Source organism: Streptomyces melanogenes, assembly GCF_014649795.1.
Classification (GTDB): Bacteria; Actinomycetota; Actinomycetes; order Streptomycetales; family Streptomycetaceae; genus Streptomyces; species Streptomyces noboritoensis.
The window spans coordinates 1-46,814 of the sequence record NZ_BMTS01000039.1 but is presented as its reverse complement, the minus strand read 5'-3'; the positions used below and the strand labels follow the sequence as shown (position 1 = coordinate 46,814).

General features: G+C 69.9%; 51 protein-coding genes and 5 pseudogenes. 16 read left to right on the top strand and 40 right to left on the bottom strand.

Annotated features, from left to right (window positions below):
* A pseudogene (locus IE252_RS43710) lies at window positions 1-153 on the top strand (TetR/AcrR family transcriptional regulator); the annotation flags it as partial.
* Window positions 154-409: 256 nt separating this feature from the next.
* Here the strand turns inward: IE252_RS43710 and IE252_RS39775 are convergent.
* Complete coding sequence (locus IE252_RS39775; RefSeq protein WP_229849112.1) at window positions 410-1,783, bottom strand: SMI1/KNR4 family protein; 1,374 nt, start codon at window positions 1,781-1,783, stop codon at window positions 410-412.
* Window positions 1,784-2,213: 430 nt separating this feature from the next.
* Here IE252_RS39775 and IE252_RS39770 point away from each other — a divergent pair, with 430 nt between their 5' ends.
* Window positions 2,214-3,389 (top strand): hypothetical protein, encoded by a 1,176-nt coding sequence (locus IE252_RS39770; RefSeq protein ID WP_190094381.1) that lies wholly within the window; start codon window positions 2,214-2,216, stop codon window positions 3,387-3,389.
* A 534-nt stretch (window positions 3,390-3,923) separates the two neighbouring features.
* Window positions 3,924-4,106 (top strand): annotated as a pseudogene (locus tag IE252_RS39765) (transposase); the annotation flags it as partial.
* 197 nt (window positions 4,107-4,303) lie between these two features.
* Here IE252_RS39765 and IE252_RS44445 read toward each other — a convergent pair.
* From IE252_RS44445 to IE252_RS39660, 22 genes and pseudogenes are all read right to left on the bottom strand, one after another.
* Window positions 4,304-4,549 (bottom strand): annotated as a pseudogene (locus IE252_RS44445) (RapZ C-terminal domain-containing protein); the annotation flags it as partial.
* A 216-nt stretch (window positions 4,550-4,765) separates the two neighbouring features.
* On the bottom strand, window positions 4,766-4,894 hold the full coding sequence (locus IE252_RS44065; protein ID WP_268248465.1) for a DUF8839 family protein: 129 nt from the start codon (window positions 4,892-4,894) through the stop codon (window positions 4,766-4,768).
* A 5-nt stretch (window positions 4,895-4,899) separates the two neighbouring features.
* On the bottom strand, window positions 4,900-5,997 hold the full coding sequence (locus tag IE252_RS39755) for a hypothetical protein (RefSeq protein ID WP_229849111.1): 1,098 nt from the start codon (window positions 5,995-5,997) through the stop codon (window positions 4,900-4,902).
* The gene (locus IE252_RS39750) at window positions 5,912-6,853 is read right to left on the bottom strand and encodes a phosphotransferase (RefSeq protein ID WP_190094380.1); all 942 of its coding nucleotides are present in this window, start codon (window positions 6,851-6,853) and stop codon (window positions 5,912-5,914) included. Before IE252_RS39750 ends, IE252_RS39755 begins: the two co-directional genes overlap by 86 nt.
* The gene (locus IE252_RS39745; RefSeq protein ID WP_190094379.1) at window positions 6,853-8,004 is read right to left on the bottom strand and encodes a hypothetical protein; all 1,152 of its coding nucleotides are present in this window, start codon (window positions 8,002-8,004) and stop codon (window positions 6,853-6,855) included. Before IE252_RS39745 ends, IE252_RS39750 begins: the two co-directional genes overlap by 1 nt.
* Window positions 8,005-8,017: 13 nt before the next feature.
* A complete protein-coding gene (locus IE252_RS39740; protein WP_190094378.1) occupies window positions 8,018-8,677 on the bottom strand; it encodes a histidine phosphatase family protein in 660 nt (219 codons plus the stop codon).
* A gap of 149 nt (window positions 8,678-8,826) precedes the next feature.
* Window positions 8,827-9,072 (bottom strand): hypothetical protein, encoded by a 246-nt coding sequence (locus tag IE252_RS39735; RefSeq protein ID WP_190094377.1) that lies wholly within the window; start codon window positions 9,070-9,072, stop codon window positions 8,827-8,829.
* 198 nt (window positions 9,073-9,270) lie between these two features.
* Window positions 9,271-9,933: an LAGLIDADG family homing endonuclease gene (locus IE252_RS39730; RefSeq protein WP_190094376.1), complete on the bottom strand. Its 663-nt coding sequence runs from the start codon at window positions 9,931-9,933 to the stop codon at window positions 9,271-9,273.
* A gap of 463 nt (window positions 9,934-10,396) precedes the next feature.
* Window positions 10,397-10,891 (bottom strand): hypothetical protein, encoded by a 495-nt coding sequence (locus tag IE252_RS39725; RefSeq protein ID WP_190094375.1) that lies wholly within the window; start codon window positions 10,889-10,891, stop codon window positions 10,397-10,399.
* Between the two features lie 2 nt (window positions 10,892-10,893).
* On the bottom strand, window positions 10,894-11,742 hold the full coding sequence (locus tag IE252_RS39720; protein WP_229849110.1) for an Lsr2 family DNA-binding protein: 849 nt from the start codon (window positions 11,740-11,742) through the stop codon (window positions 10,894-10,896).
* Between the two features lie 2 nt (window positions 11,743-11,744).
* On the bottom strand, window positions 11,745-12,302 hold the full coding sequence (locus IE252_RS39715; protein WP_190094374.1) for a WhiB family transcriptional regulator: 558 nt from the start codon (window positions 12,300-12,302) through the stop codon (window positions 11,745-11,747).
* Window positions 12,299-12,760 (bottom strand): ASCH domain-containing protein, encoded by a 462-nt coding sequence (locus IE252_RS39710; RefSeq protein ID WP_190094373.1) that lies wholly within the window; start codon window positions 12,758-12,760, stop codon window positions 12,299-12,301. Before IE252_RS39710 ends, IE252_RS39715 begins: the two co-directional genes overlap by 4 nt.
* Window positions 12,757-13,437: a GGDEF domain-containing protein gene (locus IE252_RS39705; protein WP_190094372.1), complete on the bottom strand. Its 681-nt coding sequence runs from the start codon at window positions 13,435-13,437 to the stop codon at window positions 12,757-12,759. The genes IE252_RS39710 and IE252_RS39705 overlap by 4 nt, the downstream gene beginning before the upstream one ends.
* An 88-nt stretch (window positions 13,438-13,525) precedes the next feature.
* A complete protein-coding gene (locus tag IE252_RS39700) occupies window positions 13,526-13,828 on the bottom strand; it encodes a hypothetical protein (protein ID WP_190094371.1) in 303 nt (100 codons plus the stop codon).
* 104 nt (window positions 13,829-13,932) lie between these two features.
* Entirely contained in the window at window positions 13,933-14,349 is a 417-nt protein-coding gene (locus IE252_RS39695) for an NUDIX domain-containing protein (protein ID WP_190094370.1), read from the bottom strand.
* A 195-nt stretch (window positions 14,350-14,544) separates the two neighbouring features.
* On the bottom strand, window positions 14,545-14,868 hold the full coding sequence (locus tag IE252_RS39690; RefSeq protein WP_229849109.1) for a hypothetical protein: 324 nt from the start codon (window positions 14,866-14,868) through the stop codon (window positions 14,545-14,547).
* A gap of 113 nt (window positions 14,869-14,981) precedes the next feature.
* Entirely contained in the window at window positions 14,982-15,488 is a 507-nt protein-coding gene (locus tag IE252_RS39685) for a hypothetical protein (RefSeq protein WP_190094369.1), read from the bottom strand.
* 120 nt (window positions 15,489-15,608) lie between these two features.
* Window positions 15,609-15,857, bottom strand: coding sequence for a hypothetical protein (locus tag IE252_RS39680; RefSeq protein WP_229849108.1), 249 nt, complete (start codon window positions 15,855-15,857; stop codon window positions 15,609-15,611).
* A 40-nt stretch (window positions 15,858-15,897) separates the two neighbouring features.
* Window positions 15,898-16,422 carry a hypothetical protein gene (locus tag IE252_RS39675; RefSeq protein WP_190094367.1) on the bottom strand — a complete coding sequence of 175 codons (525 nt, stop codon included), beginning with the start codon at window positions 16,420-16,422 and terminating at the stop codon, window positions 15,898-15,900.
* A 29-nt stretch (window positions 16,423-16,451) separates the two neighbouring features.
* Window positions 16,452-16,865, bottom strand: a complete 414-nt coding sequence (locus IE252_RS39670) for an RRQRL motif-containing zinc-binding protein (protein ID WP_373298687.1) — start codon at window positions 16,863-16,865, stop codon at window positions 16,452-16,454.
* Between the two features lie 250 nt (window positions 16,866-17,115).
* Window positions 17,116-17,334, bottom strand: coding sequence for a hypothetical protein (locus IE252_RS39665; protein WP_190094365.1), 219 nt, complete (start codon window positions 17,332-17,334; stop codon window positions 17,116-17,118).
* A gap of 110 nt (window positions 17,335-17,444) precedes the next feature.
* Window positions 17,445-18,260 carry a hypothetical protein gene (locus IE252_RS39660; protein ID WP_190094364.1) on the bottom strand — a complete coding sequence of 272 codons (816 nt, stop codon included), beginning with the start codon at window positions 18,258-18,260 and terminating at the stop codon, window positions 17,445-17,447.
* Window positions 18,261-18,379: 119 nt separating this feature from the next.
* On the opposite strand from IE252_RS39660, the gene IE252_RS39655 reads away from it, so the two are divergent.
* Window positions 18,380-18,574 (top strand): hypothetical protein, encoded by a 195-nt coding sequence (locus IE252_RS39655; protein WP_190094363.1) that lies wholly within the window; start codon window positions 18,380-18,382, stop codon window positions 18,572-18,574.
* Window positions 18,575-18,657: 83 nt separating this feature from the next.
* Here IE252_RS39655 and IE252_RS39650 read toward each other — a convergent pair whose 3' ends face one another.
* From IE252_RS39650 to IE252_RS39585, 14 genes and pseudogenes are all read right to left on the bottom strand, one after another.
* Window positions 18,658-19,158, bottom strand: coding sequence for a hypothetical protein (locus tag IE252_RS39650; RefSeq protein WP_190094362.1), 501 nt, complete (start codon window positions 19,156-19,158; stop codon window positions 18,658-18,660).
* Window positions 19,159-19,258: 100 nt separating this feature from the next.
* A complete protein-coding gene (locus IE252_RS39645; RefSeq protein WP_190094361.1) occupies window positions 19,259-19,450 on the bottom strand; it encodes a hypothetical protein in 192 nt (63 codons plus the stop codon).
* Window positions 19,451-19,527: 77 nt separating this feature from the next.
* Window positions 19,528-20,967: a transfer protein gene (locus IE252_RS39640; RefSeq protein WP_190094360.1), complete on the bottom strand. Its 1,440-nt coding sequence runs from the start codon at window positions 20,965-20,967 to the stop codon at window positions 19,528-19,530.
* Entirely contained in the window at window positions 20,964-21,806 is an 843-nt protein-coding gene (locus IE252_RS39635; RefSeq protein ID WP_190094359.1) for a hypothetical protein, read from the bottom strand. Before IE252_RS39635 ends, IE252_RS39640 begins: the two co-directional genes overlap by 4 nt.
* Before the next feature lie 91 nt (window positions 21,807-21,897).
* Complete coding sequence (locus tag IE252_RS39630; RefSeq protein ID WP_190094358.1) at window positions 21,898-22,332, bottom strand: hypothetical protein; 435 nt, start codon at window positions 22,330-22,332, stop codon at window positions 21,898-21,900.
* A gap of 17 nt (window positions 22,333-22,349) precedes the next feature.
* Complete coding sequence (locus IE252_RS39625; protein ID WP_190094357.1) at window positions 22,350-23,573, bottom strand: hypothetical protein; 1,224 nt, start codon at window positions 23,571-23,573, stop codon at window positions 22,350-22,352.
* Between the two features lie 867 nt (window positions 23,574-24,440).
* Complete coding sequence (locus IE252_RS39620; protein WP_190094356.1) at window positions 24,441-24,641, bottom strand: hypothetical protein; 201 nt, start codon at window positions 24,639-24,641, stop codon at window positions 24,441-24,443.
* A 3-nt stretch (window positions 24,642-24,644) separates the two neighbouring features.
* Window positions 24,645-25,157, bottom strand: coding sequence for a hypothetical protein (locus IE252_RS39615; RefSeq protein ID WP_190094355.1), 513 nt, complete (start codon window positions 25,155-25,157; stop codon window positions 24,645-24,647).
* Window positions 25,158-25,425: 268 nt separating this feature from the next.
* Complete coding sequence (locus IE252_RS39610) at window positions 25,426-27,576, bottom strand: DUF2637 domain-containing protein (RefSeq protein WP_190094354.1); 2,151 nt, start codon at window positions 27,574-27,576, stop codon at window positions 25,426-25,428.
* Window positions 27,577-27,887: 311 nt separating this feature from the next.
* Window positions 27,888-28,061 (bottom strand): annotated as a pseudogene (locus IE252_RS43705) (DUF5999 family protein); the annotation flags it as partial.
* A gap of 198 nt (window positions 28,062-28,259) precedes the next feature.
* Window positions 28,260-28,568, bottom strand: coding sequence for a WhiB family transcriptional regulator (locus IE252_RS39600; protein ID WP_190094352.1), 309 nt, complete (start codon window positions 28,566-28,568; stop codon window positions 28,260-28,262).
* 165 nt (window positions 28,569-28,733) lie between these two features.
* Window positions 28,734-28,925, bottom strand: coding sequence for a hypothetical protein (locus IE252_RS39595; RefSeq protein WP_190094387.1), 192 nt, complete (start codon window positions 28,923-28,925; stop codon window positions 28,734-28,736).
* Between the two features lie 303 nt (window positions 28,926-29,228).
* Window positions 29,229-29,852, bottom strand: coding sequence for a hypothetical protein (locus tag IE252_RS39590; RefSeq protein ID WP_190094351.1), 624 nt, complete (start codon window positions 29,850-29,852; stop codon window positions 29,229-29,231).
* A 470-nt stretch (window positions 29,853-30,322) separates the two neighbouring features.
* Window positions 30,323-30,526: a helix-turn-helix domain-containing protein gene (locus IE252_RS39585; RefSeq protein WP_190094350.1), complete on the bottom strand. Its 204-nt coding sequence runs from the start codon at window positions 30,524-30,526 to the stop codon at window positions 30,323-30,325.
* 159 nt (window positions 30,527-30,685) lie between these two features.
* Between IE252_RS39585 and IE252_RS39580 the strand changes: the two genes are divergently transcribed.
* The 7 genes from IE252_RS39580 (at window position 30,686) to IE252_RS39550 (ending at window position 36,689) form a co-directional block, all read left to right on the top strand.
* Entirely contained in the window at window positions 30,686-31,225 is a 540-nt protein-coding gene (locus IE252_RS39580) for a UTRA domain-containing protein (protein ID WP_190094349.1), read from the top strand.
* Complete coding sequence (locus IE252_RS39575; RefSeq protein WP_190094348.1) at window positions 31,226-31,993, top strand: GntR family transcriptional regulator; 768 nt, start codon at window positions 31,226-31,228, stop codon at window positions 31,991-31,993.
* Window positions 31,994-32,369: 376 nt separating this feature from the next.
* A complete protein-coding gene (locus IE252_RS39570; protein ID WP_190094347.1) occupies window positions 32,370-33,524 on the top strand; it encodes an XRE family transcriptional regulator in 1,155 nt (384 codons plus the stop codon).
* A 20-nt stretch (window positions 33,525-33,544) separates the two neighbouring features.
* On the top strand, window positions 33,545-34,105 hold the full coding sequence (locus tag IE252_RS39565; protein WP_373298686.1) for a cysteine hydrolase family protein: 561 nt from the start codon (window positions 33,545-33,547) through the stop codon (window positions 34,103-34,105).
* Window positions 34,102-35,013 carry a Rossmann-fold NAD(P)-binding domain-containing protein gene (locus tag IE252_RS39560; RefSeq protein WP_190094345.1) on the top strand — a complete coding sequence of 304 codons (912 nt, stop codon included), beginning with the start codon at window positions 34,102-34,104 and terminating at the stop codon, window positions 35,011-35,013. Before IE252_RS39565 ends, IE252_RS39560 begins: the two co-directional genes overlap by 4 nt.
* Window positions 35,014-35,376: 363 nt before the next feature.
* Entirely contained in the window at window positions 35,377-35,559 is a 183-nt protein-coding gene (locus IE252_RS39555; RefSeq protein WP_190094344.1) for a hypothetical protein, read from the top strand.
* Entirely contained in the window at window positions 35,538-36,689 is a 1,152-nt protein-coding gene (locus tag IE252_RS39550) for a damage-control phosphatase ARMT1 family protein (protein WP_190094343.1), read from the top strand. The genes IE252_RS39555 and IE252_RS39550 overlap by 22 nt, the downstream gene beginning before the upstream one ends.
* Before the next feature lie 1,306 nt (window positions 36,690-37,995).
* Here IE252_RS39550 and IE252_RS39545 read toward each other — a convergent pair.
* A complete protein-coding gene (locus tag IE252_RS39545) occupies window positions 37,996-38,523 on the bottom strand; it encodes a hypothetical protein (protein WP_190094384.1) in 528 nt (175 codons plus the stop codon).
* Window positions 38,524-38,753: 230 nt separating this feature from the next.
* On the opposite strand from IE252_RS39545, the gene IE252_RS43700 reads away from it, so the two are divergent.
* Window positions 38,754-41,033, top strand: a complete 2,280-nt coding sequence (locus tag IE252_RS43700) for a hypothetical protein (RefSeq protein ID WP_229849107.1) — start codon at window positions 38,754-38,756, stop codon at window positions 41,031-41,033.
* 260 nt (window positions 41,034-41,293) lie between these two features.
* Here the strand turns inward: IE252_RS43700 and IE252_RS39535 are convergent, their stop codons facing one another.
* Window positions 41,294-41,485 (bottom strand): hypothetical protein, encoded by a 192-nt coding sequence (locus IE252_RS39535; protein WP_190094342.1) that lies wholly within the window; start codon window positions 41,483-41,485, stop codon window positions 41,294-41,296.
* A gap of 201 nt (window positions 41,486-41,686) precedes the next feature.
* Here IE252_RS39535 and IE252_RS39530 point away from each other — a divergent pair, with 201 nt between their 5' ends.
* Window positions 41,687-42,442 carry a DUF5131 family protein gene (locus IE252_RS39530; protein WP_190094341.1) on the top strand — a complete coding sequence of 252 codons (756 nt, stop codon included), beginning with the start codon at window positions 41,687-41,689 and terminating at the stop codon, window positions 42,440-42,442.
* On the opposite strand, the gene IE252_RS39525 is transcribed toward IE252_RS39530, so the two are convergent.
* Complete coding sequence (locus IE252_RS39525) at window positions 42,429-43,529, bottom strand: three-Cys-motif partner protein TcmP (protein WP_190094340.1); 1,101 nt, start codon at window positions 43,527-43,529, stop codon at window positions 42,429-42,431. The genes IE252_RS39530 and IE252_RS39525 overlap by 14 nt on opposite strands.
* A 503-nt stretch (window positions 43,530-44,032) precedes the next feature.
* Here IE252_RS39525 and IE252_RS39520 point away from each other — a divergent pair.
* From IE252_RS39520 to IE252_RS39510, 3 genes and pseudogenes are all read left to right on the top strand, one after another.
* On the top strand, window positions 44,033-45,595 hold the full coding sequence (locus tag IE252_RS39520) for a hypothetical protein (protein ID WP_229849106.1): 1,563 nt from the start codon (window positions 44,033-44,035) through the stop codon (window positions 45,593-45,595).
* A 412-nt stretch (window positions 45,596-46,007) separates the two neighbouring features.
* Window positions 46,008-46,163 (top strand): hypothetical protein, encoded by a 156-nt coding sequence (locus IE252_RS39515; protein ID WP_190094339.1) that lies wholly within the window; start codon window positions 46,008-46,010, stop codon window positions 46,161-46,163.
* A gap of 307 nt (window positions 46,164-46,470) precedes the next feature.
* Window positions 46,471-46,814, top strand: a pseudogene (locus IE252_RS39510) (undecaprenyl-diphosphate phosphatase); the annotation flags it as partial.

Genomic DNA, 46,814 nt, shown 5'->3' with positions numbered 1-46,814 from the left:
AAACTCACCACCCGCGGCGTCGCACTCGCCCGCTTCCGCGTCCTGCGCCCCCTCGTCCACGAAGTCCACGAACTGTTCACGGACTTCCTGCCGGGCATGGCACAAGCAGCCACAGCCCGCAAGAAACCCACGAAACCCGCGAAACCCGGGTGAGGCTCGCGCGCACGGCAGGGCCGCGCGGTGGCGGGAGGGAGCCGTTGACGACAGTGTCGGCGTACGTGTGAACCCGTACCCCGATAGCTTGCGGCTGTTGGCAGCCGGGACATGACGGCAGTGAAGACGGGCGCGTCGCGGGCCCGCCCCGCTTCGGCGTGCGGCCCGGGAGCAACGGTTCAATCCGCGCCCACTGCACATCTGTTAACGGCATACCCAGGCCCGCGACCGGCTGATCTAAACGAAACTTTCTGGGTCATTTGTCGGTCGGTGTGCCGGCCTGACCTTCCAGGCCGAGGTAGCCCTCGACGACTGACTGGGCGATGCGGGGACGGCCCCAGAGTGCGAGAAGTTCGTTGGCAAGGCCGGCGACGGCGAGGGGATCCTCGTCGAAGGGCCCGCTGACGGCAACCGCCAACAGCCCCTCCGGGACGGCATCGGCGTCAAGGACATCGCCCCACTCCCGAGATCCCATCCCCAGGTATTCGAGCCCGGTGAGCTCCGCGATCTCCGTGGGGTCGGCGAGGGCACCGGGGTGCGCGACGAGGGAACGCAGCCGGGGCAGCCCCATGAGCGGCGCGAGACCGACCGGCCGTCCGCCCCGGACGTCGAGAGCCAGGGCTTCCAGACCGGGGTGCACGGCGCGCCCGAGGCTCTCCTCGTCGTACGCGAACGACTTCGCCGCCGGCGCCTGGGCCTCCACGTCGGCCGATTCCGCTGCGAGACGATCCAGCAACAGGTCCGTCAGAGAGTCGGCGACGAGGCGGGCTCCGATGTTCTGCTCGTGGGATATGAGGATGACCTGCCCGAGGTGCCCGTGAGGGCCCGGCGTCAGATCGACGGCCAACCGGTCGCCACCCCCGTTGTCGCCGAACGCGATCCAGCCCGGCGAGCCGGCCAACCCCTGCACAGCGGCGGAGGGCCGCGTCTCGACCGCCTCCATCGCCGCGTGCTCCCACGGGCACTCGCGGGTCACCGCCTCGGCGACGTACAGCGCTGCCAGGTCGAACAGTTCGCACCGGACCGCTTGGGAATGGCGGCTCGACGCCTCGTAGTCACCGCCCCAGTCCGACCACTTGGCCCGCGTCACCCGGTACAGCGCCTTGAGCTCCTCGGGCAAGGCGATACCCAGGCGCAACTCGGCCGCCGCGATCTCGGCCTCGGTAGCGCCGACGGCGTCGGGCAGACGCCCACACACCGTCCTTTCGACCAGCGCCGGATCCGCCGAAGGCGCCAGCACCGCCTCGGGCGTCGGTTCGGGAAGGCGCCGCCAGGGCTCGGGGAGCGCGCCCTCGACCAGGACGAGCGCACCCGGATTGAACCCGATGCCGAGCTCCACCGCCTCACTGGGCACAAGCAGATGGAGCCGGGTGCGTCCCGTCGTCTCCATCTCCATCACAAACGTCACGGCACCGATGCCGTCCCTCACCAGGATGTCGTGCATCCGCCGCACACCGTCGTTGTACATCTGCTTCAGGGGCACGCTCCAACTGCTCCGCGTGATACGGCCCAACACCCGACCACCCGGGGCGGCGAGCCGCTCCGCGTTCTCCGCCCGCAGGAGCCGCAGCAGGGGCTCCCAGGCCTCGAATTGGTAGATCGCAGACCGGGATCTTTCGTGATCGTTCACGAAGGAGACCGTACCCGGGGGGTCGGACATCCGACCCCGCGCGCCCCATCCGCCGCCGGGCCGCGTCCCGGCGGCGACGCCGGGTGGGGTGAGCCCGGTGTGATACGGAGGCTACGGTCTGGAAGCTACGTGATCGCCGTTGCGTTGGACGGAAAGAATCAAAGGGACTTGCCCGCTGGTGGGGCGTACCGAGCACGTTGCGTCAACGACGTCCTGAGCCGTCACACGACAGGTTGATCTGCACGTGGCCAGCCATGCTTCGGCAAGGGCGGGGGACGGTCTTTCACTTCCAGCAGGCACCGCTCAGAGTCGATGTTGCTGTGAGCGGTGATTTCTCCGGTCCCAGCGCTACGTGAGTAAGTGCCGGGCATTATGGCGCTGATGCTGGGGCTGTGGTTGTCTCAAGGTCCGACGGCTTGGGGGGTGTCACATGGATGATGTGGCAGGGAGCATGGCGTTATCCGCAGTACAGATACTGACCGGCCTGGCGACAGGGGCGGCCACGGCGGTGGGGAACGAGGCGGGCCGGGCGGTGGGCGACCTCGTCCGGGCGCGGCTGGGTACTTCCGATGACGGTCGCGCCGCTCTGGACGGCGTCAGCGCCGACCCCGCGGATCCGTCGGCGGTCGCTGGGCTGCAGGAGGCGATCCGTCAAGCGCTGGCTGCCGATCCCGAGTTCCAGACCCGCATGGCCGTAGCGCTTGCGGGTCCGCCGCCGGACGTACCGCCCGCGCACGCTGTCAGCCCGCAGTACACCGGCAGCATCATCATCGGGGGCGGCAGCAAGGTACGGAACAGCCAGATCTCACTGGGCCCGCTGACCATCACCAATACGCGCGCCGCCCGCGTATCCCTCACCGGGATCGCCGCCCTGCTGGTCGCGTTGCTGTCCCTGGGCCTCTACCGGGGCGTGCAGTTGCTCACCGGCGACGACTCCCCCCACTCGGCCGCCGGGCCGTCGTCCGGCCTGAAGCCCTCTGCCCCAACGCCTTCCCGCCCGGCCTCCAGTACGTCGGATACTGACGCCCCCGCAGTGCGTAACGCGACGAAGGTCCAGCAGATCCTCCCGGACGCAGCGAGCTTGCCGCAGGGCTGGGCCGTCGCGAGCGGCTCGCCGACGACGCAAAAGTGCCGTAGCCGCGTCGGTATTTCGAAGGACGGGCAGTCCCACCCCATCTGCGATACCGGCTCGGTTCTCGACCTGCAGTCGGAATACGACCCGGGCCCCGGTGCCGACTACAACAGGGTGAACGTCGAGGTTCTGGCCTACCCCTCAGCGGCCGCGGCGGCCGAAGGCTTTGTGGGAGTGGAAGCCGAAAACGCCGACAGCAACGACGTGAAACAGGTGACGCAGGCGACTCTGCCGTCCTACGGGGACGAGTCATCGGCCGTCACCATGACCGCCACCGTGCCCGGTAGTGGTTCGCGCGTATCGCAGGGATTCTCGGTGGTTCGCTGCGGGAGCATCCTGGTGCGGGTCGTCGTCTCCGACGACGACGGCAGCACCGCCGGCCTCGACGCGCTCAACGCCTTCACCCGGACAGTGACCGCCCGCGCGCAACAGGCACTGCAGGACACGAGGCCCACCACCGCCGTCGAACTGTAAAGACCGCCCCGACGTCACGGCCCCTCGGCGCGGGCCAGCCTGCCCGGCAGGCCGGGCCCGGCGACGTCGTAGACACACCTACCGCCGGACCCTCACCGCAGCGGTCACGGGCTCAGCCCGGACTGGCCAGACAACCGTCAAGAGCCTGCCCAACCATGAATCAAAGACCTCGCCGAGCCGCACGTGAGCGGTCCGCTACTGGCCAGTTAGGCATCAAAGAAATAATCAGGTCTAAAGTAAAAACGGGCCTCCTTGTCCAGGGTGATCGGCCGTGGCTGGCGCACTGGCTTCTCCGGCTCACGTCACGCATCAGCCTTCTCCGCAGCGGATACACGGCACGAAGTCGTGTGAAAGGCGTGCACGAGTAACAACCGGGTGATCCGCGCGTACACGTCGTACGGCCTCCTCACCATCGATCTACGGCTCGACGGCCGCTGGTACTGGGCCGTCACTATGGCGTACTACGACTCCCGCCGGACCTGTCGCCGAGCCGTGTGCCATATCGTCCGCTCCGGCGACCCAAACACCTGGGCTGAGTTCGTGCCGTTCCTGCAGTTCGACGCGGAGATACGCAAGATCGTATGCACCACCCATGCGATCGAGAGCGTGAACGCGCGCATCCGTCGGGCGGTCCGGGCCCGCGGCCACTTCCCCTCGGAGGCCGCCGCGTTGAAGTGTGTCTGCATGGCGGTCATGAGCCTGGATCCGACCGGGAAGTGACGCAGGCGGTGGACCACCCGCTGGAAGCGGGCCCGGTGCCCGTCGGTGCAGCCGCCGCTGCGGGGCACCATCGCGATCGTGTCGGGCCACTCGCGGACGATCGCGGCCGGTGCGCCGTCGTGGACGATCGCGCAGAACGGGCAGCCGGGGCGCGGGTGCTTGCGGGGGACCGGCGGTCGATCGATGTGGTGGTGGGTGACGGCGACACGTAAGCCGTGGGTATGCAGGCGGCGGCCGATCGCGTCGGCGACGGCCGGGGCACGGTGACGGCCGTACCAGCAGTTGACCAGGAGCTGGACAGGGCGGCCGTTCGCAGCGGTGAGCAGTGCGGTGAGTTCGTGGAAGGCGTCGTCGATGATGCGGGCCGCACCAGGGGTGTTGAGGACGTAGGCGCTCACGTCGGCGTCCAGACCCGTCTGGCCGGCGACGGCGTCGGCCATGGCCGGGTCGTCCGGCGGGTTGAGCAGTTCGTTCGTCAGGTTGATGGAGAGGACGGCGGCGCGGTAGCGGGGCGGGGGAGCGTCCTGCCAGCGGGCGCCGAAGGAGTCGATGAACACGTCGGTCGTCACGAAGTCTCCGGGCTCGAAATTGGGGTGTCGACGCTGGAGCGCTGCCCCGGCCGGAAAGGTCGGGGCAGCGCTCAGGCATCGGCGGGGCTACTTGGGGGTATCGGTGATGGCCAGCAACTGGTCAGTGGTCACGCCCATCACGACCCGGGCGTCCGTCGTGCCCTGGGCGCCCTGGGCGGCGGCGTATTCGTCAGCGGGGCCGTGGACGCCGTACATGTGGCTCAGCGGGTCCGGTTGGCGAGGAAGGACTCGGCTGCCGACCACGGGGTCAGCTCGATGCCGAAGCCGCTGTGTGCATCGGGTCCTTGGATGTGGACCAACCGGCCGGACAGGTAGACGACGTCGCCGGTGCGGAACGCCCCGGTGTAAGCACCGAGGTAGCTGCGAAGGTGGGTGATCCGGCGGGCGAACACGGACGGCTCGTCGACCGTGGACTCCGTGACTGTGTCCACCTCGATCCCGTAGAGCGCCGGCGTGACCAGGCCCTCGGAGTGATCCGTGATCCGGGCAAGGACGGAGATCGCCCCTACCTCTTTGGCAACCACCCCGGCGAACGTCTTGTCGCCGTCGTCCCTCAGCGGCTCACAGTTGATGTGCGCCCCCGCACCGGCTGTCAGGCCCTGCAGTTTGCGGGCCTCCTGGCGCATGAGCGCGTCGAAGCTTCCTCCCACCATGTACTTGGCGCGCCGCACGTACAGCCGGGTGAGGGTCTCGCCCTCGTACGGATGGATGAGGGCGCGTTCGGCGAACAGTGCGCGGGCTGCCTCATAGCCGCGCGAGCCGTAGCAGACCAGATCTATGTCGGAGCGGGCGTTGCAGGCACCGATCAGGAAGGACCCGGTCACGCCGATGACGTCCGCAGCGCCGGCTGCGACGATCCAGTTGATGATGGCGCGCAGATCCTCGCTGACCGCCGTTTGGTCCAGGAGGCCGGGAGCCTGGTGCAGTGCGGCGAGGGTCTGACGGCAGGAGTAGTGGGTGACGATGTCCTCGCGGGGCACACCGGTGATGACGCACCCCACGGCGGGGGAGTAGATGTAGCACTCGGGCCGGTCGGCGAGGATCCCGAACGCTTTGGACACGACGCTGTTCTGCCGGTATGTCCGGCCGAACAGCACCCGGTCGCCGCGGGCGTCCGGGTAGTACTTGACGTACCCCAGGAAGTGCGTGCCGGGATGGACATCGCCGATGACTTTGAAGATCACCCCGGCGCGGTCGAGGAGGTAGTCGCGGTCACGGATGGTCGCCAGCGCGGTGCCCAGCGGCGAACTCTTCGAGTCCGGGGAAGAGGGCGGTATCAACCGTCCCGGTGCGCTCATACTGCTCGAGTCCCTTCATGAAGAGATGACGGCGGTACTGCCACTTCAGGTGCTTGTCCGTACGGGAGGGGTCGGTGGGCCGCATCAGGGCGAGGAAGAACAGGGCCTTGACGAGCAGGTATGCGCCCAGGTTCTGGCTGACCGGCTGTCCGGTTGCGTTCAGGCTCGCGTCGTCCAGCACGGCGAGATAGCGGCGCCGCTGGCCGGGGCTGGCGGTGTAGCCCTTGTTGCCGCCTTTGAAGCCGATGATTTCCAGGGTCGGGAGGACGTCGTATCCGAGTGGCACCAGACCGTGGTGCTGCCAGTCGATGACCCCGGCCGGCAAGACGTTGGGCAGGCCGTAGTCGAGGTGGCCCCGCACCAGCGCAACCGTGCCAAGGCGGTCCAGCGCGTGATCGAGCGCAGCGTGCGTCCGGGTGTTGTCCAGGTCGGGGTTCTCCTGGAAGACGTTCTGGGTGAACCCGGCGCTGTCCAGCCACTGCCGCAGTGAGCCGGGCGCGGGCACGACCATGTGGGCAGCCTGTGCGCGCAGCAGCCTGGCGGCGACCTGCGCGGCGGTGTCGGCGACGTCGTCGTGCAGGGCGCGGCCGCCGTCCAGTGACGCCACCGCCCGGTCGTGCAGCGTCTGGTCGCCCAGCGACTCCTCCACGACGTAGTAGTGGCCGTCGCCAGTGACGCCCTCCTCCAGGACGTGCGGGACCGGGTAGTCCAGGTCCGCGATCCGGCGCTGGAATTCTGCCTCCGCTTGGAGCTCGGCCCCGCCGGTACGCCGGTAGCGCGTTCCGTCGGCGGAGACGTACACCGCACCATCGGCGGCGGTCCGCTTCTTGACGAACCGCCAGTTGTTCTCGTTCATCAACTCGCTCCTTCCGGCTCCTTGGCAGAACCGTGGGTGACCGGGTACTCGGGGATGGCCCGGGACAGGGTCCGGACGTCCATGACCCAGCGCATATCACCCGCCGCGACGCGGCGCCGCAGTTCGGCGAGGACGTCACTCCCGGGGATGTCCGGCCGGGCCAGGTGGGCGCGGCACCAGAATTTCAGCAGGGCCGGGAGCTGTGCCGTGGTGATGCCCGCCCGGATGTGCAGTGAGCACAAGGGCAGGAACCAGGTGAGGAACAGCTCTCGTAGCGCCGGGCTGACGCGGTGCACCTCGCATATCCGCTGCAGCGTCGCGGTGTCGTCGTACGGGATGTGCCCGTGCAGCGCGTACCGCAGCCGTGTTCCGTTGTGCCGCCGGAACAGGGCCCCGTAGGCGGCGACGTTCGCCGCGGCGTTCTCGGTGACCGTCATCACCGGCTGGCTGGCGCTGTGCCGGTCGGCGGCGGCCAGTACGGCGATGTGCACGCCGGCTCGCGGGTCCAGGACCAGGCCGTCGAGCCCGAACGGCGCGAGGCTGATGCCGTGGTCGCGGGTGCGGGACAGGATCAGCCGCTCCGGGACGTTCTGGGCGATGGTCAGGAGATGTCCCGGTAGCCGGGCCCGGTGGGCGTGGAAGTCATCATGTGCGAGCACTTGCGTGCCTGGGGCCCGGTCCCAGACCAGCAACCGCCGGGTGTGGAGCCGGGAGCCCTGGTGCCCGCACCTCCGGCAGGCGTGGGCGACGGCACCGGTCATGTGACCGCAGCGGGCGCAGACATGGACCGCGGTGGGAACGACCGCCAGGATGCCCTCCCGCAGGAGGCGTTCGGTCATCTCCAGCGCGAGGGCGGCCACGACGGGCGTGGTGTCGGTGAGGACGCCACTGGTCGGGGCCGCGCCCGGCGCGTATTTGGCGGCGATCGCGCGATCCTCCCGCTCCTGCCGGCCGACGGTGTCCCGGTCGGGGGCGCCGCGGTGGCGCAGGTCTCCGGCCAAGGTGACGGTGTTCCACAGATGCGGAACCGGCCCGGCGCCAAGGAGGGCGTTGAGCGCTTCGGCCGCGCGGATACCGGACACCTTGCCCGGCCGTTCAGCGATCGTGAAGGGGCCGTTCTGCACGGGCCCGTTGATGTACAGGACGTTCATGGCCGCGGCCTCCTCAGCAGTCCGGTTGGGCGGTGCCGCGGGCGTGGAACAGGCCGTCGGCCTGCTCATAGACCAAGACGGCGGCGTTGGGTGTCTTGCGCACACGGGCCTCGTCGACCAGTTCGGTCACCGGCCGACGCTCCAGGACCGCACGCAGCGCGAGGATCGCGGTGTGGTGCGTGACCGCCACGACATCCGCCGCGGACACGGTGTGCAGGCCGTCGACGAACGCAGTGGCCCGCCGCAGGACGCCGCAGGCGAGGGACTCTCCGCCAGCGCCGGGGGGCGTCCACAGGTGCTTGCGGGTCTGCCGGTCCTCCGTTCCCTCGGGGTAGGTGGCGTATAGCTCCTGTTTGGTCATGTAGGTGGCTGCGCCGTAGTGCTGCTCGTTGAGGAGCACGGTCACCTCGTAGGGCAGGCCGGGCAGAGCAAGCGCGGCGGTGTCGAGGGCGCGGCGGTACTGCGAAGTGCGGACCGCCGGGTCAGGTCCAGTCAGGTCCCGCAGCGTCCGCCGCAGCCACAGGCACTGGAGGAAGCCACGGGGCGTCAGGCCGACAACGTCCCGGGACAGGGCATGCGCGGCCGGCCCGGCCCACGGACGGGGGTTCTCATAGAAGCCGGTGTATTTGGTGGCGTTCTCGATGGATTCGGCGTGGCGAACGAGGAAGAGCATCTTCATCCTCTCTGTGAAGGTGTCGTGCCAGACAGCGCCGCGCCCGCCGGAAGGCAGGGCGCAGCGCTCGGGTGGGGTGTTACTGGGGTGGGGTGTCGGTGAGCACGCCCCGGTTGGGACCAATTGGTCCCGAAGCCGGGCGAGTGGGGTCAGCCGGAGGCCGGGACGGTCGCGGCCCTGTGACTGTCGCGGTGCGCGGTCTGTGCCGGTTCGGCGAGGACTCGGAGACCGTGCTGCTCGCCGACCGGTCCGCAGGCGCTGCACACCACCCGGTAGGCGCGGCGCCCGGTGCACCCGGATCCGGGATCGCGAGGCTTGCCAGAGGGGCTGATCGCATGGGTACACATGGTGCCGTCGCGGTGTAGCGGCTCGATCTTCACGCTGATGCGGGCCATGGGGGTCGTCTCTCCTGTTCGGGTTCGGGGAAGGGCAATTGGTGGAGCGTCGTCGTGTGGGCGCGTCCTCGTGCGGGGCGCGGCGGGGTGGGCGGTTCGGTGCGCACGAGCTCGGCGTCAGGGAGGAGTCCGAGCTGTCCGGCTGCGGCTGTGCGAGCGGCGAGAGTGAGCGAGCGGTGGCGTGGTGCCGTGCCCGTCTCACTCGCTTCGACCATCAGAGACGGCTTGATTCAGGTAGCCGCTCGTGCCCCCGCTCTCGGGCTCGCTGCGCACAGCCGCAGGACGTCCGGCCCTGGCCCGCGGAATGGAAAGCCAGGTCTCGAACAGGACGTGCTTACGGGTGAGATGAGGAACGTCAGGCGACGGATACAGCAAGGTATAGAGCTTCTTCAAGGAGGCTTGTTGCAGGATCCCAACCTTGTAGACCTTGCGGCCACGGACATGAGAGACAAGTCCGTGAGCTGCACACCATCCGTGGAAGGCACCCGCGAGAGCCTCGGAGGCAGAGTTCAGCTCGATACGCAGATCGGGCCGCTGCTGTCCCCGGCGACTCTGCGTCAACGACACTGTCCCGTCTCCGTCAAGCAGCCCCCTGACGAACGCTGCTTCGTACTCAGGCGGGATGCCGACTGGCCAGTCGATCACGAAGCTCTTCGCTGTGACGAGCCCGATCTGGCGCAGCCGTTCAGCTGCGTGGGGCGATGAGAAGCAGATGCGCCAGTGCTGGCCAGCGTTCTTCGTCCGCACCCCGCCAGGCTGATCTATCAGCTCCGAGATCGTCTGTACGAGTTCCCGGTCCTTCGAGCAGACCTCGACGGTGTTTCCTCGGTACAGGTATCCATCAGTCCAGATGATCCCCAAGACCCAGGCCATATCGTTCGACCAGGCATCGAAGAACCGGTCGTTCCACGGATACCTGAAGAGAGGCTTGGTCTCTCCCCTTCGAGCTCGCTCCCGGAACTGTGTCCGCTGGCTCTTGGGTTGCCCATCAGCGATCTTTCCGTGCGGTCCCCGAAGGATGCGTCCTTCTTCCTCCGCTCTCTTGGCTCGGTGAGTCCGCGCTCGGATCGACATGCACTGCCGGCAGTCACTCTTCCCGGTCGGGCTGATGTACTCGTTGTCACCCGTCACCACGTGGCCTCTGCGGCAGATTCTTCCCACACTCATACCGTTCTTCCTCTCTGGCCCCACAGCCAGGTTGACCACCGGGAGGCCGCCGGTATCGGGCCGGCGGCCTCCGGGTGCCCGCGATCCGCGCGCTGATCTGGGCCAGTCGCGCGGGTAGTGGTGCTGGTGCTCGGGACGGATGGGCACGGCGGCTCCGCTACTCGCCGCCGGCGGCTTGGCGCTGCTCGAACGCCTCGATCAGTTCGCCCAGCGCGCCCGGGTTGCCGGCGGTGCCGACCCAAACCCCGGCTTCGGTCCACACCGGCACCTCACCGGAGTCCTCCGCCTCGAACCAGCAGACGTACAGGCCGTGCCGCTCGAGGACGGCCGTGGCGACGGCGGCCGGGCCGGAGGACTGCGGCGCGGTCTCCAGCACGGCGAGCGTGGTGACGGCCAGCCACATCGGCTCGTCCGGCGTGCGGGGCAGCCGAAGGTAGCCGGTGACGCGGAGCTTGTCGCCGGGGACCAGGTCGTGGATGACCGCGTGGGCCAGCTCGGAGTCGTCGACGCTGCAGGGCAGGATCATCTCGTCCGTGCGCTCGTCTGTGGGGGAGACGGTGAGGCGGAACCGCGCCGTCGACCCGTCCAGGTCGCCGGGCACACTCTCCTCGTCCAGGAAGCCGTCCAGGGCTATCGCGTCGTCGTCGGCCACGGTCAGCCGGCCTTCCGGACCGGCGCCTGGTGTGCGGCGTCGTACGCCTTCAGGACCCGCTTGGGCACCATCCCGGCGTCGGCGACCTGGTGGCCGTGCTCGCGCGCCCACGCCCGGACGGCGGCGAGCTCCTCCCGGGTGCGGCCGCTGCCCAGGCCCGCGCGGATCGGGGTGGGCGCGGCGGCGGCCACCGTGGTGGTGGTGCGGGTGCCTGCCTTCATGGTGCGCAGCTCCTCCTGCGCCTTCTCCAGGTCGGCCTTGGCCTTGGCGACTTTCTCCTCCGCCTCGCGCTGCGCGGCCTCGCTGTCGCGGCGCTCGGACAACTCGGAGAGGTCGGCGGTGACGCGGGCGGCGCGGCTGCGGACTCCGGCGGCCGGGTGCGCGGCCGCCCAGTCAAGCAGCTCCTGCACCGCGTTGGTGACGGGCAGCGCGACGACCGGGACGTCGATGGCGAGCGGGTCGACGCCGTCGTCCGGCTGCTGCCCGGCGGCCTGGGCGGCGATGAGGGCGCGGAGTTCGGTCTCGCTCAGGCCGGTGGCCTCGAGGATCGCCTCCTGGGAGTCGCCGTTGTTGTGCATGGAGATCGCCATGGCCTCGAACGCGGACAGGGCCGGGGCGGCGGGGGTGTTCGTCATGGTGGGTGCGTCTCCGGTTTCCGGGATGAGGGGGAGCAGGGCGGTGAGGGTGTCGGTGTCGGTGGGCAGCCCGAGGACGTCCAGGAGCAGCGCCATGTCGTCCTTGTCGCGGGAGTAGCGGGCAGTGACCCGGGCCGCGGCGGCGAGCTGCCGCGCCGGGCTCGGGTCCAGGGGGAGTGATTCGGCTTCGAGGGCCTCGGTCCAGTCGGTGAACACAGTCAGGCCGCCTTGCCGCTGGCGACCAGCTCCAGCACGCGCCGGTTGGACGCGGCCTGTGCGGGGGTGATCGGTTCCTTCCAGCGGTTGTACGGTGCGGGCCGGGTGGGGATGCCCTCCAGCTCCAGGCGGGCGAGGACCAGTTCGCGGACGGTCGGCGGCAGGACGCGCGCCGCCCGCTGCCGCTCACGGCGCCGGCGGTCCTGTTCGGCAACGACGCCCACCCAGTCATCACCAAGGCGTCCCACGAGTTGCTTGCGCAGTCGCGTGCGCTCGCGGAGGGTGGTCGCCGCCCACACCCCCGCCTTGGTCAACTCGGGGTTGGCAAGTGCCCACTTCAGGCAGCCCGTGACAACCGGGCACCCGGAGCAGGCATGGGTGGCCTTGGCCAGTGCCTTCTCCCGGCCGCGGGGTTCTTCGTCCGTGTCGTGGATGTCCTCGATCGCGAACAGGTCGGGCGTCGTGCGGCAGCGCAGGGGCTGCTCGGTGTGAGGGAAGGGGATACGAGTGTCGGCGATGATGGCCGACACGTTGGGGATGCCGTTGCGGTTGCCGCTCACGAGGTGCCCTCCGGTGCGTGCAGGTGGGGGAGTTGGAGGCGGACCTGGCCCACCAGGTCCTGGCTGGGCTTCCACGGTCCAAGCGCGCCGGCCCTGATGGGGATCGGGAGGGCGAGCTCGTAGACGTCCGTGAGGACCAGGTGCCAGGCGCCGCGCTGCGACCAGGGGCTGCACGGCTTGCCGTCGTCGGAGTCCTGGTGGCAGTCGGTGAGGCGGGCGACGCCGATGACCGCGCCGCCCTCCAGCTGACGGCCGCGGATCGCGGTGGCGACCAGCGGGTCGCGCAGCGGGGCACGTTCCAGGACCAGCCCAGCGTGCAGGAGCAGCCAGCCGCGCCAGGACCAGGGGCGCGGACGGTTCTCCACGTCCTTCCCGGCGAGGATGCAGGCCGCCCAGGGCTGGCGGATCGCGATGCCCCGGATCCAGGTGCCCGGGTCAGAAACCGCGGGCGTGCTCATGCCGCCCACCCCAGGGAGCTGGTGCCCGGCCGTCCGGCACGGCGGCCGTTGATGGACGGCACCGTGGCGTGCTGCGGTCCGGCGAGGACCGGGTGGCCGGTGTGCTTGCCCGCGTACATCGCGGCGTCGGCGGCCCGCTGCAACAGGCTCAGGTCCGTCGTGCCGAGGATGTCGGGGGAGGCGGCGCCGATCGACGCCGCGACGTCGACCAGGACGCCGCCGTCGACCTCCACCGGTTGCGCAAGCAGGCTGATCAGCTGCGTGAGGCGGAGCGCGCGTCGGGCGGCTGCGATCCGTACGGCGACGGCGAACTCGTCCCCGCCGAGCCTGCCGACCGCCCCGCGGCTGCCCGCCCAGGCGGTGAGGCGCTGCGCGGTGACGGCCAGGACGCGGTCACCGGCAGCGTGACCGCCGGGACCGTCGTTGATGTCCTTGAAGTGGTCCAAGTCCACGATGACCACCAGGGAGTTGCCGCCGTACCGGCTGGTGATCTGTCGGGCCTTGGCGGTGTAGCCGTCGCGTCCGAGCAGCCCGGTGAGCGGGTCGCGGCGGGCGGCGGCCAGGCGCCGGTGGAGGCTGACGGCGTGGAGGGTCCAGCCGGTCAGCGGAACGGTCAACGTCGTGATGAGCAGAGCGCGTTGCCCTAACGGGGCATGTAAGCGCACGGTGGAGGCCATACTGAGGGCTCCCTCTCGTCTCGTACGGGATGGGTGGCCCGAGGCAGGCGGTTGGTTACCAGGCCTTTGCGCCTGCCTCGGGGCGTATCTACAGTTCGTACGGCTTCTTGCGAGTCGAGCTGTCCGGGGTGGACCAGGGGCCGGCGTTGGCCGCCGCCCAGTCCAGCTCCCAACCATCGCGGACCCCGCACGCTCCCCAGCCGCCGTCCTGCTGCCCGGGGACCTCGAGTCCGGCCTGCCGCGCGGCGAACGCCGCGTCGTATGCCTGGCGGGCGCGGTCCAGGGCCTCCTCGACCGAGGACGCCTTGCCGGTGAAGACGTGCACACCGTGCTGCGCCCGGCTGGTGTCGTGTATCGGGACGTCGACCTCGTAAAACTCCAAGTGCCACATGACGGCCTCTCCTTCCTCTCGCTGGTCGTGGCGGAACACCGCGACCGCCCCGGCTGGGAAGGCCAGGACGGCACGGAGAAACGCCGCGTCTGCGCGGGTGTGGATCAGCGGTTCGCGGCGCCCGCAACGATCTCGGCGTGATCGAACGCGAGGTCCGGGAGCGCGTCCAGGGGCCACCAGCGGGCGGCGGTGGCGTCGTCCCCGGCCGTCGGCTGGACCAGGGTGGGCAGGGTGGCGGTGTAGGCGACGCTGACGTACCGGTCGCGCGGGTCACGGCCGGGGGCGTCGAAGGCGCCCACCTGCCGGAGGTGGGTGGCCGGGACGGTGATGCCGGTCTCCTCCTCCAGCTCGCGTGCGGAGGCGTTCAGGCTGGTCTCCCCGGTGTTCACGTGGCCGCCGGGCAGGGCCCACCGGCTCTTGAATGGGTCCCAGCCCCGCTCGATCAGCAGGACGTGCCCGGCGGCGAACAGGACGACGTCGGCGGTGTAGCGGATCGTCTCGTCGGTGGTGTCGGTGCTCAAGAGGTGCCACCTGATCTCGGAGCGGAGCCCCGGCCCGAGCGGCCAGGGCTGAACGGGCAGTGCGTCATGCGTTCTGTAAAGGGGAGGGACTGCTCCGGGGCGGCCGGGTTCGTATGCCTGCGGCCGCCCCGGGCGCTCAGCGGCCAGCCGCGTGGATGGCGGCCGTGGTGCGGACGGTGTCCGCGAGCAGCACGGTCAGCTCGTGGCCATGGTCGACGGCATCCTCCAGGCGCTCGATGAGCTCGGGGCCAGGCCCCGGGCGCGAGCACCGGTCAGGACGCCCTCGAGGAACAGGACATCGGCGAGAACGCGGCCGCGAACGTCCAGGACGCCCGGCTGTACATGCAAGGCGTCGCCGTTCTTCGCGGTGGCCAGAGCCGCATGGTCGGCAGACTCGGTGTACGCGGTCTCGGTCTGCTCGGTGAGCAAGGCGTCGACCTGGGGGGTGTCGCCGTAGGCGCGGCGCCAGCCGAAGCGGGCGGCGGCGGCCTCCATCAGGGAGCGGCGGGCGAGGGGCATGTAATCCTCCTGGGAAGGGTCGGTGCCTGGCCGGGTGGCCGGGCGGTTTCCGCCGGCCCCGCCCCACACGGCTGACACGTGGGGCGGGGCCGAAGTAAGCCGGCCGGAGCAGCTCAGCGTGGGGTGGCCTTCGTAGTCGCGATGAGCGCGGCAAACGTCTCCCAGGCGTGGTGCCAGGCAGCATCCAGGCAGTAGGCGCCGTTGATGCCGTGGTCGGTGAGTGCGAAGAAGGCGCCCTTGCCCGTCTTCGAGGCGAGTGTTTCAAGGACGCCCCCGGGCACCCGCCGGTCGGCGGCGTAGTGGGTGATCCCGGAGATGGCGAGTGCGGCCGCGGCCGCACCGGGGTGCAGCCGGATGCCCAGGAAGCGGGCGCCGATGCCGACGGCGACGGCCTGGGTGACTGTGTAGGTGAGGCAGTGGTGCAGGCACGCCTTGCGGCCATCGGCCGTGCCGTGGACGGTCTTCGCCTTCGTGTCCGGGTCCTCGTAGGTGACCGGGTACTGGTCGGAAGCGCCTTTCACACGGGCGCAGAAATCGTTCTGCACCCAGAAGTCGCCGACCGCGCTGGCGGCGCGGGTCAGTCCGAGCAGGGCCGCGAAGGTGGCGGGACGATGCTGCATGCTGGGTTCTCCTGATCTCGCTATGGGTGAAGGAAGCGGGGCAGCCGACTCTTTGCCGATGCTGCGGCCTGCCCGTGATGCGAGCTCCGCCCCGGCTGTGACAGCCGGGGCGGAGCTCGGTCAGAAGGGGGGTTCGTCGGCGGCCTTGGGCCGCGGCAGAAGCCGAAGACGCAGCTGTGGCCGGTACGCCCAGCAGCCGCACGCCTCCATCTCCGGGTTCGCGCCGCCCACCCACCAGCCGCCAGCACCGCGGCACTGGGGGCAGTGGTGGCGGGGCTGCGAGGTGAGCTCGATGCGGTACCGGTCTGCGGAAAGCCGCCAGTGGCCGGCCTTGAGGACGACGGCGGCCGCCGCGACCGTGACGGGCACAGCGGCCGCTAACAGTAAGGCAGTTCGCGCGCGCACGGCGTCAGGACCGGTCGAAGGGCTGGACAGTGAAACGGACGCCCTGCCCCGAGGGAGCGGGCGTCACGGCGAGAAAGTCCGGGTGGGCCTGCGCGATGTCGCTCAGCAGCGCCTTGATCCAGTCGGTGGGGCGCTGGAGGTCGACGCGCAGCGCCATGAAGTCGGACAGGCGCACCAGGTGCGGAGCCGCGCGGTAGCGGCGGGCCCACAGCCGGGTGCGGATCATCTTCGCGGCCTCGCTGTCGGTGGGCCGCGCGGGCACGCCGCGCGGCAGCGCCCTGCAGACGGCCGCGTGGACGTTGGCGGCCTGGGCGGCATCCCGCTCCACCATCACGTTGCCCAAGGCGTTGCGGTCCGCGCGGTGGGTGCAGCCCAGACAGGCGGTGGCGTAGCGCGCGGGGCTCTGGTCACTGTCGGCGGTGTAGACGAGGACGGTCGCGCCTTCCAGCGCCCGGAAGCGCTGGCAGACGAGCGTGCCCTGCGGCGTCCATGTCTCGGGAGCCGGGGCGGTATGGGTGAACAGGGCCACGGTGGCTTCTCCTTCGGGAGGTTCGCTGATCAGGCGGCCAGCGAGTGCTTGGCCGGGGGCGTGATGTAGCTGCTGGGGTCCACCGGTGTGCCGTCGTGGCACTCCAGGCAGCACCCGAGCTTCTTGGAGAGGCAGCTGTAAAAACGCCTCCCGCAGCCGGAGCAGGTCTGCCTAGCGGCCATCGCCTGGTCCAAGGCCCGCTCCTGAGCGAGCGTCGGTGTCCGCTTGGGCTTCGCCAGGTCGACGCGGAGCAGGAAGCCCCGGGTGGGGTGGGTGCACGACCACTGCGGCCGGTAGGAACACCACTTGCAGCGCAGGACCGCGACCGGCCCGTCGTTGCCGCCCGGGCTCAGGCCCAAGTCGCGTAACTGGCGTCGGGTGACCAAACCATCGGGGACCGCGCCACGGTCGTACTCGGGCAGCATCGCGGTGCTACGCGCCACCCGCTTCACCTCACGGCGGCGCCTCCTGTGGGAGCGGGGCATCACCTGCTCCAGGTACCGGGAAGCCGGGACGGGCGCTGCGGGTAGCGGGGGCCGGGGCGGAAGGGACGGGGACGGCCGATCCGGCGGCGCGGGCAGGCGATGAGCACGGGCGATTCCTTCCGCAGATCGGGGCAGAGACGGCGGCGCCCCGCCGGCGGTGTGGCCGTCCGGCGGGGCACGGGGGTGCTGTGCGGCTGGTAGTCCACGGCTACGGCGTGTTGGGGGCCACCGTGGTGGTTGGCGGGCCCTGGGGCGGAGTGTCGGCCTGCCTGTCCGCACTGGCGTGGGAGGCAAGGACGACGGCGAGGATGACCGCGGCGATCAGTACCAGGCGCAGCAGGAGCGGCATCGCCGGCTTCGAGGCGGCGGTGGGCGGTGCGGGTATGAACCATCCCTGAACCGGCTGCGGCGGGGTGGTCTGTGGCATGACGTCTCTCCTTGCGGATCAGCGGTGTTGGGGGTGGTGCGCAGGCCGGTCTGCCGGTGAAGCCCTCGGGCGCGCGGCGGCGTTCGAGGGCCAGGCGGGCCGACGGGATGTCAGCGCTGTTGGAACTGGCGGACGTTGTCGGGGCTGTCGTTGCCCTGCGGGCTCTGGGCCGGGAGGTGGATCTCGGCCTTGGCTTCGGGCCGGAACGCGGGGGCCGGGTTGTGAATGTGGGTGACGATGACCGGGCGCAGGCTCAGTCCCCGCAGCGCGAATACGGAGGCGATGCTCCAGGCGAGGACGGCGATCCCAGTGGCGAGTGTGCGGCCGTCGGCGGGAGCGGCCGACCAGATCATGGCGGCGCTTCCGGCGCCCCATGCCACCCACAGGAGGCGGGCGGCAGTGCTGCGCAAGAACCCGCCGATCAGACCGGTCAGGCCGGCGACTTGCCAGAGGGTGTAGATGGTGGAGCCGCTGACGGTGAGGCCGGTGGAGTGCTGGGCGATGTAGGAGCGGATCGGCTGGTCGACGACTGCCCATACGCCGGTGGAGGCGTCGGTGCCGATCTGCACCGTGGGTGCGGCGGTCAGCAGCCGGTGGACCTCGTCGGCGAGGACTGTGGCTGCGCTGTCCAGGAGCAGAAGGACGAGGGAGAGGGTGGCGACGGCCAGGAGCGCCTTGACCCAGTTCGCCATCTGGTGCCAGCCGAGCTCGGGGGCCTGGCGCAGGTCCTCCCAGCGCCGGTACAGAACACCGTCGGGGCTGCTCCAGGCGTCGTCCCACCACGCGCGCAGGGCGGCCCGTCGGGCTTCCTGCTCTTCGATCGGATGCGGAACCACCGTGGAGTCGGGATCCTGATCGGTCTGGTCGGTGGGCTGGGGTTCTTGGTTCCGGTCGGGGAGCTGTGGGCGGTCGTTGTGGTCAGCCACGGTCGGCTTCTCCTTCGAGGGGTGGTGAGGCGGCGCAGGGATGGGAAGGGCTCTGTTGCCGGGGCCTGGTGGTGCGTCAGGCTGGGGCGGCAGGGCCGGGAAGGCAGCGAGGGGGCGCGATGAGCGTGGAGTTCGACTCGGTGATCGCCGACGGGGTGATCTATCCGGCGTTCACAGACGACAACGGCGTGCTGTGGATCGACGACGAAGAGGACTACGAGGTGGTCGTCGACCACGCGGTCGTCGGCGGGGTGATCTACGAGGCGGAGGTCGATGAGTACGGCCGCCTGCTGATTTATCTGGACGACGACTGACCGGGCGCTGCTGCGGGCGGCCTGCCCCGTACTCGACTCCCGGCCGCGTGGGCGGGGTTCGAGTACGACGCAGGGCGTCCGGGTCAGCGGTGGATGTCGTTGCGGGTGCGGGCGAAGAACATCCCGCGCGTGCTGCTGTTGTTGGTGATCTGGGTGTGGTGGGTGACCGGGGCTTCGTAGATGGTTGTGGCCACTGCGGAGCGGGCGCGGCTGATCGCGCCGCCGATGGCGGTGGCGAGCATCGCGGCGCCGGCGAGCGGCAGGGTGACCATCAAGACCCCGGTCAAGGTGACTGAGGCGAGCCCTTTCAGGACCAGCCAGGCGCAGCAGCCGAGGCCGACGGACCCGGCGCCGACGCCGATGGAGGCGACGGCGATCCCGGCCGCCCAGGCGGGCACGATGCGTTTGTCGTCCTGCTTGACGGGCGGGGTGTCGCCGTAGGCGGGCACGGGGGAGTCGTCGCGGAACGACGTCGGGAACTGGCGTACCGGCTGCTCGTGCCGGAAGTTCGCGTCGAAGATCCGCTTGGCTTCGGCGGCGGCCTCGGAGTCGGACATCGGGCGGCCGGTGGGATGGAAGTCCATGGTGTTCTCCGTTCGGGACGGGTGCGCCCTGACTGCCGTAGAGGCGGGGAGGGCGCGAGGGGAGCCAGGGCGGGCTGCTTCCGGCGGCTTCACGTTTGGGTCATCCGAAGCTGCTGATCCATCCGGTGACGCTGCTGATCGTGCTGGTGATGGCGGGGGCCATGCCGGTGGAGGCGAGGGTGAAGCCGAACAGGACAGCGGCGAGGGCGGGCCACAGCCGCAGGTAGCCAGTGCGCAGCAGGACCAGCACGATGACTCCGGCGAACAGGACCAGGGAGACGGTCAGCGCCACAGTGGTGAACTCCTTCGGGAAGGCGGGCGGCCGCCCGGGATACGGGGTCAGCCCGGCCGGAGGCGGGGGAGGTGGGGTTAGTTCCTGATCGCGGTCAGGGTGTTGCGGACGCTGCCGAGCTTGACCGCGCGGCCGCCGTCGGCGTTGACGAGTTCCAGGATCTGGAGCGCATCCAGCGGGTCGTCGTGCGCGTCCAGTACGGCCTGGATGCGGTCGCGTAGCGTGCGCGCGCGGGGCTTGGGCACTGCGGCCGGGACCGGGGAAGCGGCCCGGCTGCCACCGGAGCCGTTCTTCTTGCCCCCGCCGTCTTCGCCCTCTTCGTCTTCGTCGGGCTCGGGGAAGACGGCCCGGTACGCCGCCATGCCGTCCAGACGCCGACCGTAGGCATCACCGATGAGATCCCAGGCGACCTGCTCGATCTCGGGCGGTGCGCCAGGTCCGTACAGATCCAGCACCATCGGGTCCAGGCCCTCGGTGGGGATGTGGGAGCCGATGCTCCAGAACCGCATCTTGGAGCTGGGGTAGCGGCCGTTGACGTTGTACGCGGTGCCCTGGGTGCCGGGCAGGTCGTCGTCTTGTTGCTCTTCGTCGAACTGCGAGACGAGGTCGGCTTCGCCCGCGTACTTGGGGATCGGGGCGAGGACCATTCCGGTGGGCAGCAGACCGTCGGTGACCAGTTGCTTCATCATCGAGCTGGTCCAGCGAAGCAACACGACTTCGCCTTCCTTGAGCATGGCTCGCAGTGTGTCGGAGCCGCCCATCTCCTCGAGGTGGCCGGCCTGGGCGAACAGGCCGATGCCGATGCCGAGGGAGCGGCCGGTGCGGCCGATGTCCTTGATGTAGAAGGTGGCTTCGTCCCGGTAGGGAGCGCCCCGCTCCAACAGGCGGTTGGCCTCGTCGACGATCTGGTAGATCAGCGGGTCGGGCCGGTCGCGCAGGAACTTGGAGCGGCCCATCCGGGAGTAGCGCTCCTGGCGGTCCATCATCGTCAGCCACGTGGTGCGCAGCTGCGCCATGGTGCCTTCCTGGGTGGTGACGCGCCAGGCGACGTTGCCGTCCGAGCCGTGCCCGCTCTGGCCGAACGCTTCCGGTGCGGACTGGCCGCCCTTGAGGTCGGCGTACAGCACGGCGATGCCGGACCGCTTCATCGCGGCGAGGATGATCTGCCCGGCGGTCGACTTGCCCGCGCCGGTGGTGCCGAACAGCAGCAGGCGCTGCGCGGAGCCGGACTGAGGGTCGTACAGGCGCAGCAGGGAGGGGCGGCCGTTGTGGTAGCGGCCGATCCAGATGCGGCCGCGGTCGTCCATGACCAGCATCTGCGGGTGGTTGGGGATGACGCGGGCGAGCGGGTCGTGGGGGTAGATGGTTACCAGCGCCTTGTCGCCCATGAGGTTCGTCTCCACCGCGAGGCGGTTGACGTCCTTGATGCGCAGCGCCGCGGCGAGTCTCATCGGGTGGTAGGTGATGATGTCGCCGGGCTCGCATGCTTCCACGGTCAGCTCGTAGATCTTGCTCATGCGGGGAGCTCCTTGGTCTCTTCGTCGGGGATGTCGACGGTGCGGATCGCGGTGATGACGGTGGAGGGCATGCCCTTGGGGGCGATGAGCTTCTCCCAGGCGGTGTAGATGTCCATGGCCTGCTCGGGGGCCTGGCCGACAGTGAGGCGCCGGACCCCGGCGCCCTGCCGCGGTACCGGGTTGATGTGGATGTCGTCCTCGGGCCAGTTGATGGCGGCGGACAGTTCCAGCAGGTCGATCTTGGGGACCGGCTTGCCGGGGAGGGTGGAGCGGATGACGGCGGTCATCGACTCCTCACCGGTGCGTTCGATCTGCTCCAGCACGGTGTTGGGGGCCGCGCCGCCCTCGATGGCGACGTGGGTCGCCCAGTACGCGGCCATCGGGTGCTGCGGGGCGGCGTGGACGGTGTCGGTGGCCAGGAGCTCCTGGGCCTGCTCGATGGCCTCGGGGGTCAGCGATTTCTCGCGGCCGGCCAGGACGCGGGCCATGCGGGCCGGGCGCACGTACAGCACCATGGCGCTCCAGCCGGCGTCCGCGAGCCACTGCCAGTACCAGTCGATGCCGGGCACGATGCGCTGCACGGTGAGCAGCACGGCCATCGACGCCGACGGGGACAGGTACAGGCCCATGGCGGTGTTGCCCACCGCGTTGCGCGGCAGGGTCGCCGACCACAGGGCGCCCCAGGCGGAGCAGCCGAGGGCGGCGAGCACCGTGGGGCCGTAGACGTCGTGGGTGAACGTGCCGGTGGCGAGCGCGACGGTGCCGGCCACGGTCGCGGCGCGGCCAAGGGCGTTGCGGGCCAGGGCGAAGCGTCCGCGCAGGGGACCGAGGCGGATCATCGGTGGGCTCTCCGTTCCGGGGTATGGGGAAGGGCGGCGAACCCGTCGTGGGTTCGCCGCCCTTCGTGCGGTACTGGGGGAGTGGGGCGGGTCAGCGGTTGCTGTAGAACTGCCGGTCGGCCATCTCGATGCCGTCGGGCATGTTGTTCGCGGCGTCCGCGACCGAGCCATAGTCGGCGATGTGCGCATCGGCGGTCTCGTGGAAGAGCGTGGACATCTCCTCGCACTCCACCGCCATGGCCTCCGCCTCCGCCAGGCAGGACCGCATCACGGTGGAGGCCTCACGGTGCTCGTTGACGGTCGACTGGTCGACCTGGAGCGCCGCCGCCTGGTCGGCGAGCCGGCCGACCGACGTCGCGCAGTCCTCCACGTACCGGAAGGTGCTGCGGACCTGGTAGGACAGGCCCATCATGGTGGCGCTGGCGGCGGTCAGCTGCGCCACGACGATGCCGAAGCGGACCGCGCCGACGATCACCGCGCCGGTCTTTTCCAGGGCGCCGCCGATAACGGGGACGATGTCGGACATGGGGGAGTCTCCTCTTCCTATTCGACGTGGTAGTCGCGTTCGGCGGGTGCGGTGTGGCCGGCGTCGCGGACGGCGTCGGCGAGCGGCTTGTGGCGGCGTTCCGCGTTCTCGCCCGCCGTGGCGATGGCCTCGGAGGCCGCGGGGAGCGTGGCCGCCAGGGCCTCCGCCTTCGCCTTCACGCTGACCGCTTTCTCCGCCAGGATCAGCACCCAGCCCTCCAGCACGCCGGGCACCTTGAGGTCGACGATCTTCTGGTGGAGGGCCTCGAGGCGGGTCATCATCAGGTCGCAGCCCTCAGCGGCGGCGCGGGCCTCGTCGACGCCCGCCATGATCTCCTGGGCCATGTCGGTGTCGGAGTCGATGACGTCATGGATCGTCAGGTCACTGTCCGCGTACTGGGTGTTCGGTGCCTTCGCCGGGACGGGCACGGTCACTGCGGTTCCTCCTTGGCTCGTTCCTGCGGGAAGCCCGGGGCGGCCACGGGTCAGGGCACCGGCCGGGCGGCGGCGTACCTGGGAGCCCGGTCCGCCGTCGGCCCGCTCGATCGTCACGGTGTAGCCCGCGGTATGGCCCCAGCCCGGCGGCGGGCCGAAGCCCCCGCCATCCGGGCCCGGCCCGGTGCCAGATCCGGCACCAGGTTTGGTGCCGGTGTCTGCGGCCGGGCCGGTGGAGGCCCGCTGGGAACGCCGGGCGCCGGCCCGCTCCCACTTCTCGCGGCGGGCGCCTCCGGGCGCCGGTCCCGAACTCTGCGGACCGGTCGGCTTCGGGCCCGTCCCCGGGGCCCCGGTCGGCTGCGCCCCGGTGCCGCCGAAGCAGCCGCCGCTCCTCGCCCGGCCATACCGGCGGGTCTTCTTGCGGAGGTTGACCTTCTTACGCAGGTCCACCCTCGGCGTCACGGTACGGCCTGCGCCGCCGGCCGCGGGCTTGGGCTTCTTGGTCAGGTCGACCTTCGCCCTGGCCGGTGCGGGCGGATCAGCCTTGCTCTTCTTGCCGCCCAGGATCCGGCCGACGGCCCGGTGGCGCAGCGCGCCGCGGATGCGGGGTCCGCGGTCGGGCTTGGTGCCCGTGGACCCCTTGCCGTCCGTGCCGGACGTCGGGGTCTTGGGCTTGGGGCCGTTGCGGATGCGGTCGGCGGCACGGTCGAGGGCGGCGTCCCGGATTCCCGGGGTGCGGGTGTTCGTCGGCACCGGGGTCTTGGGCCGGGGGCCGTTGCGGACCCGGTCCGCCGCACGGTCGCGCACGGCCCCGGAAAGACCGCCCGAACCGTTCTTCGTACGGGTGGCGGGGGTATTTCCGCCGCCTTTTGTCCCGGAGGACTCCAGGCCGCTCCTGCGGCCTCCACCGCCACCTCTGTGCCCGCCAGTGCCCTGTTGGGGCGTACGGCCGCCAGAGCCGCCACCAGAGGCCGGACTGGGCGTCCTCGATCGGGATCCGCCCGGCGACGTGGAGCCGCCGGAGGAGCGGAAAATACCTGGCACCGAATTCTTCCCTGCATTTGTCCGGCCACCGCCTCCGCCCGCCGCGCGAGTGCTGCGACCGAATTCCGGACCGGACTGCAAGCGACCTTTCTGACGGGCCAGTTCCCCACCGATAGCGGCCTTATCCGCTGCTGCCCGCTGCTGATCCGCAATGGCCCGGTGGTGTTCATGCCGGGCTTTCAGATAGGCGGCTACATTCCATGCGCCGCGCATTGCGGCGACGGTAATCCCGGCCATCATCACCACCGACATGGCGGCGATTCCGGTCCCTTCCGGGCTGTCCGGCAGTCCGGGGTCCGCGTTGACGGTCGTCGCATTCCCGCCGCCGACGTCGGAATTACCCGCCACCAGCAGGGAGGGCGGGGGCGCCAGCACGGGCAGGGCGGTCAGGGTGGGGGCGTCGGCCCCGGGCGGCGGCGGGCCGCTGCCCACCGGCCCCGGGATCGTCAGCCCGCCGGGGAAGCCGAGGACGGTCCCCCCGGCGTCGTCATCGGCCATCGGCCGTCTCCTTCGATCAGTCACTCAGGGTCACGAACCCGGGGGGCTCACGCGCGCGCATAGGCGCGCATGTTGCGACCCCGGAATTCACGGGGTGAAGCGGTGATGATGAGCGGTGATGAGCGCGGAGCGTCACGGTGAGGGCTGCTGGCCCTGCTGCTCCGTCGTCCAGCGCTGGAGCAGCAGGACCAGGTCGGCCCATACCCTGTCGTCGGTGCCGGCCAGGAGGCGGGCCAGGTCCCACAGCGCGGTCGCCCGCGCCTTGTTCGTCGTGGTCTGCGCAAGGCGCTTGTTCCAGCGTGCGGTCTGGCCCTTGGAGAGATGAGCGGGCACGGATCAGGCCTTCTTTTCCAGGTAGTCCAGAAAGGTGTGGTCGCCGTCGCCCGTGCCGGTCTGCTTCGCGACTCCCCTGCCGTCGCCGGTCGGCTCGGTCAGGGCACGCGAAAGGCCGTTGAGCTGCCCGGCAGCGCTGACCGCTCGGGCGGCGTTCAGGCCCTTTTTCCTGGCCTTTTCCAGCTGCTTCTCCTCCGCCTTCTCCTCACGCTTCTTCGGTAGCTCGACAAAGCGCTTCTGAAACTCCGAGTCGAGCTTTCCCGCGTGGTTTACCGCGTCCCGCAGGTCCTTTTCGAGACGTGCCAGCGGGCGCGACGCGAGAAACGCGCGGATCCGGGGCTCGAAGAACCTGTCGCCCTCAATCTCGATGTTCTCCAGGTCAGCCCGGTACTCGTTGAGCAGCGCCCTGATCTCGTCGGCCATCTGCCGCAGCCGCTCGCGCTGCTGGGCTCCGTACAGGGCGGTCCCACCGGGCTTCAGCAGGTGGTCCGAAGTCCACCGTGCGTTCTCGGTCATACGAAAGACCTCCAGGTCTCGGGGGGGGGGTAGGGCGGGGCAGGGGTGTGGGGTCCGTGTCCCCGAGGCTGTTCCAGCGGGGCCGGGGCCGTGCTCGGTTCGGGCCTGGTGGCCGCGCCCCCGCTCGGGGCGGGCGCGGATGACCGGCCTGCCGGCCGTGGCCGTCACCGCCCCCGCGCTCAGGGGGCGAGCGCGTGGGCGGTGGCGACCATGAGCGGCAGGGGATCTCACAAGGGGGTGAGCGCCGGGGCGCTCACCGGGCGCTCGGTCACGCGCTCGGGGTGGCCTCTTCGACCTGAGCGCGCAGGCGCTGGGCGGTCGGTCGGGAGACCGGTGTGTCGGACAGCCTTGCGTCGGTGAGCGCGTCGCGGATCTCGGTCCACTCCGGGCGGCGCCCGAGCTCGGTGTAGAGCAGACGGATACGAGCGTGACGGCGCTCGGTGAGCGCGTCACTCTCGCTGCGCGTACGAGCGCTCTCCGCTCGGTGAGCGTCTGTGCCCTGCGTGGCGCGCTCACCCTCGTGAGCGCCACTGGTGAGCGCCGGGCGCTCACGCTCGCCGCGAACCTCGCCCGGGGTGAGCGCGCTCATGTCGGGGTGAGCGTGCTCGCGCTCGTCCACGCGCTCGATGGTGTGAGCGTCCTGGGGAGTGAGCGTGTCGGCGAGCGCGGCAGGCACGGAACCGAGCTTGAGCGCCATCCGCTGCTCCAGCCGGGCCTTGCTCCGCCACCGCCAGCCGTACTCCTCCTTGAGCTGCGCTCGCAGGTAGGTCTGCTCCTGGAGCCGGGTGAGCGCCTCCTCGTAGGAGGTGATCTCCCACAGGATCATCCGGCGGCGAAGCCGCGCGGTGGGGATCGGGGCGAGCAGCCAGCGGCTGCGGCGCACCGTCTCCATCCGCCTCGTGCCGGTGACCGCGCCGATCCTCGTGGCGTACACGTGGGAGGCGATCTCCGAGAACACCACCCACAGCAGCGTGAGAGCGGCGTGCCCCAGACGCCCCGACATGCTGTCCGAGGCATGCCAGTTCAGGTAGACGGTCACCGCCGTCAGCGCCCTCGGCACCCAGCGGATCCAGCGCAGCTCCATGCCCGTGCGGATCAGGACCAGATTGGCGCCGGTGAACGCGGGGATCGCGACGTCGATGCCGACCGGCAGCAGCCACGGCCAGTCCCAGCCCCACCCCGTCGCCTTGGTCTCCAGCGCGGTGTAGGAGGAGAGCAGACCGAGGGTGGAGACGACTGCGGCGGCCAGGACGATCGCGACCACGCCCACCAACTCCTGCCCGGACAGCGGCGGCACACCGCCGACAGGCCGGGCATCACGGCGGGCCTTGCGGCGCGCGGCGCGCGACTCGGTCCGGATTTCCCGGCGCCTTGCCCGCTGCACGGTGCGCTGCGTCGCCGCCTGAAGGATCCGCTCGCCCTCAGCTCGAGCCGACGCGGCGGCGGCCTGGTCGGCCGTGGCCTGCGCCGCCGCCTCCCGGGCCACCTCCGCGTCGGCTTCGGCGCGCTCACGCAGCCGGGCAACGTCCGTGCCGACGGCAGCCCGCAGCTCCTCAGCGGACCTGCGGGCATCGGCCAGAGCGCGGTCGGCGTCCTGCCGAAGGCCGGCGGCCGTTTTCTCCGCCCCGGCCCGCACCAGCGCGGCCTGGCCGTCCGCGCGCTCACGCATCCGCTCAGCCTCGCCACGCGCCCGCTCCAGGAGCTGTTCGGCGTCGGTGATGGCGCGGGTGCGGGTCTCAGCCGTGGTGCGCTCCGCGCTGGCCAGCAGCTCGGAGCGCGCGGTCGCCGCGTCAGCAAGGATCTTCGCGGCGGCCTGCCTGGCCTCGGTCCGGATCTCCCCCGCCTTCGCGGCCGCCGTGGTGGCGACCTCTTCCGCCTGACAGCGGGCGTCGGCGAGGACCTGGTCGGCCTCGCTGGCCGCCGTCGCCGTGACGGTGTCGGCCTCCCGGCGTACGTCGGCGAGCAGCTGCTGCGCCCCTGCTTCGGCGGCAGCGCGGACCTGGTCGGCGTTGGCGGCCGCCGTGGTCGCAGCCTCCGTACGAACCTGATCGGCATCGTGCTGAGCGCCGGACAGGATGCGGGCCTGGTCGGCGATGGCCGCCTCGGTGATCGAGGCGGCCTCGGTGCGCGCGCCGTCCAGCAGTTCGGCCGCGCGGCTCTCGCCGTCGGCGAGGATGCGGGCGACGTCGTCGACGGCCTGGTCCCGGAGGTCAGCGGCACGGTCGGCGGCGTCGGCCAGGACCGGGTCAGCTTCCGGGTACCCCACCAGGACAACGGTCCCGGACGCGATGCCCACGGGGGCGGCGGGCTGGGCGGGGATGGAGGCGGGCGGCGTCGGCGCCTTGGCACGCCCGTTTACGCGGGGCTTCGCGGCGGGCGCGGCCTGGCGCCTGCGTCGGGTGGCGGCCTTGGGAGCCACGAGGGTGTCCTCTCTTCTTTTCCGGCGCCTCCGTGCAAGAGGTCACCGCGGGTCGGCGTCGGTCGGTAGGGTCGTGACCAGGCCCTCCGAGGCCCCGGCAGCTCTAATGCCGAGGACTCGGAGGGCCGTCTGCCGGGGCGGTCAGTCAGTGCCAGGCGGGCAGGGAAGGCGAGCCGTCAGGCCGGTCGGTGATCCGTGGAGCAGTCGGCCCCAGCCGCGCCGGTCTTCCCGCTGCCCGGCATGCCCCCGATGAGCGCGTGGGTTTCGGCGCCCAGGGACAGCCGCGCGCCGCCCCCGGCAGGCACGTCGGTGGGCCGGTGCGGGGCGATGACCTTCCCGTCGGGGAGCAGCTCCCCGGTGTCGTCGAAGACCAGGACGCTGTTGCACAGCAGGCTCCAGCCCTGGCCCGGGTGGCTGGCCACCACGACGGCGGCCTCCCGGTCCGGGCTGTCGGCCGAGGGGCACGCCGGTGTGTGGGTACACAGCATGTTCGGCAGCCGGGTGGTGCCGGTCGCGGTGGTGTCGAGCTGGGTGCTGTTACGCATGGGCTCTCCTACAGGGAAGCCCGAGACGTTCCCGGGCTGGAGACGTGCGAAAGGCCGGGCCGCCCGCCGTGCGGGCGACCGCTCTGGGTGAACGGCCTGGTACGGGCGCCGAGTCGACTGCGCGTCCCGTCCTGCGGGTCAGGCGGAGGGGCGACGGCGGGCGGCGCGGCGCTTGATGCGGCGGCGGTCGTCCTCGCTCATTCCGCCCCACACACCGTGGGGCTCGCCGCTCTCGAGCGCCCACTGGCCGCAGGTCTCCAGCACCGGACAGCGCCGGCAGACCGCCTTGGCCTCCTCGATCTGCAGGAGCGCCGGGCCGGTGTTGCCGATCGGGAAGAACAGCTCGGGGTCCTCCCGCGTGCAGGCCCCGGATTCCCGCCAGTTGGTGTTGACCGGCAGGTCGGCGGCGGGCGCGTAGGCGGTACGTACGATGGACGAGCGATTCATCAGGGCCTCCCAGAAGGTCCGGTGCAAAAGGACGGCCCCCAGGGCGGCCACCCTGGGGGCTGTTGCGTGTCTGGCGGCGGCCGGATGGCCGGAGCGGGGCGACCTCCCGACGCTCTCCGCCGACCCCGCCCCACGAAGGGGCGGAGACGACGGGCAACACCGGGGTCAGCGCTGCTGCTTCGACTGATGCTTGCGGTAGGCATCCTGGAGCTTCGCAAACCGGTCGAGGATCGGCGCTCCCTCCGCACACGGCGTCTCGCCCAGGCAGGCCGGGCAGGTGGCGGTGTGTTCGGTGGAGTCCTTGAACGCCTTCATGTACCGGACGAACAGGTCATCCGCCGGGCGGGCAGCGGTCACCAGCCACGCTCCGACCGTGCGTTGGCCTCAGCGACTTTCCTGCTCAGCTCGGCACGCTCTTCGTCGGTCATCACTTGCCTCCCCGCGCCCGGCGCAACGCCTCGTCCATGTCCGGGTCCGAGTCCGTGGGGCCGTGCGGGCATGCCATCCTGTGATCCATCAGGTCCTCCAGTCAGGTCCTGGACAGCCCCGGGGATTCCGCCCCCGGGGCTGTCGCTGTTCTGGCCGCCGTACGAGCTGCCACGGCCCCGGCCGCCCCGCATCGAAGGGGGCGGCCGGGGCCGTGGTCGATCGTGCGGGCCCTCAACCCCTATCGGCGTCGCGCCTGTCCGAGGCGGCGTGCGCGGTCCGGACGACGAACCCTTGGCGGGTGAGGTGGACCGTTGGGACGTTGCGGGTGGTGCGGTACAGGTCGGGACGACGGCCGCGCATCCCCTGCTGGGCGAGACCGGACGTCCGGGCAGCGAGCTGGCGCCCCGCCGTGCACGGCGTGCCCGCCGCGCACGGCGAGCAGCTGGCGCGGTGCTGCCGCAGAGCCGTGCGAAGCTGCCCATACAGTGGCGGGACTTCGGCCTGTGCGATGCGACTGATCAACCTTCGCAGCTCCATGACCGTGGCACAGTGCCCGAGGCGGCACTGCGAGCAGTGGTCCTGGAGGTGCTCGACAAGCTGCTCGCGCGGGCCCCGAGCAGCAAAGTTCATCTGGACGATTGCAGGTAAATTCTGCGGACGAGGCTTGCGGACCGGGCTGGTAGTACGCCGACTGGTCGCCGTGCCCTCCGCGGCGAGCAGCCGCTCGGCCCACTGCTCAGCAGTGATGTCGATCGCGATGCGCTGTGCGCTGCCGGGGCAGCGGCGGCCGTTAGAGGGCTTGGCCTCGGCAGAGGTGTCGCGGTAGCGGCGGCCTTCGGGCTTCGGCTGCTCCACACCGTCACGGTGCGGGTGAATCATCGATCGTGTGAGACGGTGCCAGGTTGCACATTCGGGGCAGACGACCATGCAGGCCTCACCCTCACGCAGATTGAGGTGCTCGGGGCGAAGGGTGCTGGCATTGATGGGCGCGCGGCCGTTGTGACGCATCGAGGGACTCCCCTGGGTAGCGATTGCGTTCTCCTACGGCCAGGAGCCGGGCAAGACCCGGTTTCCTGACCGGCGGGCAGCGCAATAGCTGCGGGTGGCTCACCTGGCTGTGGCTCCAAGGGACCGCATCGAACTCGTCACCAAGGCCGGCGTGTAAGCACGGGCAGCCAGACATATGAAGTTGATCGGGACACCGTGGGTCCGGCCCCCTCATGCAAGGCGGACGACTCACTGCGGTGGTGCGCTTGCTTGTCCGCCCCGAAGGAGCGGCGACACCTCTGTTTGGTGCGATGGAACTCAGGTGTCGATCGGATCTGCTACGCGCCGGTGGCGATGGCCGCCCTGGCGAGGTGCGCTTCGAGCGCCTCGGGCGGAATGCGGATCGCCCCGCCGCGAGTCATGGCGCCTTGCCTACGCGGACGGCCGCTGCGGATCGCTTCGAGTTCACCGTCCTTGATCAGTCGGTAGACCGTGGCGGGGTGTACACCGAGGGCGACGGCGACGTCTCTCACACGCAACATGGCAACCTCCCTTCGTTCTGGGGCGCTCTCAACGAGCACACGGCAACTGTACTCATCAAATCGATGCAGTTGCAATAGCTTCAGATGCCTCTCGCTGTACTGACTCAGGTAGCAAGGCGATAATCTGGGCATACGGACGGCACTGGCGAGGAGGAGCTCATGGCAGACGAGTGGACGAGTGAGTCGTCCTCGTACTTCACGCCTCGAGAACCGGGCCAGGGTGACGCCTGGGCCGAAGAAGCAGAACGGTCGGGAAAGGCGGGTACCCACCGCCTCTCCGAGGTCGTCGAATGCGTCCCACCTCAGCCCATTGCCACGGCCCTCAGGCTGGAGCCCGGCGAGCTTGCTGTCGTCCGGCGCCGTGTGGTCGAGCTCGACGGGAGGCCCATTGAGCTCGCTGACTCCTACTACCCGCTCCGCGTCGCCCAGGGCACGGCTCTCGCCGAACATCGCAAGATTCCGGGCGGGGCGCCTACCTTGCTCGCCAGGCTCGGCTACACCCCGGCCGAAGTGGACGAGGACGTCTCGTGCCGAGAGGCAACGAATGAGGAGCGGGCCGCGCTGAACCTCGGCCCTGCTGAATGGGTTCTTCTCCTGGGGCGGCTCTCCATCGATCAAACCGGCCTCCCCCTGGAGGCGATGCTCATGACCATGAAGGCGCAGGGGCGACACCTGCACTACAGGATGCGGACCAGCTGAATGGCGAGACCACACGAGGACACCCGGCCCAGCCACAAGCAGATCGCTGCCGAGCTGCGTGCGCTGATTCTCTCCGGGGACATGGCGCCGGAAAGCAAGGTCCCGTCCGTCCGCGACCTCATCGCCAAGTACGGCGTCGTCAACCAGACGGTCCAACGGGCCCTGAAGCTCCTCAAGGACGAGCAGCTCCTCGTCGGCAAGGCCGGCTCGGGCGTCTTCGTCCGGGGAACGACCCAGCAGGTCATCGATCCCGCCTCGTACATGCCTCCATCCCCAGACGGCGCGCCGTACAGCTGGGTCACCGAAGCTGCGAAGCGAAACCAGCACGGGAGCACCGAGCTTCTCGATGTCGCCGAGGTCGAGCCTCCCGCCCAAGTAGCAGAGGTCTTCGGCCTCGCAGGGGGCGGCACTGCGGTTATGCGCTACCGCCTCATGCTGCTCGATGGCGAGCCAGCCGAGCTCATCCACTCCTACTACCCGCAGGACATCGCTCGCGGCACTGCTCTGGCTCACCGTCGGCGTATTAAGGGCGGCTCTCCCACCCTGCTCGCCGACATGGGCCATCCGCCGAAGGATGCCGTCGACCGAGTATCCGTTCGGGTCCCCACCCCCGAGGAAGTACGACTCCTGGAGCTCCCCGAGGACGTCCCGGTGCTTCGCACCTTCCGGGTGGTCACGACGGGCACCGGACAACCGATCGAGGTGTCGGTCATGGTCAAAGCTGGGCATCTGTACGAGCTTCAGTACAAGATCCCCTGCCAGCCCTAGGCCGATCCGTTCTCTGCCTTGCGCGATGGGTTGCTGCTCCTCCAGCCCGCGCAGAACCTCACCGAGGAGTTCGGCTCGGCCTTCTTGGAACGATTCGGAACCAGGAAGGTACGCAGATGCCGTGACAGATGAGCTGTAGACGTCCCGCCGGTCCAAGTGCGGTGCCAGGGCTGCCCGGTCCGTTGGCCCTGCGTCGCTGGCGACGTAGGGCGGCACTACTCGCATCGGCGTCTCCGGTTGCTACTCGACGACTCTCTGGTCAAACAGGTTCCGGATATGGGGTGTTGGGGGAGAGGGCCCGGTGTAGAACTGCTGTGGAACCAGCGTGGAATCTCGGATCGTCGTGCCTGGCCCAGGGCTGGCAAAGGGGTGTCCAGTGATCACCGTGAGCGAGTGGACGGGCGAGGAGGCTCTGCTGCTGCGCTCGGTCAAGCGCGAGTCCATCCGTGAGTTCGCAAAGAATCTCGGTATCAACCCCCGTACGGTGACGTCGTGGAAGTCCAGTCCGGGAAGAGTATGCAGGCCAGCCATGCAGCAGATCCTCGATATCGCGCTGGCTCAGTGCACGGCGGATGAGCGGGAGGCCTTCCGCATGCGGCTGGCAGCGCTACGGGGAGAGCACTCGCTGAGTGATGCTGGCGCACAGCCGGGTCCTTGTTCGCTGGTATCGCACAAGTTCTTGCCGGTGCACGTCGGCGAGGCGCTGGGGACGCTGTACGCCGCGGGTTCGCCGAGAGCCCCGGGGCCGGGCGGGCTTGAGAGCCGGGTACTGCCAGGCTGCCACCGCTTGGCGCGCGCGTCAGCGGTGCACCTCTACGCATGCGGGACCGCCGTGGTGCATCTGGAGGAACACCTGCGCTTTACGTCGCTCACCGAACTGGCCGTTTGGCGGTACCGCTCCTATCCGAAAGATCGGGCGTGGGCCGGGAAACGGATCCGGGAGCTTCTCCTGCAGTACTCATCTGATGAGCCCGTTGCGGTGGATCCGGAGTATGTGCTGTCCGCATACGAGCTGCGGGAGCACTCGTGGGCTGGCCCTGGGTTGGAGACGGCGTTGCAACTGCTGACTACACCGTCGGTGTTGGTGAACCGGCAAGATCCGGCGAACGTCGCCCCACTGGGGTCCGGTGTGGAAGACGCCAAGTTTGCTGATGGATGGGCCCACCCGGAGGCGGTCGCTTTCGGCGGCGGAGTATCGCAAGGGGTGGCGGGGTGGTCAGGAGTTGCCTACTACCCGCAGCGAACCGAGCGGGCGCTGACGATGAGCGAAATCGTGGCCTTGGAGCTCGACGCCCAGGCTCTATGGGCGCTCTCGTCGCACATTCTGCACGTGATCGAGTCTGGCCAGGACCCGGTGATGCCGGACGCCTACGGTTGGCGCTATCTGCGCGGCGCCTCCTCTCGGCTCACCGCTGCCCGTCCCACGGAGACCGCGCAGCATCGCGTGATGCGTGAGGCAATCCTGGCGACAAGTGAACTTCCTGATCGGCTCCGCGCCGCACAGGATGCTCTTCGGGACGGCAATCCGTGACGGCCCTGGGAAGGCGGACAGTGGATCCTTGCACGACGGCGCTTATCGTTATCGACGTGCAGAACGGCTTCGTCAATCGGCACAGTCGTGACGCGATCCCTGCGATCGCACATCTGGTGCAGCGATGGCAGGAGGCCGGTGGCCCGGTGGTATTCGCGCGTTTCCATAACGCGCCCGGCTCGCCGTACGAGCGGATCACTGGGTGGACGGATCTACGCACGGCCGAGGAACAGGCATTCGTCGACGAACTCGCCCCGTACGTGGTGGAGGCTGCCGCGGTCATCGACAAAGGGCAGTCGAGCGTTTTCACCGCCGACGGAGCCCAGGTGTTCCGCGAGGCAGGGTGGAGCGACCTGGTGCTGTGCGGGATCGACACGGACTCCTGCGTCTACGACTCAGCGGTCGATGCCTACCACGCCGGGTACCGGCCGTGGATCGTCACCGACGCCTGTGCCTCCACCGGCGGTTCCCGATATCACGATGCGGCGCTACTCCTGGCGGCCCGCAACATCAGCGCCGGCCAGCTCGTCACCAGCGAGACTATCCTTCAGCAGTTGGGCGCTCAGGGAGCCTGCGCATGAGCCAGGCGCAATTCGACGCGGACCTGCTGATCGTCGGGGCGGGCCCGGCCGGGGTAGCCGCCGCAGTGATGGCGGCCAGTCTGCAGCTGCACACGATCGTGGTGGAGCCCGCACGCGTCGGCGAGAAGCTGCACCGCATCGGCTCCGTTGAGAACGTTCCCGGTGGCTGGTCTGCTGGCCCTGAACTGGCCGCAGCCCTGGAGCAGGACCTGGCCCAACTTCAGGCAGGTGGACAGTGCCGCCTCGTGCGGGCTCGTGCCGTTAGAGTCACCGGCCTCGACGATCGGGCGGAACTCGCCCTGGACGATGGTCACGTGCTCACTGGGCGCGTAGTGGTTGTCGCCTCGGGTGTTTCCGAGCTGCTGCCCGCTGATACGCCCTGGACATCCGTTCCCCATCACTTCGAGCCCGCCCCGCTCTGGCGGGCGTCCCCTGACCACCTCACCGGGCTGACGTATGTCCTCGGCGCGGACCGGCCGCTCGGAACGTGGCTGCGGGCTCACGCCGATGCGCGGACGCAGTTGAACGTGCTGTGCCCACCCGGCGACGACTACAAGGCAGCCGAAGTCGCCGCCGACGAGCGCGTGCGGCTCGTGCCCGTGTCCCACGTGGCCATCACACGGTCGACGTACGGGCCGCCCTGGACTCTGCGGGTGAAGGACCGAAACGGCCAGGAAACCGCGTACGCCGTCACCACCGTGCTGAACAATCTCGGCACCAAACCAGCTGCGTTCGAGGGACTCATCCAGGGCGCCGACGGCTACTGCCCTCCCCCAAAGCAGCACCCTAGGATCCTGATAGCAGGCGACATCCGCTCCGCCCGCTATCAGCGAATTGTCACCGCTCAGGGGTCAGGGGCCGAGGCCACGCTCGCCATGTACTACGACCTGGCGCTGCTCCGTCCGTAACGGCCGTCCCGGCCAATGGCTCAAGGGGCTGTTACTGCCACGCCAGTTCCACACTGCTTCCACACTCGTTCCTCTGCCACGACCGGCCGCTCCGCCAGGCTGTCCAGGCCCGGGCGAGAGCCGGGGCAAACGCGTAGCCCAGGCCTTGGAGGCGACATGCCTGGCGGGAAGACGGTTCAGGAGCAGCTCACCGAGTTACGCGGCGGACCAGCAGAACACACGACCTGGTACGGCTGCGGGGTCAATCCTTCCTCCATGAGGAGCGTTTGAGGCTATTGCAGCTGTATCGATTTGCTGAGTACAGTGACCATCCTATCCAGAGGAGGTGCACCGGCGTACGGCTGCCGCCCGCACCGTGGAGCCGTGTCGCTCGACGCGCAACAGCAAATGGCCGAGGTCCGCATCCACGACAGTCTTAATTGCGCGGCCTACGACCCCGCCCGCAGTCGCATCCTCGTCGGCAGCGCCGTCGGCGTGGTCGCCTTATATCTCGACCTGACCCACTCCGAGAGGGATAGACGCTTATGGCTCAGCAGGCTCCGGTGATCATTTCAAGTGAGTCGCCGTTCGCCAGTGATGTGTTCGCCAAGCGGCATCCGGCGCTGATCGAACGGCTTGTTGAGGCCTGGCCCTTCGGTCCGGAGCAGCTTCGAGCATTGTCCGAGCTCGCGGAAGAGAATGTTCACGGCGTGATCCGCCCGCTTCCGGATGATGCCGCTGACGCGGGGCTCTGGCGTGGCTGGGGGAGTGGGGTGTACGGACGGCCGTGGGCGCAGGTGCCGTTCCTTTGGGCGGAGTCGTTCTTCTACCGGCGCCTTCTCGAGGCCACCGGCCACTTCGCCCCTGGGCCATGGCAGGGGGTCGATCCCTTCACGCCTTTCAAGCGGGCCGAACTCGCGGGTGAGGTGGTGGCGTCGGAGATCGCTGCGCTCGACGACGTGGCCGGCCTGTCTGACGATGAGCTGGGGCAGGCGTTGCTGCTGTCGAGTCTCTGGGGCAACCGCGCCGACCTGGGCTTCCAGATCACAGCGGGCCGGGGGATCGAGGCGTCGGGTCTGGTGGCCGACGACAGCGCCCGCCTGTGGGATCTGCTCCGCTCGACAGGCGGCGGAACGGTAGCAGTGATCGCGGACAACTCGGGCAGCGAGATGGTCGCCGACCTCGTGCTCATCGACTATCTCCTCGGGCACGGCCTGGCCGACGAGGTCGTCCTGCACGTGAAGCCTCAGCCGTACTACGTCTCTGACGCCACGCTCGCCGACGTCGCCGACTGCCTGCGGGAGCTGCAATCCAGCAAGGGCAGGGCGCAGGCCGTGGGCAAACGGTTGCGCAAGGCAGCCTCGGCCGGACAGTTGCGCGTGCGTGCACATCCGTTTTTCTGCGCACCGTTCGACTTCGCGGCCATGCCGGCGGAACTGCGGCAAGAGTTCACGTCGGTCACGGTGACGATCCTGAAGGGGGACTTGAACTACCGGCGGTTGATCGGTGACCGCTGGTGGGAGCCCACGATTGCGTTCGCAGAGGTGACGGACCATTTCCCTGGCCGGGTCGCGGCGCTGCGCACGCTGAAGTCGGACGTTGTTGTCGGCCTCGGCCCGGACGCTCTCGCGGAGCTCAACACAGTGCCTCGCTGGCGGACCTCGGGCACTCACGCTCTCGTACAGGTGCGCTCGTGATGAGAGGCCGGGCGGCCACGCCGCGCACTGAGTTGACCCTCACGGTTGGCCTCGCGTCCTCGAGGTCAACTTGCTGCGTAGGCTGCCGGTCCAGGTATCAGACGGGTGTCCGACACGGCGTCACCGATCGTCACCCGGTGGTGTGTCGGGGGAGTAGGGTGGCCTCGGACTTGATCCGTATTGCAAAAGAAAAAGCCCCCTCTGGACTCTGGCAAGTCCTCAGGGGGCTCTCGGCCGGGAGAACTCCCGGCCCGGCGAACCACCTGCAGAGGAGGCGGTCGCACGATGCAGGGTACCCGTACCCGCACGTGGACACACACCACCCCGCCGTGGCAGCGACCTGCAAGCGTCGCTCCGGCGGGCATTCCGCGTTTCCGTGCCGCCGTCTCCGGCTTGGGCCTGGTAGTGCGCCAGTCGGCCCGACTGAGCTTCCGCGTTGAGGGACAGCGCAGGAATGTCACGTTCTTGGGGGCTGCTACGTCGTAGCTGAAACGAGGCGGCTGTCCCTCGCCGGGACCATCAGCCGCCGGGACGCCCAGTTCGCAAGGTGTTAGCGCACCCCGGCTGAGCGCCCCCTCTGTCACTGGGCGGGTTTAGCAGACCCGCCCTAAGGGGCCGTCCGAACGGTTAGCAGCCGTCCCGGACGCTCGTACTTGGTTCTCCCCTGAACCACGAAGCACCCACGGGGGCTTCGCTGTGCCGTCTTGGCGATGCCTCCACGACAGGAGTCATTGTGCAGGACTGCCACGCCCTTTTCCAGCCTAGATACGTCCGATTGGTCAGGTTTTGCCTGTCGGATGTGCACCACGTGACACGCATCTCCTATCGGGAGTGCACCAGATGCGCCATTGGTCCGACCGCACGCAGCACACCGGACGACGGGTGTTCGACTGCCCGCGGCGGTGTCCGTAGGCGGCGCTCCGATGCGTGGACTCTGTCCACAGGTACGTGCCCGCAGCATCTCGGGATGATCCTTGACTTCACCACTCCGAGCGCCGGTTCGCCGGGGCCGGACACGGTGCTGTGCGCCAGGCGGTTCGCTCCGCACGCGCGCGAAGCCTTTGTCCCTTCAGGCGGGACGGAAAACAAGATTGCTGCCCGCTGTGCGGGAGGGCCGGGGGTGATCGGGGCTGAGCGGGCTCTGTCGACAGGCCGTCCGGTGCAGGGTCGGCGGATGGATGAGGAAACCGGGGGTGTCCGCTTTGACGCGTACATCTGCCCAATGACTCAGACGAGCAGTTCGTGTGCCCGGCAGCGACAGCGGCGTGCGTGCCGTTTCCGGCCGCACCCGCTGGCTGTGCGTCGTTCAGCCAGCAGGTGCATCCGCCTTCTTCTCCACGAAGGCCCACTGGCCGTCAGCAGCCGAGAGCGGTGTGCCCGGGGGCACGGTCGTCCACAGGGACCCGTCGTCAGCGACCAGGAGCAGTCCCTGCGCGTGGAGGGAGTGCAGGGACTGCCTCGCTTCTTCAGGCGAGCAGTTGAGCGGCTCGGTGAGCTGGGCTGTGAGTTCGCTGGTGTTGAGGATGACGTCGAGGTGGCCTGCGGCGGCGAAGGGGAAGCGCGGGCCGTACATGGTGCGGTACTCGAGCATGATCCGCATCGTCTTCGCTTCGTCGGAGTCGGGACCGAATTTGTCGACGATCTCGTTGATGAGGCGGTTGTCCTCGCCTTTGGGCGCGTGCCAGTCCTCGTAGTAGAGGCCGGGAGGGCGCATCGAGTACAGGGTGCGCGGACGAGGGGTCCTGACGGGCTGGGGTCCGATGCGCTCGACTGCGGCTGCGCGGCGTGCGGCTTCGCGGGCGCGGCGTACGGCGGGGTCCTTCTTGGCTGCCATGTACGTCACAACGAGCAGCGTGGTGGCAGGTTCCCCGTGCCGCCGATGGGTCGTTCGAGCCTAGGGGTGTTCCTGTGACGGCGCCGGGGACCGTTGCCAGGTACCGCGCGTCGGGTACTCGCCGAACGCTGTTGGGACCGGTACCGGTTCAGGCCGGTCCGGTGGAGGTGTCGGTGCCGGGTCGTCCGCTGGCGCTCGGGCGTCGTACTCGGGCAAGGCTGCGGGCTGCGGTGCGTGCGCTGCTGGGCGTGGCTGGGCTGGGCGGTGCGTCGGACGCGGTGCGCCTGGCGGTGCTGGTGCTGGCGTCGCGGACGCCGTCGGAGACCGGTGTGGTGAGGATCCGCACGGGTGAACTGGGCCGGTGGCTGGGGCTGTCGGCGTCGTATGTGGCCTCCGAGGTGCTGCCGGTGCTGCGCCGCTCGGGCGTGGTGTCGGTGGAGACGGCGGCCGGCGAGTACGGCCAGGACGACGGTCTGGAGTGCCGGGTGCTGCCGCTGTGGGCTGCGCAGGATGTGGTCGGGCACCCGCTGGCGTTGTCGAAGAAGGAGCTGGCGACGCTGCTGCGGCTGGTGGAGGCCGTGATGGCGCCGGGCTGGACGCATCGGGACGGGCGGGTGACCCCGGCCGGGCTGATCGGTACGCGTACCGGTCGGGGTGCGGCGACGGACCGCCTCGCGCTGCTGCTGCTGGTGTTGGAGGCGCGAGAGACCGGGCGGGTGCGGCAGCGCGGCGGGACGGTGGACACCAAGCGCGGCCGGGCGGCGGCGACGGTGGCCCGGCTGCTCGGGTGCACGGCATCGGCGGGGGAGCGGGTGCTGGAGCGCCTGGAGGAGCGGGAGCTGGTGCTGCGGGTGCGTGTGCGGACGGGGTCCGGGCTGGCGAGCCGGTCGCGGCTGATGGTGCCGGCGGTCGCCAACGCGCACGGCCGTACGGTCGCCGACGGCGTCCGGGAGGACTGTGCGGAGGCTCCGGGGCTCGGGTTTTCAGATCCCGACGTTGCGGCAGGGGCTGGTGAGCTGTCGGAGCTGGAGACGGAACCGCAGGTCAGCAGGGTGCCGGTGACGGATGTGGCGGGTGTTGCAGAGCCCGATGTTGCGGCAGTCCTTCACACTGATCACCCTCACCTGGCTATGGCCGTCGTTCCTCCGCAGCTCTCTGGTGGTTTTTCCGGCGAAGGCCGTCCTGGGACCGGTCGTCTGCCGGACCGCGCGTGCGTGCGCGGGGACCAGGCCATCGACGGCGAGACTGCCGCAGCCACCACCGGGTTGCCGGTGGCCGGGAGCGGCCCGCTTCGCGGGGAAAAGCCGAAGGATTCCCCGGTCGATGAGCAGGTAGGGCAGCACGCTGCTGTGGCTGGAGCCGGTGGGCGGTCGAGGGCCGTGGGCGGTGGAAAAGTGCAGCAGCGGAGGGTGGGCCTTCCGGCTGATCTTCGTCTGCGGGTGGCGCTGGGGCCGGTGTCCTGGTTGTGGGAGCGGCTGAGCGGGTGGCAGCAGGACCAGGTGGAAGCGGCCACGAGGACGGAGCTGGCCCGTCTTGAGGGGCTGTTGGCTTTGCCGGGTGGCGCGCCGCGGCTGCTGGCCGACCGGCTCACCGCCCGGCTTCGGGAGACCGGCGGCGAGGCGTTGGTCACCGGTCCGTACGGGTGGCTGATCCGGCGGGGGCTGGTCCAGCGGCCCTCGTGCTCGGACTGGCGCTGCGACGACGGGATCCGGCTCGACACCGGCACCGGGTGCGAGAACTGCGCCAACGTGGTCCACGTCCGCCGTGCCCACCGTGCGCGGATCGGCGCGGACATCGACCGGGAGCTGCCCGGCCTGGGCGACCATGAGCGCCAACGCGTCCTCGAGGAGCGGCTGCGTGAGCAGGTGGCCATCGAGGCGGAGGACCTCGCGCGGCGGCACGAGCAGGCCGTAGTCGAGCAAGCCCGCCGCGATGCCGCCCGTGCGGTCGCTCGGGAGCGGGAGAAGCGCGAGCGCCAGGGCGCGGCCGCCGCCGAAGCGGCCCGGCAGGCCCTGCCGTGCGAGGACTGTGGCCTGCTCGAAGCGGCAGGGCTGTGCCCGGCCTGCACTTCCCGCCGAAGCGGCGACAGCATGGTGCGCGAGGCCGTCGCCCTTGCCGTGGCGGTGCGCGCCGATCTCACGGATCCGGCTGCGGTCGAGGAGATGATCCAGCGGTGTGACGAGGACACCCGCGCTCTGCTGGCGGCGGTGTGCGAGCGGGCCTGCGGCCAGGATGCTGAGCCGGCGCTGCTGGCGTATACCGCGCCGCAGTTGGCTCAGCGGATCTGTGACGAGCGGCGCCAGTCGGCGCTGTGCCGACTCGCCCGGTCCGAGGAAGTGGTGGCAGAAGCTGACGCCGTCTACGCGGCCTACAGGCGGCGCCACCGCCACGGGAGCGAGGCAGACGCCGAGCGGGCAGCAGAAGAGGCCGCCCTGCGTACCGCTCAGGTCCTGCTCAGCAGGCATCTGGAGGAGCTGGATGCCGCTCGTTGCCGTGCGGGTGCAGCGTGATCGGGGACAGGCCCGTCGGTCAGGGCCCGAGGCGGCGTCGTCATGAGCCTGCGGGGGCGGTACGGAACCGGGCTGGTTCCCCAGCAAGGTCGTGTGGAGGCGGTGGCGGGCGGGGCGCGGCAGCACTCGGCAACCTCGATCAGAAGACCGAAGCCCACGGCCGCAAGGCTGAAGCCACGGTCGTGCTGCCCGCGCCGCGTCCGGCCGTCGTCGCCCCCGTCCCGGAACGGGGCGGCGTCGACGGCGACCAGGAGCAGGGGTTAGTCCTTGAGGAGCTGACCCGCGAGCAGGTCCTGGACCTGCGTGTCCGTGCTGCTAAGGATCCTCAACTGGTGGTGGATCACATCGAGGGATCCGCGCGCCATCTGTACACGAACCGACTCGTTGACCAGGTGCAGCGCCTTGACGGGGCCCGGCACCTGGTCCTGCACAGCAGCGCGTGGGGGCTGCATGAGGAAAGGGTGGTTCGGTGGGCTGCGGGCCCGTGCGGCAGGAGTGTGGTGCCGGGGCGCAGGAGGACGGCGCTATGCGTGAGGAGGGGTTGGCTGGGATGGCAGCAGTGGTTGGATGGCGGGGTATCGGGGGCCGCCGCCCAGTCGTTGGACTGGGCAGCCCGCACCGGGCGGGAGGGCTCTGCGCCGGGGAGGCCGGGGATGAGTGACCGGAGCACGATCGAGTGGACCGAAGCGACATGGAACCCAACGACCGGGTGTGACCGCTTATCGGACGGGTGCGACAACTGTTATGCGTTGACGCTGGCCAAGCGGCTGAAAGCCATGGGGTCGGCGAAGTACCAGAACGACGGCGACCCCCGGACCTCGGGACCGGGGTTCGGACTGACCATCCATCCCGATGCGCTGTCGGTTCCGTACGGGTGGCGGGCACCCCGGACGGTGTTCGTGAATTCCATGTCGGACCTGTTCCATGCCCGCGTGCCGCTGGACTTCGTACGCCAGGTCTTCGAGGTGATGGCGGGCACGCCACAGCACACCTATCAGGTCCTTACCAAGCGGGCCCGGCGGCTGCGGCAAGTTGCGGGAAAGCTGGAGTGGCCGCCGAACGTGTGGATGGGCGTCTCGGTCGAGTCGGCCCGGGAGCTGGAGCGGGTAGACGACCTGCGGCAAGTACCCGCCACCGTGCGGTTCCTGTCGTGCGAGCCGCTGCTGGGGCCGTTGGGCGGACTGGACCTGTCCGGTATCGACTGGGTGATTGCAGGAGGTGAGTCTGGGGTGGGGCACCGGCCCCTGGACCCGGCATGGGTCGCCGATATCCGGGATGTCTGCGCCGAGGCCGGGGTGGCGTTCTTCTTCAAGCAGTGGGGTGGGCGTACGCCCAAGGCGGGCGGCCGGATGCTGGACGGGCAGACCTGGGACCAGCTGCCGTTGACCGACGCGGTCAGGGCACACTGACCAGGCTCTTGCGGGTGAGTTTCCCGCTGGGATGCACGGTCACTGCTCCGTCCTGCCGCATCTCACGGACCGCCCCCAGTGCGTGGGTGGCTTTCCAGCGAGACGTTTCGGTCAGCAGCCACCGGCCGATTTCCTCGACCGTCGCTGGGCCGAGCGCCAGCTTCTGTTCCACGAGTTCGATCAGTTCGGGGTCACAGCGGTCGGCGCCCTGGAAGAGGTCCAGCTGGCCGAGGGGGATGGCACCGCGGGTGCGCGGGTCGCGGAAACTCATGCCGTCGCTGTCGTCGACCTTCCACATTGCATCCTTCATTGCCTCCAGGCCCTTGGGGCTGCCGGTGCCGAACACGAGGTAGAGGGGCTGCCCGGTGCGGGGAACGAGTTCGAACTGCAGGTGGAAGCCGAATCCGGCCCGCTGCAGGGCATCGCGGTAGGTCTGCAGCCACACGCGCCAGCGTTCGTCCGTGCGTAGTTCCGCCTCCGCGGGCGTCCAGAATTTCCGGCCGCCGAAGACCTGGTCGAGAATGTCGGCGTTGAGGTCTTCGCGGCGGCTGAACCAGTTGGGCCCGAAGGTGGTGATGGTCTCGCTCGACTTGTTGCGGGCGATGCGGGCCATCACGTCCAGCGGGACGTTGACGCTGCCCCAGCTGTCGAAGAGCCCCAGGATCGGATTGCCCCAGGCCCCGAACCGGGTCAGCAACGGGATGCTGTCCCGGCCGGCTTCACCGCAGTGCACCTCGACCTGGACAGGCAGGCTGCCGAGCGGACCGAAGCGGTTAGCGAGCTCGCCCAGCAGGTGCTCGTAGCGGGCCGGGTCCTTCTCGATGAAGATGAGGCGGACACGGTCACGGCGCAGATGCATGCGGTCGGCAGCGCTGTGGTTGAGCAGGCGGTCCAGGGTGAAGACGGGCGAGCCTTCCTCATCGCCGAGGTAGCGGCCGGGGCCGGCAAATGCGTCCAGCAGCGTCACCCGTGGGCGCATCCAGCCGTTGGTGGGCTGGAGCAGGATGGGCCACCACGCGTCCAGGTAGCGCTTGTACAGCCGGTGCTTCGCCGCTGTCGCTGCTTCCAGCTTCCATAACACGCCCATCGAGCCCCCACCCCTTGGCATGTGACATGGACCATTGCAAGGATTGTCTGACGGGACATCACCCAGCGCCAGACGGCATCCAGGGCCCGACGGCTCGCGGGCTCGCATCATGGCGGCGCATGCCGTCCATCCGCCCCAGTCCGGCACGCAGCCTGCTCTGCCAGTACGGGTGCCGGTGCCGACGAGGCCAACGGTCCAGAAGCACCTGAAGTCTTGCCGCTACTCAAACACCGGCCCCATAGAGCGCGGAGGAGGCGCTCAACTACCGCAATGTCCCAAGCCGGAGGGTTCAAGTACCTCGGATCCCTACATTTTCCGATCATGGCGCGCGCCTTGCTCGCCGGTGGTCTGGAGGGCGAACCGGCGTCGGTGGCACGATGAGACGGGCCGAAGAGGGCGGGGGCGCGGCATTGGGCAACGGCGGGATATCAGGCGCAGACCGACGGCAGATCCAGACGGCAGTGCTGGGCAGTGCGGACTCGGAGGAGCCTCTGGCGCTTCCGATGGAGGCGATCGAGCTGGACGCCTTCCGCCACTTATATGCGAGCGACACTTTCTGGTGCGGGACCCTGCTGGGCGGCTGCGGCGGTCAGCTGACCACGAAGCTCTACACCGACCGGGTCTGTCACTTCGCCCATCACCCCGGCCCGGACGGCTTGCCGCACGTGTGCGGGCGTCGGGCCCGCGGCGTCTCCAGTGCCGACCACCTGTACGTGAAGTCCGCTGCCGCGGCGTGGCTGCACCAGCGGGGTGAACATGCCGCCTTCGCCTTCGCTCAGCCCGACGGCGTGCCGATCGGCTCGGTCGTCGACATCCAGCTCACCCACTATCGCCTGCGCATGCACCTGGACCAGGCGGTGCCGCCGGTATGGGATGACGAGAGCGAGCCGGTCCTCGGTCTGTCCGTGCCGGTGGATCGCGACACCCTCATCGAGCGGTGGTACGTACACCGCATCCGTCTGGAAAGCCGGGGCACCACCCGTCAGATCCGGATCGGAACCGAGGCGTTCGCCCGGCCCATCGAATGGTTCGGCCTGGAGGACTGCGAGATCACCAGCCGCGGCTTGTCGACGCCAGCGGTCCAGAAGATCATCCAGGCTCACAGCGCGCCTTCGGCACCGAAATGGACGCCGGGCAAGAAGCAGGACTCTGCGCAGGACACCCGGGCGCAGGAGCTGATGCGCAAGCTGGTCTACGCGCGCCGGATCGAGTCCATCTCCCTGGCGGAGTCGGCGTGCGCCGAGAGCTCGGGTCTTGCTGGGGTGAGCCCGCTTGTCCAGAAGAAGCTGGATTCCGCCGTACGCCAAGGACGTTGGTGGATAGAGAAGCAGGTTGGCGAGCGGCACCAGTTGTTCACGAATCTGAACCAGGCTGTGGTTGATGGGCACTGGCGACGGGTCCGCTTCCTGCTGCCGCGGGCCAAGGCAACCACCAAGGCCGACAGCTCCGCGCCGGAGGACCATGCGATCGCGTCAGCCGCCGACTACCTCATCGCCGTGACCAAGGCCAACAGCAAGCATTTGAACGCACTCCTCGACGGCCTTGGCTGTCTGCCCCGGTACATGGACGCGAATGCCTTCCACACGAAGGTCAGCGAAGTCCTGAAGGCGGCGCGTGAGGTGGACAACATCGGTCCGCAGCGCCAGGCGCAGATCGACATCTGGAGGAAGCGTGCCGGTATCCCGGACAAAGCCGAGCAACCACGGCGCCGACGTCAAAGCGGAAAGGGATACCTCTACCGGCAGCTCGCCGGCCAGGACCAGCTAAAGATGGGCTGCCCCCGCTGTGGTGCCGACAGTGGGCGCCCGTGTCTCGCGGACACCACAGCCCAGGAGGCACAGGGCGTGCCCCACGACGAGCGAGTCAAACCGATCATCGCGCAGCGCGAAGAGCGACTGCGCGCCCTGCGGCCATGGCGGGTGTATGACGTGACGTGCCCGGACTGCGGCCAGGGCGCCGAGGCCCGGTGTACCACACCCGGAGGTCCGCACCGCTCCCGTATCGAGCTGACCAACGACCTCAACCGCCGCCGCAAGCCCCATCCCGCCTCCGAGGGCAAGCAGTAAGCAGCCGGCGGAGTGTGGGCGGGTTGCACGGCCCGATCAAGGATCCGGTGGGCTGGCTGATCGGCCGGGGTCTGCCGCAGCGTCAGCTGTGCGCCGAACCCAGGTGTGACGAGGGGGCCTTGCTCGACTCCGGCCAGGGCTGCCCACGCTGTGAGGACCGGCAGGCCGACGCCCGTGACCGGCGCCGCACGGTCGCGGCCCCCGTCGACGCCGCGATGCCGGACGCATCCAGGGCGGAGCGCCGAACGGCCACCGACCGGCAGGTGCAAGAGACCGTGACCGCCCAGGGGTGGGCGAAGGTCCGCAGGTGGGAGCAGGTTCGCGAGCGGCAGACCGCCGACGCGCAGGCCCGGGCTCACGCAGCCGAGCCGACCGACGACACCGTGCGGCCGCGCCGGGCACCCCGGTGGTCGTGCTACCCGCGCCGCGCCCGGGGGGCGTCGTCCTCGAGCCGGAGGTCGCCGACTTCGCGGTCGTCGACGTCGACAAGGAGCTCGTCCGGGAGGAGCTGACCCGCGAGCACCTGGACTGGTGCCCGCGCGGCCGCCGACCACCAGCTGCTGTTTGACCACATCGACCGGTACGGCGAGGCGTCGGCACAGCGGCTGTTCACTCGCGCGTTCGTCGCGATGGTTCAGCGCCTGTCGGGCCTCGGGCATCTGGGCCTCGGCTGCACCTGGTGGGAACAGGCATGAGCGATGGGACCTGCGGTCCTGCCCGGACGACGACCCCCGCGCTGCGGGTTGAGCGGAGCACCGATTCTGGCAGCGTTTCTCGAGGATCTGTGCCCGGCACCGCTTCAAGGAGCTCGCCGGGCCGGCCGTCGGATCGTCGTGCCCGCAACCGTCTTCATCACCCGGGATGGCCCACGCCCCTTGTCTTGGTTCGAATCGTTCATTCTCGGGCTTGTCCAGGGGCTGACGGAGTTCCTGCCGATCTCCTCCAGCGCGCACCTGCGCCTCACCGCGGCCTTCGCCGACGGGCAGGACCCGGTGCCGGCGTTCACCGCGATGGACGAGGCGGGCGGTCGCCACCGCGCCGCCAAGCAGCGCAAGTAGCTCCAGGACGTGAGCGTCAAGGACGGACTGGTGTACGGCATGTGCCAGGCCATGGCACTGATCCCGGGCGTCTCCCGCTCGGGCGCCACCATCAGCGGCGGCCTGCTGATGGGCTACACCCGCGAGTCCGCGGCCCGCTACTCGTTCCTGCTCGCCATCCC

Excerpts from the sequence above, each read along its gene's own strand:
- IE252_RS39770 (WP_190094381.1), top strand. The coding sequence starts at position 2,214 with ATGGATGATGTGGCAGGGAGCATGGCGTTATCCGCAGTACAGATACTG.
- IE252_RS44065 (WP_268248465.1), bottom strand. The coding sequence starts at position 4,894 with ATGTACGGCGTCCACGGCCCCGCTGACGAATACGCCGCCGCCCAGGGC.
- IE252_RS39755 (WP_229849111.1), bottom strand. The coding sequence starts at position 5,997 with ATGAGCGCACCGGGACGGTTGATACCGCCCTCTTCCCCGGACTCGAAG.
- IE252_RS39750 (WP_190094380.1), bottom strand. The coding sequence starts at position 6,853 with ATGAACGAGAACAACTGGCGGTTCGTCAAGAAGCGGACCGCCGCCGAT.
- IE252_RS39745 (WP_190094379.1), bottom strand. The coding sequence starts at position 8,004 with ATGAACGTCCTGTACATCAACGGGCCCGTGCAGAACGGCCCCTTCACG.
- IE252_RS39740 (WP_190094378.1), bottom strand. The coding sequence starts at position 8,677 with ATGCTCTTCCTCGTTCGCCACGCCGAATCCATCGAGAACGCCACCAAA.
- IE252_RS39735 (WP_190094377.1), bottom strand. The coding sequence starts at position 9,072 with ATGGCCCGCATCAGCGTGAAGATCGAGCCGCTACACCGCGACGGCACC.
- IE252_RS39710 (WP_190094373.1), bottom strand. The coding sequence starts at position 12,760 with ATGAGCACGCCCGCGGTTTCTGACCCGGGCACCTGGATCCGGGGCATC.
- IE252_RS39705 (WP_190094372.1), bottom strand. The coding sequence starts at position 13,437 with ATGGCCTCCACCGTGCGCTTACATGCCCCGTTAGGGCAACGCGCTCTG.
- IE252_RS39700 (WP_190094371.1), bottom strand. The coding sequence starts at position 13,828 with ATGTGGCACTTGGAGTTTTACGAGGTCGACGTCCCGATACACGACACC.
- IE252_RS39690 (WP_229849109.1), bottom strand. The coding sequence starts at position 14,868 with ATGCCCCTCGCCCGCCGCTCCCTGATGGAGGCCGCCGCCGCCCGCTTC.
- IE252_RS39685 (WP_190094369.1), bottom strand. The coding sequence starts at position 15,488 with ATGCAGCATCGTCCCGCCACCTTCGCGGCCCTGCTCGGACTGACCCGC.
- IE252_RS39665 (WP_190094365.1), bottom strand. The coding sequence starts at position 17,334 with ATGCCACAGACCACCCCGCCGCAGCCGGTTCAGGGATGGTTCATACCC.
- IE252_RS39655 (WP_190094363.1), top strand. The coding sequence starts at position 18,380 with ATGAGCGTGGAGTTCGACTCGGTGATCGCCGACGGGGTGATCTATCCG.
- IE252_RS39650 (WP_190094362.1), bottom strand. The coding sequence starts at position 19,158 with ATGGACTTCCATCCCACCGGCCGCCCGATGTCCGACTCCGAGGCCGCC.
- IE252_RS39640 (WP_190094360.1), bottom strand. The coding sequence starts at position 20,967 with ATGAGCAAGATCTACGAGCTGACCGTGGAAGCATGCGAGCCCGGCGAC.
- IE252_RS39635 (WP_190094359.1), bottom strand. The coding sequence starts at position 21,806 with ATGATCCGCCTCGGTCCCCTGCGCGGACGCTTCGCCCTGGCCCGCAAC.
- IE252_RS39630 (WP_190094358.1), bottom strand. The coding sequence starts at position 22,332 with ATGTCCGACATCGTCCCCGTTATCGGCGGCGCCCTGGAAAAGACCGGC.
- IE252_RS39615 (WP_190094355.1), bottom strand. The coding sequence starts at position 25,157 with ATGACCGAGAACGCACGGTGGACTTCGGACCACCTGCTGAAGCCCGGT.
- IE252_RS39600 (WP_190094352.1), bottom strand. The coding sequence starts at position 28,568 with ATGAATCGCTCGTCCATCGTACGTACCGCCTACGCGCCCGCCGCCGAC.
- IE252_RS39585 (WP_190094350.1), bottom strand. The coding sequence starts at position 30,526 with ATGTTGCGTGTGAGAGACGTCGCCGTCGCCCTCGGTGTACACCCCGCC.
- IE252_RS39580 (WP_190094349.1), top strand. The coding sequence starts at position 30,686 with ATGGCAGACGAGTGGACGAGTGAGTCGTCCTCGTACTTCACGCCTCGA.
- IE252_RS39575 (WP_190094348.1), top strand. The coding sequence starts at position 31,226 with ATGGCGAGACCACACGAGGACACCCGGCCCAGCCACAAGCAGATCGCT.
- IE252_RS39560 (WP_190094345.1), top strand. The coding sequence starts at position 34,102 with ATGAGCCAGGCGCAATTCGACGCGGACCTGCTGATCGTCGGGGCGGGC.
- IE252_RS39550 (WP_190094343.1), top strand. The coding sequence starts at position 35,538 with ATGGCTCAGCAGGCTCCGGTGATCATTTCAAGTGAGTCGCCGTTCGCC.
- IE252_RS39545 (WP_190094384.1), bottom strand. The coding sequence starts at position 38,523 with ATGGCAGCCAAGAAGGACCCCGCCGTACGCCGCGCCCGCGAAGCCGCA.
- IE252_RS39535 (WP_190094342.1), bottom strand. The coding sequence starts at position 41,485 with ATGCAGCCCCCACGCGCTGCTGTGCAGGACCAGGTGCCGGGCCCCGTC.
- IE252_RS39530 (WP_190094341.1), top strand. The coding sequence starts at position 41,687 with ATGAGTGACCGGAGCACGATCGAGTGGACCGAAGCGACATGGAACCCA.
- IE252_RS39525 (WP_190094340.1), bottom strand. The coding sequence starts at position 43,529 with ATGGGCGTGTTATGGAAGCTGGAAGCAGCGACAGCGGCGAAGCACCGG.
- IE252_RS39520 (WP_229849106.1), top strand. The coding sequence starts at position 44,033 with ATGGAGGCGATCGAGCTGGACGCCTTCCGCCACTTATATGCGAGCGAC.